The sequence below is a fragment of the Actinoplanes subtropicus genome, from assembly GCF_000721705.1.
GTDB lineage: Bacteria > Actinomycetota > Actinomycetes > Mycobacteriales > Micromonosporaceae > Actinoplanes > Actinoplanes subtropicus.
This window is the reverse complement of the sequence record NZ_JOJL01000042.1, coordinates 56,584-113,495: the sequence shown is the minus strand read 5'-3', so window position 1 is coordinate 113,495 and position 56,912 is coordinate 56,584. Positions and strand designations below refer to the sequence as shown.

Annotated in this window: 48 protein-coding genes and 1 pseudogene (2 of these 49 only partly in view); 20 read left to right on the top strand and 29 right to left on the bottom strand. The window is 72.6% G+C overall.

Features of this window, described 5'->3' with window-relative positions; translation table 11 throughout:
- From IH26_RS0143770 to IH26_RS0143760, 3 genes are all read right to left on the bottom strand, one after another.
- Positions 1–391 carry the 5' portion of a putative glycolipid-binding domain-containing protein gene (locus IH26_RS0143770; protein ID WP_030442220.1) on the bottom strand. The gene continues 239 nt to the left of window position 1, outside the view, so the window shows 391 of its 630 coding nt (coding positions 1–391); it begins with the start codon at positions 389–391; the stop codon falls past the left edge of the window.
- A gap of 79 nt (positions 392–470) precedes the next feature.
- The gene (locus IH26_RS0143765; protein WP_245665948.1) at positions 471–968 is read right to left on the bottom strand and encodes a MarR family winged helix-turn-helix transcriptional regulator; all 498 of its coding nucleotides are present in this window, start codon (positions 966–968) and stop codon (positions 471–473) included.
- Between the two features lie 60 nt (positions 969–1,028).
- Positions 1,029–2,909, bottom strand: a complete 1,881-nt coding sequence (locus tag IH26_RS0143760; RefSeq protein WP_030442218.1) for a hypothetical protein — start codon at positions 2,907–2,909, stop codon at positions 1,029–1,031.
- Positions 2,910–3,093: 184 nt separating this feature from the next.
- Between IH26_RS0143760 and IH26_RS0143755 the strand changes: the two genes are divergently transcribed.
- The gene (locus tag IH26_RS0143755; RefSeq protein WP_030442217.1) at positions 3,094–3,693 is read left to right on the top strand and encodes a GNAT family N-acetyltransferase; all 600 of its coding nucleotides are present in this window, start codon (positions 3,094–3,096) and stop codon (positions 3,691–3,693) included.
- 97 nt (positions 3,694–3,790) lie between these two features.
- On the top strand, positions 3,791–4,375 hold the full coding sequence (locus tag IH26_RS0143750; protein WP_030442216.1) for a DinB family protein: 585 nt from the start codon (positions 3,791–3,793) through the stop codon (positions 4,373–4,375).
- Here the strand turns inward: IH26_RS0143750 and IH26_RS0143745 are convergent.
- Complete coding sequence (locus tag IH26_RS0143745) at positions 4,326–4,907, bottom strand: TetR/AcrR family transcriptional regulator (protein WP_084599626.1); 582 nt, start codon at positions 4,905–4,907, stop codon at positions 4,326–4,328. The genes IH26_RS0143750 and IH26_RS0143745 overlap by 50 nt on opposite strands.
- 97 nt (positions 4,908–5,004) lie before the next feature.
- Between IH26_RS0143745 and IH26_RS0143740 the strand changes: the two genes are divergently transcribed.
- The gene (locus IH26_RS0143740) at positions 5,005–6,306 is read left to right on the top strand and encodes a cytochrome P450 (RefSeq protein WP_030442214.1); all 1,302 of its coding nucleotides are present in this window, start codon (positions 5,005–5,007) and stop codon (positions 6,304–6,306) included.
- Positions 6,307–6,328: 22 nt separating this feature from the next.
- On the opposite strand, the gene IH26_RS0143735 is transcribed toward IH26_RS0143740, so the two are convergent.
- The 6 genes from IH26_RS0143735 to IH26_RS0143710 form a co-directional block, all read right to left on the bottom strand.
- Positions 6,329–7,249 carry an NPCBM/NEW2 domain-containing protein gene (locus tag IH26_RS0143735; protein WP_030442213.1) on the bottom strand — a complete coding sequence of 307 codons (921 nt, stop codon included), beginning with the start codon at positions 7,247–7,249 and terminating at the stop codon, positions 6,329–6,331.
- Positions 7,250–7,278: 29 nt separating this feature from the next.
- Positions 7,279–8,142, bottom strand: coding sequence for a protein phosphatase 2C domain-containing protein (locus IH26_RS0143730; RefSeq protein WP_030442212.1), 864 nt, complete (start codon positions 8,140–8,142; stop codon positions 7,279–7,281).
- A 140-nt stretch (positions 8,143–8,282) separates the two neighbouring features.
- Positions 8,283–8,981: a Crp/Fnr family transcriptional regulator gene (locus tag IH26_RS0143725; RefSeq protein WP_030442211.1), complete on the bottom strand. Its 699-nt coding sequence runs from the start codon at positions 8,979–8,981 to the stop codon at positions 8,283–8,285.
- Positions 8,982–9,051: 70 nt separating this feature from the next.
- On the bottom strand, positions 9,052–9,663 hold the full coding sequence (locus IH26_RS0143720) for a hypothetical protein (RefSeq protein WP_245665947.1): 612 nt from the start codon (positions 9,661–9,663) through the stop codon (positions 9,052–9,054).
- A 55-nt stretch (positions 9,664–9,718) separates the two neighbouring features.
- Positions 9,719–11,257 carry an FAD-dependent monooxygenase gene (locus tag IH26_RS0143715; RefSeq protein ID WP_030442209.1) on the bottom strand — a complete coding sequence of 513 codons (1,539 nt, stop codon included), beginning with the start codon at positions 11,255–11,257 and terminating at the stop codon, positions 9,719–9,721.
- Positions 11,258–11,322: 65 nt separating this feature from the next.
- Positions 11,323–14,001, bottom strand: coding sequence for an ATP-binding protein (locus IH26_RS0143710; protein WP_030442208.1), 2,679 nt, complete (start codon positions 13,999–14,001; stop codon positions 11,323–11,325).
- A 227-nt stretch (positions 14,002–14,228) separates the two neighbouring features.
- Here IH26_RS0143710 and IH26_RS0143705 point away from each other — a divergent pair, with 227 nt between their 5' ends.
- The 5 genes from IH26_RS0143705 to IH26_RS0143685 all read left to right on the top strand — a co-directional run bounded on the left by IH26_RS0143705 (position 14,229) and on the right by IH26_RS0143685 (position 19,428).
- Positions 14,229–15,020 carry a 2-amino-3,7-dideoxy-D-threo-hept-6-ulosonate synthase gene (locus tag IH26_RS0143705; RefSeq protein ID WP_030442207.1) on the top strand — a complete coding sequence of 264 codons (792 nt, stop codon included), beginning with the start codon at positions 14,229–14,231 and terminating at the stop codon, positions 15,018–15,020.
- Positions 15,017–16,135, top strand: coding sequence for a 3-dehydroquinate synthase II family protein (locus IH26_RS0143700; RefSeq protein WP_030442206.1), 1,119 nt, complete (start codon positions 15,017–15,019; stop codon positions 16,133–16,135). The genes IH26_RS0143705 and IH26_RS0143700 overlap by 4 nt, the downstream gene beginning before the upstream one ends.
- On the top strand, positions 16,132–16,914 hold the full coding sequence (locus tag IH26_RS0143695) for an amidohydrolase family protein (protein ID WP_030442205.1): 783 nt from the start codon (positions 16,132–16,134) through the stop codon (positions 16,912–16,914). Before IH26_RS0143700 ends, IH26_RS0143695 begins: the two co-directional genes overlap by 4 nt.
- The gene (locus IH26_RS0143690) at positions 16,881–18,194 is read left to right on the top strand and encodes an AMP-binding protein (protein WP_051809601.1); all 1,314 of its coding nucleotides are present in this window, start codon (positions 16,881–16,883) and stop codon (positions 18,192–18,194) included. Before IH26_RS0143695 ends, IH26_RS0143690 begins: the two co-directional genes overlap by 34 nt.
- A gap of 100 nt (positions 18,195–18,294) precedes the next feature.
- Positions 18,295–19,428, top strand: a complete 1,134-nt coding sequence (locus IH26_RS0143685; protein WP_030442203.1) for an FAD-dependent oxidoreductase — start codon at positions 18,295–18,297, stop codon at positions 19,426–19,428.
- Here IH26_RS0143685 and IH26_RS54740 read toward each other — a convergent pair.
- The 3 genes from IH26_RS54740 to IH26_RS0143670 form a co-directional block, all read right to left on the bottom strand.
- Positions 19,404–19,769, bottom strand: coding sequence for a helix-turn-helix domain-containing protein (locus IH26_RS54740; RefSeq protein ID WP_034217270.1), 366 nt, complete (start codon positions 19,767–19,769; stop codon positions 19,404–19,406). The two genes, IH26_RS0143685 and IH26_RS54740, sit on opposite strands and share 25 nt — an antisense overlap.
- Positions 19,770–19,850: 81 nt before the next feature.
- Positions 19,851–20,612 (bottom strand): metallophosphoesterase family protein, encoded by a 762-nt coding sequence (locus IH26_RS0143675; RefSeq protein ID WP_034217268.1) that lies wholly within the window; start codon positions 20,610–20,612, stop codon positions 19,851–19,853.
- Positions 20,609–21,916: a diacylglycerol/lipid kinase family protein gene (locus IH26_RS0143670; protein WP_030442201.1), complete on the bottom strand. Its 1,308-nt coding sequence runs from the start codon at positions 21,914–21,916 to the stop codon at positions 20,609–20,611. Before IH26_RS0143670 ends, IH26_RS0143675 begins: the two co-directional genes overlap by 4 nt.
- An 80-nt stretch (positions 21,917–21,996) precedes the next feature.
- Between IH26_RS0143670 and IH26_RS0143665 the strand changes: the two genes are divergently transcribed.
- Both IH26_RS0143665 and IH26_RS0143660 read left to right on the top strand, forming a co-directional pair.
- Positions 21,997–22,617, top strand: coding sequence for an RraA family protein (locus IH26_RS0143665; protein ID WP_030442200.1), 621 nt, complete (start codon positions 21,997–21,999; stop codon positions 22,615–22,617).
- Entirely contained in the window at positions 22,614–23,555 is a 942-nt protein-coding gene (locus tag IH26_RS0143660; RefSeq protein WP_030442199.1) for a phosphoglycerate dehydrogenase, read from the top strand. The genes IH26_RS0143665 and IH26_RS0143660 overlap by 4 nt, the downstream gene beginning before the upstream one ends.
- A gap of 170 nt (positions 23,556–23,725) precedes the next feature.
- Here IH26_RS0143660 and IH26_RS0143655 read toward each other — a convergent pair whose 3' ends face one another.
- Positions 23,726–27,115, bottom strand: a complete 3,390-nt coding sequence (locus tag IH26_RS0143655) for a bifunctional proline dehydrogenase/L-glutamate gamma-semialdehyde dehydrogenase (RefSeq protein ID WP_030442198.1) — start codon at positions 27,113–27,115, stop codon at positions 23,726–23,728.
- Between the two features lie 99 nt (positions 27,116–27,214).
- Here IH26_RS0143655 and IH26_RS0143650 point away from each other — a divergent pair, with 99 nt between their 5' ends.
- Positions 27,215–28,135 carry a LysR family transcriptional regulator gene (locus IH26_RS0143650; protein ID WP_030442197.1) on the top strand — a complete coding sequence of 307 codons (921 nt, stop codon included), beginning with the start codon at positions 27,215–27,217 and terminating at the stop codon, positions 28,133–28,135.
- Between the two features lie 219 nt (positions 28,136–28,354).
- Here IH26_RS0143650 and IH26_RS0143645 read toward each other — a convergent pair whose 3' ends face one another.
- The 3 genes from IH26_RS0143645 to IH26_RS0143635 all read right to left on the bottom strand — a co-directional run bounded on the left by IH26_RS0143645 (position 28,355) and on the right by IH26_RS0143635 (position 32,722).
- Entirely contained in the window at positions 28,355–28,705 is a 351-nt protein-coding gene (locus IH26_RS0143645; protein WP_030442196.1) for a helix-turn-helix domain-containing protein, read from the bottom strand.
- A gap of 83 nt (positions 28,706–28,788) precedes the next feature.
- Positions 28,789–30,087: a hypothetical protein gene (locus IH26_RS56675; protein WP_051809599.1), complete on the bottom strand. Its 1,299-nt coding sequence runs from the start codon at positions 30,085–30,087 to the stop codon at positions 28,789–28,791.
- 499 nt (positions 30,088–30,586) lie between these two features.
- On the bottom strand, positions 30,587–32,722 hold the full coding sequence (locus IH26_RS0143635; protein WP_051809597.1) for an outer membrane protein assembly factor BamB family protein: 2,136 nt from the start codon (positions 32,720–32,722) through the stop codon (positions 30,587–30,589).
- A gap of 190 nt (positions 32,723–32,912) precedes the next feature.
- Between IH26_RS0143635 and IH26_RS0143630 the strand changes: the two genes are divergently transcribed.
- The gene (locus tag IH26_RS0143630; protein ID WP_030442193.1) at positions 32,913–33,902 is read left to right on the top strand and encodes a ThuA domain-containing protein; all 990 of its coding nucleotides are present in this window, start codon (positions 32,913–32,915) and stop codon (positions 33,900–33,902) included.
- A gap of 50 nt (positions 33,903–33,952) precedes the next feature.
- Here IH26_RS0143630 and IH26_RS0143625 read toward each other — a convergent pair whose 3' ends face one another.
- The 6 genes from IH26_RS0143625 to IH26_RS0143600 all read right to left on the bottom strand — a co-directional run bounded on the left by IH26_RS0143625 (position 33,953) and on the right by IH26_RS0143600 (position 41,752).
- A complete protein-coding gene (locus IH26_RS0143625) occupies positions 33,953–34,663 on the bottom strand; it encodes an ABC transporter ATP-binding protein (RefSeq protein ID WP_030442192.1) in 711 nt (236 codons plus the stop codon).
- Positions 34,660–36,459, bottom strand: coding sequence for a branched-chain amino acid ABC transporter ATP-binding protein/permease (locus tag IH26_RS0143620; protein ID WP_169789906.1), 1,800 nt, complete (start codon positions 36,457–36,459; stop codon positions 34,660–34,662). The genes IH26_RS0143625 and IH26_RS0143620 overlap by 4 nt, the downstream gene beginning before the upstream one ends.
- Before the next feature lie 8 nt (positions 36,460–36,467).
- Positions 36,468–37,337: a branched-chain amino acid ABC transporter permease gene (locus IH26_RS0143615; RefSeq protein WP_030442191.1), complete on the bottom strand. Its 870-nt coding sequence runs from the start codon at positions 37,335–37,337 to the stop codon at positions 36,468–36,470.
- A 63-nt stretch (positions 37,338–37,400) separates the two neighbouring features.
- The gene (locus IH26_RS0143610; RefSeq protein ID WP_030442190.1) at positions 37,401–38,543 is read right to left on the bottom strand and encodes an ABC transporter substrate-binding protein; all 1,143 of its coding nucleotides are present in this window, start codon (positions 38,541–38,543) and stop codon (positions 37,401–37,403) included.
- A 36-nt stretch (positions 38,544–38,579) separates the two neighbouring features.
- Entirely contained in the window at positions 38,580–40,295 is a 1,716-nt protein-coding gene (locus IH26_RS0143605; RefSeq protein ID WP_030442189.1) for a thiamine pyrophosphate-binding protein, read from the bottom strand.
- Positions 40,292–41,752: an aldehyde dehydrogenase family protein gene (locus IH26_RS0143600; protein WP_030442188.1), complete on the bottom strand. Its 1,461-nt coding sequence runs from the start codon at positions 41,750–41,752 to the stop codon at positions 40,292–40,294. Before IH26_RS0143600 ends, IH26_RS0143605 begins: the two co-directional genes overlap by 4 nt.
- Positions 41,753–41,947: 195 nt before the next feature.
- Here IH26_RS0143600 and IH26_RS0143595 point away from each other — a divergent pair, with 195 nt between their 5' ends.
- Genes IH26_RS0143595 through IH26_RS0143585 form a run of 3 tightly spaced genes read left to right on the top strand, consistent with a single transcriptional unit; the run spans position 41,948 to position 44,631 of the window.
- Positions 41,948–42,712, top strand: coding sequence for an IclR family transcriptional regulator (locus tag IH26_RS0143595; RefSeq protein WP_030442187.1), 765 nt, complete (start codon positions 41,948–41,950; stop codon positions 42,710–42,712).
- Between the two features lie 33 nt (positions 42,713–42,745).
- The gene (locus tag IH26_RS0143590; RefSeq protein WP_030442186.1) at positions 42,746–43,897 is read left to right on the top strand and encodes a CaiB/BaiF CoA transferase family protein; all 1,152 of its coding nucleotides are present in this window, start codon (positions 42,746–42,748) and stop codon (positions 43,895–43,897) included.
- Entirely contained in the window at positions 43,894–44,631 is a 738-nt protein-coding gene (locus tag IH26_RS0143585) for a citryl-CoA lyase (RefSeq protein ID WP_030442185.1), read from the top strand. Before IH26_RS0143590 ends, IH26_RS0143585 begins: the two co-directional genes overlap by 4 nt.
- A 4-nt stretch (positions 44,632–44,635) precedes the next feature.
- Here the strand turns inward: IH26_RS0143585 and IH26_RS0143580 are convergent, their stop codons facing one another.
- A complete protein-coding gene (locus IH26_RS0143580; RefSeq protein ID WP_030442184.1) occupies positions 44,636–45,505 on the bottom strand; it encodes a shikimate dehydrogenase in 870 nt (289 codons plus the stop codon).
- A 113-nt stretch (positions 45,506–45,618) separates the two neighbouring features.
- On the opposite strand from IH26_RS0143580, the gene IH26_RS0143575 reads away from it, so the two are divergent.
- Both IH26_RS0143575 and IH26_RS0143570 read left to right on the top strand, forming a co-directional pair.
- Complete coding sequence (locus IH26_RS0143575) at positions 45,619–46,260, top strand: TetR/AcrR family transcriptional regulator (protein WP_030442183.1); 642 nt, start codon at positions 45,619–45,621, stop codon at positions 46,258–46,260.
- Between the two features lie 184 nt (positions 46,261–46,444).
- Positions 46,445–48,874, top strand: a complete 2,430-nt coding sequence (locus IH26_RS0143570) for a glycogen/starch/alpha-glucan phosphorylase (RefSeq protein WP_030442182.1) — start codon at positions 46,445–46,447, stop codon at positions 48,872–48,874.
- Positions 48,875–49,250: 376 nt separating this feature from the next.
- Here the strand turns inward: IH26_RS0143570 and IH26_RS0143565 are convergent, their stop codons facing one another.
- Together IH26_RS0143565 and IH26_RS0143560 are read right to left on the bottom strand one after the other, a co-directional pair.
- Positions 49,251–50,024: an ABC transporter permease gene (locus tag IH26_RS0143565; RefSeq protein WP_030442181.1), complete on the bottom strand. Its 774-nt coding sequence runs from the start codon at positions 50,022–50,024 to the stop codon at positions 49,251–49,253.
- A gap of 80 nt (positions 50,025–50,104) precedes the next feature.
- A pseudogene (locus IH26_RS0143560) lies at positions 50,105–50,755 on the bottom strand (ABC transporter ATP-binding protein); the annotation flags it as partial.
- Positions 50,756–50,856: 101 nt separating this feature from the next.
- On the opposite strand from IH26_RS0143560, the gene IH26_RS56670 reads away from it, so the two are divergent.
- Both IH26_RS56670 and IH26_RS0143550 read left to right on the top strand, forming a co-directional pair.
- The gene (locus IH26_RS56670; protein ID WP_051809591.1) at positions 50,857–52,512 is read left to right on the top strand and encodes a histidine kinase; all 1,656 of its coding nucleotides are present in this window, start codon (positions 50,857–50,859) and stop codon (positions 52,510–52,512) included.
- Positions 52,509–53,186, top strand: a complete 678-nt coding sequence (locus IH26_RS0143550; RefSeq protein WP_030442178.1) for a response regulator — start codon at positions 52,509–52,511, stop codon at positions 53,184–53,186. The genes IH26_RS56670 and IH26_RS0143550 overlap by 4 nt, the downstream gene beginning before the upstream one ends.
- A gap of 200 nt (positions 53,187–53,386) precedes the next feature.
- Here IH26_RS0143550 and IH26_RS0143545 read toward each other — a convergent pair whose 3' ends face one another.
- The 3 genes from IH26_RS0143545 to IH26_RS0143535 all read right to left on the bottom strand — a co-directional run bounded on the left by IH26_RS0143545 (position 53,387) and on the right by IH26_RS0143535 (position 55,875).
- On the bottom strand, positions 53,387–54,715 hold the full coding sequence (locus tag IH26_RS0143545; protein WP_030442177.1) for a cellulose binding domain-containing protein: 1,329 nt from the start codon (positions 54,713–54,715) through the stop codon (positions 53,387–53,389).
- A gap of 127 nt (positions 54,716–54,842) precedes the next feature.
- The gene (locus IH26_RS0143540; RefSeq protein ID WP_211268866.1) at positions 54,843–55,244 is read right to left on the bottom strand and encodes a cupin domain-containing protein; all 402 of its coding nucleotides are present in this window, start codon (positions 55,242–55,244) and stop codon (positions 54,843–54,845) included.
- Entirely contained in the window at positions 55,237–55,875 is a 639-nt protein-coding gene (locus IH26_RS0143535; RefSeq protein WP_034217248.1) for a TetR family transcriptional regulator, read from the bottom strand. The genes IH26_RS0143540 and IH26_RS0143535 overlap by 8 nt, the downstream gene beginning before the upstream one ends.
- Before the next feature lie 66 nt (positions 55,876–55,941).
- Here IH26_RS0143535 and IH26_RS0143530 point away from each other — a divergent pair, with 66 nt between their 5' ends.
- Positions 55,942–56,912 carry the 5' portion of an FAD-dependent monooxygenase gene (locus tag IH26_RS0143530; RefSeq protein WP_030442174.1) on the top strand. The gene runs 202 nt beyond the window's last position, so the window shows 971 of its 1,173 coding nt (coding positions 1–971); it begins with the start codon at positions 55,942–55,944; the stop codon falls past the right edge of the window.

Below are 56,912 nucleotides of genomic sequence, written 5' to 3'. Positions count from 1 at the left end.
GCGAGTCGTCGAGCAGCAGGACCGCGCCGCCGTCGAGCCGGGCCGGGTCGTCGACGCCGGCGGCCGGCGCGTCGATCGAGCCGGACTGCTCGGCGCCGCACGTCCAGGTGCCCGCCTGGGTGCGGGACAGCGCCAGGTTCCGCCGCCAGCCGCTGCCCTCGGTGGTGAGGGTCAGCGCGCGGACCCGCCACGCGCCGTCCAGGTCGGCGTGCCAGCGCGCGGTGTACGGCCGCGAGCCGCCCACCACCACGGCGCCGGTGACGACGCCGGGCGCCGTGCCGTCCCGCAGGACGAGCTCGGTGCCGACCGTGCCGGTCCGCTGCCAGACGAGCGGGCCGTGCGTACGTGCCGCCGCCACCCGGCGCTGGGTGGTGGCCGTTCCCGTGGTCATCTGGCCTGCCTCGGTGTGGGGACGCATGTCACAACCATTGCACCATGCAACCTTTGCCGCCAGGTTGCGGGGCGACGAACTACTCGGGATCGTTCTCGTGTCGCTGCCATCCCAGCCACCACTCCTGCTCGGGCATCTCGCCGGCGGCCGCGGCGAAGGCCGTGAGGGCCTCGGTCACCGCGGGCTGCCAGACGCCGGCCGTCTCGGCGACGATCCGCTCGAGCTCGGCGCGGCGGTGGGCCATCACCTTCTCGACGATGTCGTGCCCGGCCCGGGTCAGCCGCAAACGCACCACCCGCCGGTCGTCGGTCGAGCGCACCCGCCGGACCAGGCCCTTGCCCGCGAGCCGGTCGGTCATCCTGGTCCCGGTCGAGGGGTTGACCTGCAGCTCCTCGGCGATGTCGATGCTGCGCAGGGTGCCGCGGACGGCGAGCACCACGAGCGCGCGGAACTGCGGGAGCGTCACCTCCGCCTCGACCGCGCTGAGCGCGCGCACGGTCAGCCCGACGAAGGCCCGGCTGGCCAGCATCAACGCCTGGACCGCGGGCTCGTGACCGGTGGGCCGGGTTACTTGCACCAGGACATCATTGCAGCAAACGCCGGGCCCGCGAGCGGGCCCGGCGTGCTTCTGGCGCTATCAGGGCAGCGGGTAGTCGGTCACGAAGACCGGAACGCCCACCTTGGACGTGTCGGCCGCCGCACCCACGCCGTCGACGACATGGTCGATGGTGCCGGCGGACAGGTTGACGGTCATGATGTGGTGCAGCTTGACGCCGGGACGGTTCGGCACCTCGAAGCCGTTCTCGGTGTGGATCGACGGGTTGTTCTGGTTGAACACGTAGACGCCCGCGCCGTACAGGTGATGGGTCTTGACCTTGTCCCCGACCTTGTAGCCCGGGTAGCCGTTCTCCGTGCCGTTCATCCAGTCGGCCTGCGTCGGCGGGTCGTACGGCAGCTCGTTCTGGTAGAGGACGGTGGTACCGTTGTCGCCGTTCCAGAGCGTGTTGTACCGCTGGAAGTGCTCGACGAACAGGCCGGTCGCGGTCACGTCGTCGCCGTTGATCACCGCGCCGTAGCGGCCGGTGTTGGCGTTCCACCGCTCGGTGTCGCCGCCGGTGAAGCCCTCGACACCGTGGTCGGCCCGCCACACCCAGGTGTGGTCGATCAGCACGTTGTCGCTGTTCACCTGGAGCGCGGTGCCGGTCTTGCCGACGTGCGGGCCGCCGACCCGGAAGTACACGTCGGACAGGGTGGTCGGGTTGCCCGGCGAGCTGCAGCCGAAGCCGCCCTTGCCGGTGCCGACCTGCAGCAGCGTCTTGGACTCGGTGGTGCCGGCGTCGATGGTGACGCCCGCGACGATCGCGCCGGGCACGTCCGCCACCCGGATCGGGGTGGCGCCGTTCACCGCGGTCAGGGTGGCGTGGCCGATGCCGAGGACGACCTGGTCGGGCCACCGTACGTTGATGCTCTGCCCGACGTTGTAGACACCGGGCGTGAGGAGCAGGTTCTTGCCCAGCAGCAGCTGCGCGTTGATCAGCCAGACCGGGTCGGAGGGCTTCGCGACGAAGAAGTCGTTCAGCGACACCGAGCGGCCCGGCGTGATCCCGTTCGCCCAGGAGACGCCGCTGGTGTTCTTGCGCGCCGACGGGACGCGGACGTTCCATCTGCCCTTGTCGTCGACGTACAGGTACGGCTTCTCCCGGCTGACCGGCGTGGTCGCGAGGGTGGTGTACGGCGGGTTCGGGAACGCCGACTCGTCGGGCGCGCCCTCGACGCCGGCGAACACCTGGTTCCACACCGCGTTGGTCCAGCTGTCCACGTGGCTGTTCCGGGTGATCCACTGCTGCTGCGAGCCGTTGAGCACGGTCGGGAAGCGGGAGTCGGCGATGAAGCCGCCGCTGGCGTACTGCGGGCCGGCCGTGCAGTAGTCCATCAGCGAGAACGTGCCGCCGGTGACGTCCAGCCGGCGCAGCGAGACCGCCTGCGAGACGGCCCAGAAATTGGTGTTGCCGGCCCGGCAGCCCGTCTGCCCGGTGCCGTTGATGTGCAGCGACAGGTTGGACAGCGTGCGCCAGAAGTTGACCAGGGCGAGGCAGTTGCTGGTGCCGTTGTCGTTCAGGCACCGGTTGTAGACCTCGATCTTGCCGTTGATCACCACGTCGTCCGGGCCGGCGCCCAGGCCGGCGACCTCGGTGTAGTAGCCGACCTTGAACTGCAGCGGCTTGGCGTCCGTGCCGTACGTGCCCGGCTTGAAGAAGAACGCGTACCGATCGGTGCTCATCTCGGCGTCGGTCTGCTTGGCGGCCGCCGCGTCCAGCGCCGCCTGGATCTGCTCGGTCGGCATGCTCGGGTCGAAGATGGTCACATTGCCGCCGAAGGCCGGCGTCGATGCCGGCTTGGTGCTGGTCTGTGCCTGTGCGGCCGTCCCACCGAGGGTCGCGACGGTCACCACCGCCAGTCCTATCGCGAAGAGCCGCCCGAACTGCCGGCGGACCCGCCGCCCGGCGCGTGTCGTCATGCTGGAGGGGTCCTTCCCGTCATGTGCTGGAAACAACTACCGAGCACAGCTGGCAATAGACGTCGGCGCATGTCAAGGCGACCGAGCTCGGCAATCGCGCAGGGATCGGACATCTCGCCCCGGTTCCGGCTCAGGGTCTGCCCGAAAGGCCGCCGGAACCGGTACCGGCGGCTAATCTCGGGACGTGCCAGAGATCCGTCCCTATCGGCCCAGCGACCTGAAGGCCGTCTACGACATCTGCGTGCGCACCGCCGACGGCGGCGAGGACGCGCGCGGCCACTACTCCGACGACGATCTGGTGGGCGACGTCTTCGCCGGGCCGTACGTGCGGCTCGAACCGGAGCTGGCGTTCGTGATCGACGACGGGGGCGAGGCCGTCGGCTACGTCCTCGGGACCGCCGACACCGAGGCCTTCGTACGCCGGTACACGGCCGAGTGGTTGCCGTCCCTCGGCGACAAGTACCCGGCGCCGCCGGCGCCGCCGCGCACGGCCTCGGAGGAGATGATCGCCGTGCTGTACGACCCGGGGCGGATGCTGGTGCCGGGGCTCGACCTGGCGGCCTACCCGGCGCACCTGCACATCGACCTGCTGCCGGTGGTCCAGGGCCGGGGGTACGGGCGGAAGCTGATCGAGCGCTTCACCGGGGCGCTCGACGTGCCCGGCGTCCACCTGGGAGTGCGGACGACGAACGTGAAGGCGCGCGGGTTCTACGCCCGGCTCGGTTTCGAGCCGCTCCCGGTGCGCGACCCCGGCCGGACGACGTACCTGGGGCTGCGCCTCTGACGATCTTCTCCGGGGCGCGATGACCGGCGTGGCGGCGATCCGGTACGCCTTGCGGCCGACGGCCCGATCCGCTTGGTGATGGGCCAAAATCGACGTCATGACGGTCGATTACGGTTCGCTGCTGGTGTCCCAGTTGGAGTTCTACTGGGACATGCATCTGCGCCCGCGCCTCGACGGACTCACCGACGAGGAGTACCTGTGGGAGCCGGTGCCGGGGTGCTGGACCGTGCGGCCGGACGGCGCGGGCGGCTTCGCCCACGACGGGTACCAGCAGCATCCGACGCCGGCGCCGTTCACCACGCTCGCCTGGCGGATCGTGCACGTGGCGACCGCGATGTCGACCCGGACGAGCACGTTCTTCACCGACTCCGGCGAGGCGGACATGTTCGATCTGCGGCACTGGCCGGCGTCGATCCCGGGCACCGCGGCGGACGGGATCGCGTTTCTGTCCACGTCCTATCGCGAATGGCACGACCACATCGCGGCGCTGTCGGCGGAGGAGCTCGAGCGGCCGCTCGGCCCGAAGGGCGCCTTCTTCGCGAACGAGCCGATGGCCGCGCTGATCGTCCACGTCAACCGCGAGGTCATGCACCACGGCGGCGAGATCGGCGTGCTGCGCGACCTCTACCGCCTCAGGGACGCGGGCCCAGCAGCAGCTGGGTGGCCGCCACGGCGGGGCTGACGATCGTGGCGACGTCGTGGCCGTCCTCGACCGCGGTGGCGATCAGCTCGCGCAGGCCGCCGAGCAGGATGATCGCCGTCTGCTCGGACGGGGGTCGCACCCCGGCGGCGCGCAGGTGCGGCGTGTCGGTGAGCCGCTGGATCAGCTCGACGAAGCGGCGCATCGTCGCGCGCTGGAACTGCCGGGCCCGGCCCTCGCCCAGGGCCGGCACGTCGCGGATCCAGCTGAGCGAGATCGGCGGGTCGGCCTGGACGGCGGCGATCCAGCCCTCGATCGCCTGGCGGGCCTGCGTCTCCCAGGGCGCGCCGGGGTCGACCGCCTCCGAGATGCGGGCGATGGTGCGCTGGTTGCTCTCGTACAGCAGGGCGACCAGGCACTCCTGGCGATCGGTGAAGTGCTCGTAGAACGTACGCCGGGAGGTCCGCGCCGCGCGCACGATGTCGGCCACCGTGGTGTCCGCGTAGCCCTGCGCGCGGATGCACGCCGCGAGTCCCTCGATCAGGCGGCGGGCGGGGGCGTCCGTGGTCGTCACGTGGCACACGCTAATACGTGACAGATCCTTGTGCGGCGGTGGTACGCGAACGTACCGTGGGGTGGTACGCGGACGTACCAATCCCAGGAGGTTGGCGATGACGGCGACGACCCTGGCCGGCGCGGTCCTGCCGGACGGCCCGAAGACCCCCCGCCTGGTGCAGGCCCTGCAGTTCGCGGTCTCCCGGGGCGGCTCCATGCGCCGGCTGCGCCGCAAGTACGGCACGGCCTTCACGGTCGAGTCGCTGAACCTGGGCCGGCTGGTGATGCTGGCCGATCCGGCCGAGGTGCGGGAGCTGTTCCAGACCAGTCCGGAACTGGCCGACACGCCGGATGCGAATCTCGGCTCGGTGCTCGGGCCGGGTTCGTTCTTCTCGATCACCGGGGACGAGCACCGGCGGCAGCGCAAACTGCTCACGCCCCCGTTCCACGGCCGGCGGCTTCGCGCGTACGAGCAGATCATCGAGGCCGAGACGGAGCGCGAGACCGCCTCCTGGCCGGAGGGCCAGGCCTTCCCGGTGATGCCGTCGACCATGCGGATCACCCTGAACGTCATCCTGCGCGCGGTCTTCGGCGCCGACGGGGCCGAGCTGGACGAGCTGCGCGAGCTGCTGCCGAAGGCGGTCCGGCTCGGCTCGATCCTGGCCGTGCTCCCGGTGGTGCGGCGCGACCTGGGCGGCTACGGGCCGGGCGCGCGCTTCGACCGTCACCGCCGGCGGTACGACGAGATCGTCGACACGCTCATCGAGCGCGCCACCGCCGACCCGCGCCTGGACGAGCGGGACGACGTGCTCGCGCTGCTCGTGCAGGCCCGCTACGACGACGGCTCGCCGATGACCCGCGGCCAGATCGCCGACCAGCTGCTGACCCTGCTCACGGCCGGGCACGAGACCACGGCCACCACCCTGGCCTGGGCCGTCGAGCGGCTGCGCCGCCAGCCGGGCCTGCCGGAGCGGCTCGCCGCCGGCGACGACGCGCTGCTCGACTCGACGCTGATGGAGGTGCAGCGGGTCCGGCCGGTGATCGAGCTGACCGCCCGGCAGGTGCGCGCCGAAACGCTCACGATCGGTCGCTGGACGCTGCCGCGCGGCACGGTGGTCACCGCCTGCATCGCGCAGCTGCACGAGGACCCGGCGCTGTTCCCCGACCCGGAACGGTTCGATCCGGAGCGGTTCGCCGGGTCCCGGGCCGACATGTACGGCTGGATCCCGTTCGGCGGCGGGGTGCGGCGCTGCATCGGCGCCGCCTTCGCCTCCCTGGAGATGCGGGTGGTGCTGCGCACGGTGCTGCGCGACTTCATCCTCGAGCCGGCCACCGAGGCGCCGGAACGATCGCACAGCCGGGGCATCGCGGTCGCGCCGGCTCGCGGCGGCCGGGCGGTCGTGCACCGCCGCCGCTGAGGCCGGAAACCGGCCCTGGTCCTCATTGGACGACGATCGGGTCGCCGAGGGCCGCGTGGGTGTCCCGCCGATCGCCGGTCTTGGTGTTCCGGCCGGCGCACGTCAGGCGCAGGCTGACCACGTTCTTCAGGTCGATGGAGATCTTCTCGGCGTGACCGACCGACACCTCGGCCGGCTTCGGCAGCAGCTTGCGGCCGTCCTGGTCGTAGAAGAGGAACTCGACGGTGGCGCCGATCGCGTTCTCGGTCTGATCGTCGATCCCGGCCACCGCGGTGAAGGTCTGGTAGCCGGCGACGTTCCAGGTCAGCTTGCTCTCATCGTGCGTTGCGCACCAGAAGAGGACTCCTCGCGAGTGCCGCGCGGCCGCGAAGGTCACCGAGTCCGCGTCGTAGCCGCCTTCGACCGGCTGCTCGGCGTCCAGGTATTTGGTCGCGGGCGTGTCCGCCGGCGTATCGGTCGGATCCGCCGTGGGATCGGAGGACGCGGTATCGGTCGGGTCGGCGGTGGTCGGGTCGGTGGTCGGGTCCGTGGTCGGCTCGGTGGTGGCCGGCTCGGTGGTCGGCTGCGTGGCCGCCGGGAGCGCGCGCGGCGTCGCCGTCGTGGAGACCTCGTTGACGACCCGCAGGGCGGTGCCGGCGCCGGTGGCCACGGCGACGAACGCGATGCCGAGCGTCAGGATCAGCCATTGCCGCAGTTCGAGCGCCCGCAGCGCCCGGCTCGGCGGCACGTTGTGCTCCAGTTCGAGGCGGCGGCTGCGCCGATAGCTCAGCACCACCCGGATGGCCAGCACCGAGAACGCGAACGCGACCAGCGCGCACCCGGCGAGCAGGGCCACCCCCGGGTCGCGCGACCCCGAGTACAGCAGATAGAGAACGACCGCACCGATCAGCGCGGTGAGAAGGCAGATGAGGACGAACGCCGCCCCGCGGGTGCTCCTGTTCACTTTTGATCCTTTCCGGAAGTGGGTCGGGTTCAGCGGATCCACACGCAGAGCGCGGTCCGGTCGTCCGAGAACGCCCGGGCGCGGAAGCTGACGTGCCAGAGGAACGCCGCCAGCTCGGGCACGCCCGGCTCGGTCCACCAGCCGCCGAGGGCGTCGCGCACGTCGGCGTGCCGCATCGGCTCGGCCAGCCCACCGGTGCACAGCAGCAGCATCTCGCCGGTCGCGGCCCGCACCACGGCGGTCTCCGGGCACGCGGCGTCCCGGGGCAGCTCCCGCGCCGGCGGCCCCTCCCCGGCCGGGCCCTGGCCGGGCTCCGGGAAGCAGGGGCGCCAGCCGTCCCGGCCGAGGATCAGCGCCGCGCTGTCGCCGACCCGCAGCAGCGCCACCCGGGCACCGTCCGGGTCGGGGGTGAGCACGGCGGCGGTCAGCGTGGTCGCGTACGCCTCGGGTTCGGCCCCGTCGGCGCGGGCGCGCTCGCACAGCGCGTCGGCGACCCGGACGGACGCCGCGCACGCCGCCGCGGCCGCCGCCTCGGCGTCGTCGGCCAGCGTGGCCAGCTCCGGCTCGATCGCGTCGCGCAGCACCCGGCTCGCCAGCCCGGCGCCGAGGTGGGACAGCGGCCGGCTGCTCAGCCCGTCCGCCACGCAGGCGACCAGGGCCGGCGAGCCACCGGCGTCGGCCGGGCCGAACGCCATCGCGTCCTGGCGGGTCCGGCCGACGAACCGGTGCCCGTCGCCGCGGACCGACGCCGCCCGCACCGAGAACCGGCCGATCTCGCCGCCGTCCAGGACGGTGTCCGGCACCGCGCCGCGCACGGCCGGCAGCGGTCCCGGCGCGGACGATAGCGTCGGCTGTCTGATCAGGACAGCCGGGTCGGCGAAGGTCGGCCTCATGGCGACGACTGTGTCCGATCGCGATCCGGACTGACAGCCGCGAACGGCCGGAACCGGCCCGTCGATGCGGCGACCCGTTCCGGCTGAATCGGCGAGGCGCGCGGCGGAATTGCCCGCTCGGCCGATGGAGTCCGGGCCGGTCAGACCCCGTCGGCGAGCCGCCGCAGACCGGCCGGATCCAGCACCGTGACCCGGCGGTACGCGGTGCTGATCAGCCCCCGCTCGCGCAGGTCGTGCACGGCCTTCTGGACGGTGGCCCGGGCGATCGCGATCATCGCGGCCAGCTCCGGCTGGCTCAGCGGCACCGCGATCTCGACCGACCCGTCCCGCCCGGGCCGGCCGCACGCCTCCGCGACCTCGGTCAGCAGCCGGGCCAGCCGGATGTGCGCGGGGAACGCCGCGAAGTCGCCGCGCCGCCGGTTGGCCCAGCTCAGCTGGCGCGCGATCATCGCCATGACCAGCTGGGACACCTCCGGCCGCCGGCGCAGGAACGCCTCGAACTCGGCCCGCGCGACGGTCACGGCGTAGACCGTGCCGCAGGCGATCGCGGTCGCGTTGCGCGGGCTGTCGGTGAGGGCGCCGATCTCGCCGATCACGTCGCCGGGCACCCGGATGCCGAGCAGCGTGCCGAAGCCGTCCACCGCCGTGGTGACCTTGACGAAGCCGGCGGTGATCAGCACGACCTGGGCGGCCGCCGCGCCCTCGCGCAGGATGGTCCGGCCGCCCGTGAAGCGCCGGGGCACGCCGAGCCGCAGCAACTCGTCGGCCGCGGCCGGCGCGAGGCCGCCGAGGAAGGTGCCCGGCGCCCAGCCGCCCGGCTGCGTGGTGTCGTCCGCCATCGACGCCTCCCGGTCCGTAAAGGACATCATGCGGGAGGCGCCCACCATTCGCCGAATTCGTTTCGAGCTATCAGGTGCGCAGCGCCTCGGTGAGCAGGGCCTCGGCCCGGATCGGGGCGAGAAGTCCGGCGCTCAGCTCGGTCAGGTCCTCGACCGCGCAGGCCGGCGGGCGGCCGCAGTTGGCCGCGGCCAGGCCCGGGTGCGCCCGCGCCCAGTCGGCCAGCACGGCGCGCAGCGGCTCGGGGAGCCGATCGGGGTCGCCGCCGCCGGCCGCCGCCTGGCGGAAGCGCTGCCGGTAGGACCAGAACGACCAGACCTTCGCCTCGTCGATGAGCCGGACGATCGGGTCGGTGGTGCGGTAGTGCAGGGCGATCGTGTACGAGGTGATGCTCCCGTCGGCGATCAGGTGGTCGACCATGCCGCGGCGGGCCTGCGAGCCGGCCACCTCGTAGAAGGTGCTCCGGCAGCCGCGCGGGCGGGCCGCGCCGACGATGCCCTTCCAGGTGATCGGGTGGTCCGGGTGGGAGTCGAGCAGTTCGGTGACCGCCTCGTAGTACATGACCTTCGTGGTCCAATGGTTGCGCCGCGAGGACCGGTTGCCGGCCAGACTCAGATACCAGTCCGCGATGACGGTGTCCGATCCACGTTCTGTCCTCGTGCTGAGCATGTCCGTGACGTCCATTCGAGATCTCGGTCGGGAGATATCGAGGGTCGCGGTTGGCAGGACCCGCCCGGCATCACGTGTTCTCGTGAATCCGCTCGCGCGCTCCGGTCGCGTCGTCGAGCACGTCGTCGAGATCGGCCAGGGTGGCGCCCGACGAGCACCAGGCGACCTGCTGGTCCGGGCGCACCAGCAGCAGCCGGCCCGGCCACCGGTCGGGCACGGCGGGGCCGCCGGCCGGCAGGTGACGCACCGGGATCCCCCGCTTCCGGGCCGCCGTCACCAGCGGCCGGCCGGACTGCCGGCCGGTCAGGTCGACCAGCGTGAACTGCGGTCCGAGCCGGTCGAAGAGCTGGTCGCCGCCGTCGAGCCGGAACGCGGGCAGGCGGTGCCCGGGCGTGCCCGCCAGCGCGACCGGATCCGTCCCCGCCAGGTCGAGCCGGGGCTCGTTCGCGCGCAGCGCCGCCTCCAGTCGCTGCTGATCGGCGCCCTCCTCGACGAGCCGGCGGAAGCGGCCCCGGGTGGCCAGCGCCCGGCTCGCGCGGATCCGGTCGGCCACCGCCCGCCCGCGGCGCTCCCGCGTGTAACCGTGCAGCAGGTGGGCGCCGGCCCAGCCGTGGACCGCCGCGGCGAGTCGCCAGCCAAGGCCCACGGCGTCGCCGATGCAGGTGTCCACGTCGTCCCCCGGCGAGTCGGTCGGGTGCGCGGCCTGGCCGGCGAGAAAGATCCGTCCCATCCCGTACGCGCGGGCGACGGCCGGCACGGTGTCGCGCTGCACCACGGCCTGGATCTCGCTCGGTTCCGCGGACAGTCCCAACCGGCGGCGGACCAGGTCGGCGTGATCGGTGACCGCCTCGTCGCCGGGGCCGACCGGCAGCTGGGCGACGCATCGGTCGCCGTCGTGCCCCGCGATCACGGTGGCGCCGGCGGTGATCCACGCGAACGGCCCGTCCCGGCGCCGGGCCACCCCGGCGCTGGCGAAGTAGACGGTGAACTGCGGGTCGGCCGGGTTGAACGGCTCCATCGCGAAGCCGGCGCAGCGGCGCACCGTGCTCTGCGCGCCGTCGCAGCCGACCAGGTAGTCGGCCTCGATCAGGTGATGCCGGCCGGACTCGGCCTCGATCACCGTGGCGGTCGCGTGGTCCGGCCGGTCCGCCGCGTCCACCAGCGTCCACCCGGTCCGCAGGTCGACCGCCGGGCACTCGCGCAGCGCGCGACGCAGCCGGGCGATCAGCTCGGGACCGGAGATCAGCACGTACGGCTCGATCGGCGCGCTGCCGTCCGCGGCGGCCGCGTATTCGCCCCGTAGCTCGCTCGGCGACGGGAGCCGCCACACCAGGACCGGCGGCCGGTCGAGCGCCGGCCCCCAGATGATCTCGGCGGCGCTCCCCGGGGCCAGGCCGCCGGCCCGCACCCGGTCGGCCAGCCCCAGCCGGCGCAGCAACTCCAGGCCACGGCCGCTGATCAGCAGCAGGTCGGCTTGCCGCGACCGTTTGCGGGCGCGCTCCACCACCAGGCTCGGCACGCCGTGGTGGGCCAGCTCCAGCGCGGTCAGGGCGCCGGCGACGCCGGCTCCGGCGATCAGGACGGGCGTGCGGCGGACGGGTGCCTGCATCGGACCACCTCGGGCGGGAAGGGGTTTCCCCGCCCATGTTCGGCGACCGCGGGCCGCCACGGGCATCACGTGTTCGCGGGACCCGCCCCGGCCTCCCGCTCGACGATCCGGGCGACCTCGGACCGCCGGCGCACGCCGAGCTTGCGGAAGATGTGTCGCATGTGGGTGTCGACGGTGTGCACCGACATGAACAACTTCGCGGCGATCTCGGTGTTCGTCAGCCCGCCGGCGGCCTCCATGGCCACCTTGCGCTCGGTCTCGGTGAGGCGCTCCAGGAGGGACTCCGGCGCCGGGTCCGCGGTGGCGTCGCCGCGATCGTCCGCCAGCGCCGCCGCCCGGGCCCGCGGGCGGCCGGCCAGGCCGAACTCCTCGGCCGCCTGGGACCGCAAGGTAGCGTCCGCGTGCAGCAGTCCCTCGGCGAACAGGGCGCCGCCGGCCAGGCCGTGCACCCCGGGGTGCTGGTCGGCGAGCCGCCGGGCGGCCCGCGCGGCGACCTCGGCCTGCCCCCGGTCGCCGGCGTCCAGGGCGATCCGCACCAGTTCGGCGGCCGCCACCGGGTCGGCGGCGAGCAGGGCGGGCCGCCGCGGCAACGTCGCGTAGAAGTCGCGGAGCAGGTGGAACGCGTCCCGGGCCGAGCCGGTCGCGGCCAGCAGCACGGCCTCGGCCCAGAGCACGTCCTCGGGCGGGGCGGTGATCCCGCCGTCGGCCAGCCGGCGCAGGTCCGCCTGGTGCCGGCCGGCGCGCTTCAGGTCGCCGCGGCACACCGCGATCCGCACCAGCATGCCGAGCAAGGGCATGGCCAGCGCGTTGGCGCCGTGCTGCTCGGCGACCGCCGCCCCGGTCTCGGCCTCCACGGTGGCCTCGTCGAGCCGGCCCCGGGCGTACCACATGGTGGTTTTGAAGTAGTGCAGCAGTGGCTCGGCCCAGACCGTGCCGGCCCGGTCGGTGTCCCGGACGACCCGCTGGAAGACCCGCTCGGCCTGGTCGAACCGGTCGAGGACGGTGAGCATGCCGCCCAGCCAGATGCCGGGATGCCGGTTGAGGGCGCCGCCGCCGGAGCGGTCGGCCAGCTCGGTCGCCTCCCGGGTGTGCCGCAGCGCGTCGGCGAGCCGGCCCTCGGTGAAGGCCACCAGGCCACGCGCGGTCAGGCCGAACACCGCCGCGCCCGGCTCACCGGCGCGCCGCCCCAGCAGGTCGGCCCGTTCGCCGGAGGCGTCGGCGGCGGGCAACTCGTCCAGGTAGTGCAGGGCGTGCGCGCGGACCGCGTACAGCCGGGCGAGCAGGCCCTCCGGCACGCCGGGCTGCGCGATCGCCTGGTCGGCGTAGCGCAGCGAGATCTCGTTGAGACCGCTGTGTTTGTACGCCTCGGCCAGCCCGTGCAGCAGCCGCGCCGCGGTGGCCGGGTCGAGGCCGGCCCGCAACGCCTCCTCGCCCAGCTTGCGCGCCTCCTCCAGGCGGGCCGCGTTGGCCAGCAGGCCCACCGTGTCGGCGATCAGCGCGGCCCGGCCCGGGTCACCGGGCGCCGAACCGGACAGCGCCCGCAACATGATGTCGGCCGCCGCCGAGGGCGCCACCCGGGCCAGCTCGGCCGGCATCGCCCGGACCAGGCGGGCCGCGTCCGCGGCGCCGTCCCGGCCGCCACGCAGCTGGTGGTCGGCCACCTCGAGCGGCGAACGCCCGGCGTCCCGGGTGATCGCGGCGACCTCCCGGTGCAGGTGCTCGCGCATCCCGCGGGCGAGCATGCCGTAGACCGCCTGGCCGACCAGGTCGTGGGCGAAGGCCAGCTGACCGTCCTGGTCCTCGGCGAGGAAGTCGGTCATCGCCTCCTCGACCAGCGGGAACAGCTCCACCGCCGGCCGCCCGGCCAGGCGGGCCGCCTCCGCGACCGTGAACGGCCGGCCGAACACCGACACCGCCCGCACCAACTGACCGGCCGGTTCGGTCAGCGTCGCCAGCAGATCCCGCACCGAGTCGACGAAGCTGGACGGCAACTCGTCGCCGACCACCGAGCCCACCCCACCGGCCACCACCAGCTGCCCGGTCGCGACCAGCGCCTTCATCAGCTTCTCGGTGCGCAGCGGGTGGCCCGCGCAGGAGGCGGCCAGCGCCACCACCGTGCTGTCCACCTTGGCGCCGACCACCGCCGCGCAGAGCCGGGCGATCGCCTCCTCGTCCAGCGCCGGCACCCGGATCGGCGGGGTCCCGTCCCGCAGCAGCCAGCGCACCAACTGCTGGCCCGGGCTCTCCCGATCGTCCGGCGACGGCGGCCGGGCCGCGATCAGCCAGCACACCGGGGCCGCGGCCAGGGCGGGCACCAGATCGCGGACGGCGAGCGCGCTCAGCTCGTCGGTCCATTGCGCGTCGTCGATCACGATCAGCAGCGGCCGCTCCCGCGCGGCGTCCTCCAGCGAGCGACGCAACAGCTGAAGGGTGACGAACGCCTTGGCCCGCTCCGGCTCGAGCCGGGTGAGCCACTCGAACTCCGGCAGCGCCGGGCGGCAGTCGCGCAACGCCCCGGCCAGCGTCACCAGCGGCGCCGCCTGATCGTGCCGGAACGCCTCCCGCGCGGCCACCGCCAGGCCGCGCTCACGGGCCGGCTCGACGACCGCGCGCAGCAGCCGTGACTTGCCGATGCCCGCCTGGCCGATCAGCACATGCCGGCCACCGGCACCGTCCATCGTGTCGTCCAGGATCCGGGTGAGGCGGGCGAGCTCCGCCTCCCGGCCGAAGAGGTGATCTGACACCTTGGCCCCCCTTGCGGCATGTCTATCACAAGGCGGCGCCGTCGGCAGCGCGCACTACCCGTCCGATCACCGACCGGCAACACCCGGCCGGGTGATGAGCAGCGCGATCGTCCCGCCCGGCCACACCGCCCGCGGCCGGCTTACCCGCTCGTGCAGTGGGCCGCCGCACCGCGCGCTCCTAGCGTCGGGATCACCGGTAACGACCGACCCCCATAGGAGGTGCTGGGATGTACCCGAACGAGTCCTTCGGCCGGCGGCTGCGGCTGAGCCACATCGGCCGGCGCGGCGGCTCCGGCCTGCTGATGGTGCCGCTCGACCACGCCGTCGGCGCCGGGCCGCTCCGCCGCGACGGCGACCTGGACGCGCTGGTGGCGCAGCTCGCCGAGCACGGCGCGGACGCGGTGGTGCTGCACAAGGGTGCGGCCCGCCGGATCCGCCCGGCCCGGTTCCGCGACCTGTCGCTGGTGATCCAGCTCAACGCGAGCACCCGGATGGCGCCCGACCCGGACGCGAAGTATCCGGTGGCCACCGTGGAGGAGGCGCTCCGGCTCGGCGCCCACGCGGTCAGCGTGCACGTCAACGCCGCGTCCTTCACCGAGGGCGCGCAGATCGCCCACCTGGCCGCCGTCTCCGAGGCGTGCGACCGCTGGAACGTCCCGCTGCTGGCCATGATGTACGTCCGCGGCCCGGCGGTCCGCGACGCCCGCGATCCCGGCCTGGTCGCGCATGCCGTCACGATCGCCGCCGAACTGGGTGCCGACCTGGTCAAGACCGCGCTGCCGGAGGATCCCGGCGCGGCCGGCCGCGTCATCGGCGCCGCGCCGCTGCCGGTCCTCGCGGCCGGCGGCCCGGCCGACGACGGGCCGGACGCGGTGCTCGGCCGGATGGCGGCGGCGATGCGGGCCGGTGCGGCCGGCGTGGCCGCCGGCCGCCTCGTCTTCACCGCCGACGATCCGGGCGCGATGGTGCGCGCCCTGGCCGCCGTCGTGCACGACCGGGCCCCGGTGAGCGTCCGATGAGCGCCGCGACGACCGGCCGGCAGTGCTGGCTGGACCTGCGGCAGGCCGGCCCGTGGCGGCGCGCGGTCAGCGAGGAGGCGGTGCACCTGCGGTTCGACGCGCTGGTCGCGGACGACCCGGCCGACCTCGCCGACCTGCCGCCCACGGTGACCCGGGTGCTCGTCGCCGGCGACACCCTCCCGGAGGACCTGACCGGCATCGACCTGGTGCTGGTGGACCCACGCCGGCACGGCGACCCGGCGGCCCTCGCCGGGGCCCGGCCGGGCGTGCGGTTCGGCAGCCGGGTGGACGTCACCGATGCGGAGAGCCTGGAGGTGGCCTGCGAGCGGGTCCGCCGCGACGACTGCACGGTGATCCGGTTCCACGACCCGACCCACATCCCGCTCGAGATCGTGCTGGCCGCCGCGGACGGCGCGCCGGGCCGGGTGGTGACCGAGGTGGACGGCGTCCAGGAGGCCTCGGTGCACGTCTCGGTGCTGGAACGCGGGCCGGACGGCGTGCTGCTGCGGCCGGGCGGGCCGGGCGACGCCACCAAGCTCACCGAGGTGCTCCGCCGCGACTCGCCCGACCTCGACCTGGTCACCCTCACCGTGACCGCGGTCCGGCACGTCGGCTCCGGCGAGCGGGCCTGCGTCGACACCTGCTCGCACCTGCACCAGGACGAGGGGATCCTGGTCGGCTCCCGGTCCCGCGGCCTGCTGCTGTGCGTCAGCGAGACGCATCCGCTGCCGTACATGCCGATGCGGCCGTTCCGGGTCAACGCCGGGGCGATCATGTCGTACACGCTGGCGAGCGCCGAGCGGACCCGGTACCTCTGCGAGCTCCAGGCCGGGGCGACCGTGCTCGCCGTGCGCGCGGACGGCCGGACCCGCCCGGTCACCGTGGGCCGGGTGAAGATCGAGACCCGGCCGCTGCTCTCGGTCGACGCGGTGGCGCCGACCGGCGAACAGATCAACCTGATCCTCCAGGACGACTGGCACGTGCGGCTGCTCGGGCCGGGCGCGGCCGTGCTCAACTCGACCGAACTGAAGCCGGGCGACGAGGTGCTCGGCTACCTGCCCGGGCGGGAACGGCACGTCGGCTACCCGATCGACGAGCTCTGCCACGAGCTATGACGGTCCTCGACTTCCACGCCCGGCTCGGCGGCGGGCCGGACGCCGCCGGCGACCTGCTGCGGGTCATGGCCGGCCGGGGCGTCGCCCGGGCGGTCGTGTCCTGCGGCGGGCTGCTCGACCCGGTCCGGCTGGCCCGGCAGGTCGCCGAGGGCGGCCGCGCGGAGGTCCGGGCCGGCAACGAGCTGCTCGCCGCCCGGTGCGCCGGTTCCGGCGGCCGGCTGCTGCCGTTCTACTTCGCCGATCCGGTACGCGAGGTCGCCGCGTACCGGGCGGCGGCCGGCGAGTTCCGCGGGCTGGAGATCTCCCCGGCGGTGCACGGTTTCCGGCTGGACGACCCGTGCGTCGCCGAGCTGGTCTCGGTCGCCGCCGCGGCCGGCCACCCGGTCTACGTGGCCTGCCTGGGCCGGCCGGGCGCGCGTACGGCCGATCTCGTCCGCCTGGCCCGCGCCGTGCCGGAGGCCACCCTCGTCTGGGGACATTGCGGCCACGGCTGGCTCGACCTCGCCGGGCTCGAGGAGATCGCCGAGGTGCCCGGCATCCTCGCCGAGACGTCCGGCTGCCTCACGATGACGGCCCGGCGGGCGGTCGCCCTGCTCGGGCCGGACCGGGTGCTGTTCGGCACCGAATACCCCCTCCAGGAGCCGGCCGTCGAGCTGGCCAAGGCCCGGTCGCTGGGCCTCTCCGAAGCCGACCTGTACGCCGTGACCTGGCGCAACGCCTGCCGGGTGCTGAACGAGGAGACGACATGGACACCACCACTTATTGGACCGGCTCGGTGAGAAGGCTGCCGCGGATCGGCGACTGGTCCGACTTCGCCGGGCTGGCCAAGGTGCAGGACGACGCGCTGCCGGGCGCGCTGGCGGCCGCGGCGACCTCGCCGTTCTACCGGGCGCGCGGCGGCGGCGTCCCGGCCACCCGGGCGGAGCTGTCGGGGTACCCGCTCACCAGCAAGGCGGACCTGCGCGACGCGTACCCGTTCGGGATGCTCGCCGTGGACCGGTCCGAGCTGGCCACCTACCACGAGTCGAGCGGCAGCAGCGGGGCGCCGACCGCCTGCTACTACACCCGCGACGACTGGACCGACCTGATCGACCGGTACTGCCGCGTGCGGGTGGGTATCGGTCCCGCCGACACGTTCCTGGTCCGCACGCCGTACGCCCTGATGCTCACCGGACACGTGGCGCACGCGGCGGCCCTCTCCCGGGGCGCGACCGTGGTGCCGGCCGACAACCGGTCGCTGGCCACCCCGTACGCGAAAGTGGTCCGGCTCCTGCACGACCTCGATGTCACGCTCACCTGGTCGCTGCCGACCGACGCACTGCTGTGGGCCGCCGCCGCGCGCCTGGCCGGGCTGCGTCCCGACCGCGACTTCCCCGCGCTGCGGGCGCTGCTGGTGGCCGGCGAGCCGCTGAGCCCGGCCCGCCGGGAGCGGATCGCGCGGATCTGGGGCGTGCCGGTGGTCGAGGAGTACGGCGCGAGCGAGACCGGCGGGCTGGCCGGCGAGTGCCCGCACGGCCGCCTGCACCTGTGGGCCGACCGCGCGATCTTCGAGGTGTACGACCCGGCGACCGGCCGGACCGGCGACGAGGGCGCCGGCGAGCTGGTGGTCACGCCGCTGTTCCGGACCGCGATGCCGTTGCTGCGCTACCACATCGGCGACCTCGTCGAGGTGTCCAAGGTGGACTGCCCGTGCGGCTGGGCGCTGCCGACGGTCCGGGTGCTCGGCCGCTTCGGCACCGGGGAAGGGCTTACCCAGGCCGGTCTGGAGGAGGTCGTGTTCCGGTTGCCGGCCGAGTTCGGCGTGCTGTTCTGGCGGGCCCGGACCTGCTCGTACGGCGTCCGGATCCAGATCGAGGTGGCCGCGCCGCACCAGGAGTCGGCGGTCCGCCTGCTCGCGGCCGCCGTGGAGGAGACCTACGACGTGCAGGCCCGGGTCGAGGCGCTGCCGCCGGGCACGCTGGTGCCCGACCAGTTGCTCACCGCGATGCCCGACGTCCTCAAGCCCCGCGGACTGTTCACCGGGGACGAGGACTGGGACCGGGCGCTGCGGTACTACTGAGGGGACCCGCCATGACCGCCTGCACCGAGCGGCACCTCCGCAACTTGCCCGCCCAGGCCGAAGGCGAGGGCCAGATTTGCATGGCCAAGGCGGCACAGCCATGACGCACCCGGACGTCGCCGTCGTCGGCGCGGGGATCGGCGGGCTGACCGCGGCCGTCGCGCTCGCCCGCCGTGGCGCGCGCTGCGTGGTCTTCGAGCGGCATCCCTGCCTCCCCGAGGACGGCGCCGGCATCCAGGTCTCCCCGAACGCCGCCGCCGAGCTGTACCGGCTGGGCCTCGAGGATGCCTTCGCCACCGCGATCCGCCCGGCCGGCCGGGAGATCCGCCGGTGGCGCGACGACACCGTGCTGAGCCGGGTCGACCTGACCCGGCACGAGGTCCCGTACTTCACGATGCGGCGCGCCGACCTGGTCCGGGCCCTGCTCGAGGCCGTCCGCCGGACGCAGGGGCCGGACGCCGTCCGGTTCGGGCGCCGCTGCGTCGGGGTGTGGGACGAGGGCTCGCGCGTGCTGGTGGGCTTCGACGACCACACCGCGACCGCCGCCGGCCTGGTGATCGGCGCGGACGGCCTGCGCTCGGCGGTGGCCGGCGCGTTCCGCCCGGAGCCGCCGCGGTACAGCGGCCACGTGGCCTGCCGCGCGGTGCTGCCGATCGAGGCGGCGGGCGGGCCGGCCGGGCCGGACCGGGTGGTGGCGTGGCTGGGCCCGCGGCGGCACTGCGTCGCCTATCCGATCGATCGTGGCCGGCAGCTCAACCTGGTGGTGACGACGCCGGCGCCGCACCCCACCGGGCCGGCCGAAACCGTCGGCGCCGCCGACCTGCTCTGCCAGTACCGGGGATGGCATCCGGCGGTCCGCGGCCTGATCGGCGCGGCCCGCCGGCTGGGCCGGTACCCGCTGTACGACCGGCCGCCGACCCCGGACCCGTGGCGCGGCCGGGTGGTGCTCATCGGCGACGCCGCCCACCCCATGCTGCCGTTCCTGGCGCAGGGCGCGGCTCAGGCGATCGAGGACGCGGTGGCGGTCGCCGACTGCCTGGACCGCCCGGACGCCCCGGCGCGCTACGCCGCGACCCGGCTGCCCCGGGTGCGCCGCGTGACCGAGGCGTCGCACGCCGGCCTGCACGCCTACCACCTGCCGGACGGTCCCGAGCAGCAACGCCGGGACCGGGCGATGGCGGTGGCCGCGCCGGCCGCCCTCGACTGGCTCTACGGCCGTCCAGCTCCGGTCTGAAGGGGAGACTCGTCGCGGGCCAGGGCGGCCAGTTCGACCCGCGAGGCGAGGCCGAGCTTCTTGAAGATCTGCCGAAGGTGGTAGTTCACGGTGTGCGGCGACTTGCCGACCCGGGTGGCGATCTGCCGGTTCGTCATCGCCTGCCGGACCAGGTCGGCGATCTCCCGTTCGAGATCGGTGAGCTGCCCCCAGTCGACCCGGCAGCTCCGGGGGCGGCTCGGCGGCCGGCGCGGGGCGGACCGGCCCAGCAGGGCGTCGACCACGCGCCGGGCCTCCGCCGGCGGAAGGGAGAGCACCAGCACGGCGGGCCGGTCCTCGGGGATCTGCTCGGGCAACTCCATCGTTCCTCCTCGGGTTGAGTCCGATGGTGGGGCCGCCCCCTACCGCAGATCTGCCAGAAGTAGGCGATTGCCGGAACATGCTCACGGCCGGGCGTGGCGCGGATGCCGGCGCACCCGGCCCGTGTACCAGGTGCCCGGCGCGGATTCGCAGCGCTCGTGCGTTTCGATCACGTCCGGCCCGATCCGCAGCATCGTCCACGAGCGGGGAACGTCGCGTATCCGATAGCTGGTCGCGGTGCCGGCAATGACCACCAGCATCCGGCCGTACGCGTGGACCGCCGGCACGTGGGTGTGCCCGGCGAGCACCAGGTCCACGCCGGCCAGTCGCAGCGCGCGGGCGAAGCGGGCGCGCCCGGCGAGCCGCTCCAGGCCACCGGCGAACGGCGGGTGGTGCATCGCCACCAACCGTACGTCCGCGGGGGAAGCGGAACCCAGCACCTCCCGGACAGTCACCGCCTGCCGCCGGGTCACCCGGCCGCTCTTCCAGCGCCACCGGGGCATGCTGTCGATGCCGAGGGCGGTCACCCCGGGCACCCGGACGGTCGAGTCGTCCGGGCCGAGCCAGCGCCGGTAGCGGGCGTACGGCGCGACCACCCGCAGCGGGCTGACCAGCGGGAGATCGTGGTTGCCCGGCACCAGCAGGCGCGGCGCGGGCAGCTTGTCGAGCACGTTCAGCGCCTGCAGGAACTCGCGGGGACGCGCGCGCATGGTGTGGTCGCCGGTCACCACCACCAGGTCGGGGCGGACCGCGGCCACCTCGTCCGCCAGCGCGTCGATCGACGCCGGGACGTGCGCGCCCAGGTGCAGGTCGGAAAGGTGGGCGATCACCACCGGCTCGGTCATCGCCGGGACAACGCGAGCTGGCGCAGGCGGGACCAATCGAGCTCGGGCAGCGGCACGGGCACGCCGGGGCGGTGGCGGGGCACGCGCACGCGCAGCGCGCCGGGCGAGATCGAGCAGCGGACCGGGGTGGGCAGCAGCAGCGCCTCGCCGTCCACACCGACCGGCAGGAGCGCGGCGTCGGAGTCGATCGAGACGTGCCGGGCGGTGGTCCGGGTGATCGTGCCGGGGCGCCCGCCGAACAGCAGGCCGGCGGCGTCGGCGGCGCCGCGCACGTGCACGGCCAGCACGCCGAGATCGCCGCCGTCCAGCCGGTAGCGGCGGCCCAGCCCGGCGACGTCGTCCAGGCCGTACGGGTTGTTGCTGACCAGCACGGCCTGCGGGCCCATCACCGCCAGCTCGTCGCCCACCTGCACGCGCAGCACCGGGCCGCGGTGGCCGGTCAGCAGGTCGGGCAGCAGGTCGAGGGTGACGCCGGCCTTGTCGTCGCGGTACGCGGGGCTCTGCACGATGGTCGCGTAGGCGCCGAACGACGCGTTGTTCACGAACACCCGGTCGCCGACCCGGCCCAGGTCGACCCGCAGCTCCACGCCGTCCTCGAGCGCGTCCAGGCAGGTCGCCGGGTCCTCCCGGTCCAGGCCGAGGTCGAGGGCGAAGTGGTTGCGGGTGCCCGCGGAGATCACCAGGAACGGCAGCCCGTGCTCGGCGGCGATCGCGGCGACCAGCGCCTGGGTGCCGTCCCCGCCGGCCACGCCGAGCAGGTCGGCGCCGTCCCGGACGGCCTGCCGGGCCACCTCGGCGACGTCCACGTCCGGGCCGTCCAGCAGGTACACCTCGGCGCCGAGCTTGCGGGCGCGCTGCTCCAGGTCGAACCGGGCGACCTTCCCGCCGCCGGACTTCGGGTTCATGATCAGGAAGGGGCGGGCCGGCGGCGGAGCGTCGAACTCGGCGGGCCGGTCGTGGTGCGAGTGCCGCAGGGCGGCCCGGCCGGCGACCACCATCCCGGCCCAGAGCAGGGCGAACCCGACCACCACCCAGATCAGCGAGGCCACCGCGTACACGATGGTCACGGTGACCGGCGCGGCGACCGCGACCGCCGCGGCCACCCAGCGCAGCACCCCGCGGTGGGTGAGGAACCACCAGACCGACGTCAGCATCACCAGCATGCCGGCGGCGGCCACCAGCAGCAGCCCGATGCTCGCCCGCACCCCGGCCCCGGCCAGCACCAGGACGACCGCGGCCGCGGCGGTCAGGAACGCCAGGCGGGCCAGCCAGCGGCGGCCCGCGGGCGCGGGGAGCTCAACCATCACCGCAGCCTGATCCGTGCCGACCCATAGAGGCATCATCCGCCGCGGATGGCGCGCGCGCAGCCCGGTAGGTTGGCCGCATGGCTGATCTACCGCAGGGCCTCCCGACGACCACGTTCGCCGACGTGCTCGACCGCCATCAGGTGATGGACGCCGCGATCCGGCCGCTCTGGTCGCCGGTCCCGCTGATCGCCGGCCCGGCGTTCACGGTGCGCTGCCCGCCCGGCGACAACCTGATGCTGCACGCGGCGATCTACCAGGCCGAGCCGGGCTCGGTGATCGTGGTGGAGTCCGGCGACCTGGATTACGCCCTCGCCGGCGGCAACGTGTGCGCGGTGGCGCGGCGCCGCGGCGTGGCCGGGTTCGTGCTGGACGGGCTGATCCGCGACATCGGCGAGGTGCGCGACCTGGGCTTCCCGGTGTGGGGGCTGGGGGTGATCCCGGTCCCGGGCGGGAAGGCGACGGCGCTGCCGGTGAACGTGCCGATCCGCTGCGGCGGCGTCCCGGTGCGGGCCGGCGACCTGGTGGTGGCCGACGAGGACGGGGTGGTCGTGGTGCCGGCCGAGTCGCTGCCGGAGGCGATCGCGGCGGCCGCGGCGAAGCAGCAGGCGGACGCGGCGATGACGCTCGACGACTGGGAGCAGGCACATCGCGCCAAGGTCGACGGGCTGATCGCGGCCTGGCAGGCGGAGCAGTCATGAAGGTGCTGCTGCCGGACAGCGTCGACCTCGCCGAGCTCACGCTGCCGCCGGGCGTCTCGTCGCTCGTGTACGCGGTGGATTCGCCGCTGCCGGAGGAGCACACCGACGCCGAGGTGCTGGTCGTCTGGGGCAACCCGCCGGCCCAACTGCGCGATGCCGCGGCCCGGCTGAAGCGGCTGCGCTGGGTGCAGACGCTCGCGGCGGGGCCGGATGCGGTGCTCGCGGCCGGTTTCGCGCCGGAGGTGCCGGTGACGTCGGGCCGCGGCCTGCACGACCGGACGGTCGCCGAGCACACCCTCGCCCTGCTGCTGGCGGCCGCCCGCCGGGTGAATCTCATGACCCGCGCCCAGATCGGCCGTCGCTGGGCCGATGAGCTGGGCGGAAATCAACCCCTCAAAGACCCCGACCATTTTCGTACGCTGCGGGAGGCGCACGTCGTCGTGTGGGGGTTCGGCAGCATCGCCGCGGTCACGGCCCCGCTGCTGACCGCCTTCGGCGCCCGGGTCACCGGCGTCGCCCGGGCGGGCGGCACGCGGCACGGCTACCCGGTGGTGACCGAGGCGGAGTTCCCGTCCCTGCTGCCCACGGCCGACGCGCTGGTGATGATCCTGCCGGCGCTCCCGGCGACCCGGCACGCGTTCAACGCCTCGGTGGCGGCGCTGCTCCCCCGGCACGCCTGGGTGGTCAATGTGGGCCGCGGCGCCACTCTGGACGAGCCGGCGCTGCTCGACGCGGTCCGCTCCGGCCGCCTCGGCGGCGCGGCCCTGGACGTCACGGAGACCGAGCCGCTGCCGCCGTCGTCACCGCTCTGGGACGAGCCGAACATCATCATCTCCCCGCACGCGGCGGGCGGGCGTCCGCTGGGCGCCCCCGAGCTGATCCGCTCGAACCTGGAGGCGTTCCTGGCGGGCCGCCCGCTGCGCAATGTGGTCGCTTAATTCGCGACCGTTTCACCCGCGCGACCGTTTCCCTCACGCGACCGTTCGCCCGCGCAGGCGCTTTGGCCGCGCGCGCTTGTTCGCGCGACCGTTCGCCCGCGCAGGCGCTTTGGCCGCGCGCGCTTGTTCGCGCGACCGTTCGCCCGCGCGGGCGCTTTGGCCGCGGAGCCTCAGAGCACCGAGGAGGCCAGGCGGTCGGGGTTGCCGAAGCGGTGGGCGGTGATGCTGATCGCCTGTTCGTGCAGGAACGGCAGCAACTCGATCCGGCCGGCCTCGGTGACCGGTCCCGACCACACGGCCACGTCGGGGTCGGCCGGGATCACGCTCGAGCCGCCGATCAGCCGCACCCGGCCGGACCGTAGCCCGGCCGCCCAGGTCCTGTCGTCCTCCACCCGGATCTCGGCCGGGATCGCGGCGGCCAGCGTCGCCGGCAAGGCCGTGCCGACCGAAACGCGCATCTTCGATCCCGCCAGGACGCCGGCGGCCAGCACCCGCACCAAGCCGGCCACCGGCGCGCCGGCCGCGAGCCGGATCTCGACCGGCTGGGCCACGTACCGCAGCACGTTCCGCTCCGCCCACAGGCCCGAGACGTCCGACTGCCCGAAGTGTCCCGCCCAGGCGCTCGCGTCGGAGCCCGCCGCCCGCTCGATGCCGGCCATTTCCGATTCGTCGAGCACCGGCCGCGCCGCCGCGAGAAGCGATCGCACCCGGTCGGAATCGATCGTCGCGATCACGGTCGCTCGCGCCGGCTCCCAGCCGGTCAGACCGGCCAGGTAGTTCGGCCCACCGGCCTTGGTGCCCGGCCCGACCGCCGACCGCTTCCAGCCACCGAACGGCTGCCGCCGCACGATCGCCCCGGTGATCCCCCGGTTCACGTACAGGTTCCCGGCCTGCACCCGATCGATCCAGCGACGCACCTCGGCCGGGTCCAGCGAGTGCAGCCCCGAGGTCAGCCCGTAGTCGACCTCGTTGACCAGATCGATCGCCTCGTCCAGCGAGGCCGCCGTCATGAGGCCGAGGATCGGCCCGAAGTACTCCGTCCGGTGGTACGCCGACCCGCGCCGCACCCCGTCCCGGATGCCCGGCGTCCACAGCCGGCCCTCGTCGTCCAGCTTCCGCGGCTCGAGCAGCCACCTCTCCCCCGGCGCCAGCGTGGTGAGGCCGCTGAGCAGCTTCCCGCTCGCCGGCTCGATCACCGGGCCGACCTGGGTGCGCGCGTCGGCCGGATAGCCGACGGTCAGCGACGACGCGGCGTCGAGCAGCTGGTTGCGGAACCGATCGGACCGGGCCACCGATCCGGCCAGCACCACCAGCGACGCGGCCGAGCACTTCTGACCGGCGTGCCCGAACGCGGACCCGACCACGTCCTTCACGGCCAGGTCGAGGTCGGCGCTCGGGGTCACGATGATGGCGTTCTTGCCGCTGGTCTCGGCGAGCAGCGGCAGGTCCGGCCGGAACGATCGGAACAGCTCGGCCGTCTCGTACGCGCCGGTGAGGATGACCCGGTCGACCAACGGGTGGCTGATCAGTTCCCGGCCGAGCCCCTGCTCGTCGACCTGGACCAGGGTGAGGAGCCGCGGGTCGGGCAGGACCCGGCCGATGATGTCGGCGAGCAGCGCCCCGCACCGCTCGGCCGGCCCGGCCGGCTTGACCACCACGGCCGAGCCGGCGGCCAGCGCGGCGAGCATCGAGCCGGCCGGGATCGCGACCGGGAAGTTCCACGGCGGGGTGACCAGCGTGAGCCGCACCGGGACCGGGGTGGCGCCGTCGACCCGGTCGAGGCCGGCGGCCAGTTCGGCGTAGTAGTGGGCGAAGTCGGCCGCCTCCGACACCTCGGGATCGGCCTGGTCGGCGGTCTTGCCGGTCTCGGCGGCCATCACCTCGATCAGTTCGGCGCGCCGGGCCTCGATCGCCTCGCCGGCCCGGTGCAGGACGGCGGCCCGATCGGAACCGCTCATCTTGTGCCACGCCTCCGCGGCGTCCGCGGCCTGGTGCATGATCTGATCGAGCCGGGCCGGGTCGTCGATCCGGGCGGATTCGATCGCGGCGATCCCGAGCGTCGACCCCGGTGCACGGGTGAGCACGTCGCGGACCCAGGCGCGGTTGGCGGCGACGGACGGGTCGGTGTCCGGCGTGTTCTCGAAGTGGCCCGGGCGGGGCTCGGGGACCGCCGCGAACCGATCGATCACCCGGCGGGCGGCGGGCACCGCGTCGTCCAGGTCGCGCAGCGAGGCCAGGAAACGCTCGCGTTCGCGCGCGAACAGCCCCTCGTCCGAGTCGAGCTCGAAGACCGCGGACATGAAGTTGTCCTGGCTGGCGCCCTCCTCGAGGCGGCGGATCAGGTAGGCGATCGCCACGTCGAACTGCTCCGGGCGTACCACCGGCGTGTAGAGCAACAACCCGCCCACCTCGCGCCGGACCACCTCGGCCTGGCCCTCGGCCATGCCGAGCAGCATCTCGAACTCGACGCCGGGCCGCACCTCGCGGCGGCCGGCCAGCAGCCAGGCGTACGCGATGTCGAACAGGTTGTGCCCGGCCACGCCGAGCCGCACATTCTCGATCCGCGAAGGGTGCAGCGCGTAGTCGAGGACCCGCTTGTAGTTGGTGTCGGTGGCCTGCTTGCTCTCCCAGGTCGCCAGCGGCCAGCCGTGCACGTCGGCCTCGACCCGCTCCATCGGCAGGTTGGCGCCCTTGACCAGGCGCACCTTGATGCCGGCGCCGCCGCGGGCCCGCCGGCGGGCCGCCCACTCCTGCAGCCGGATCATCGCGGCGAGCGCGTCCGGCAGGTACGCCTGGAGCACGATGCCGGCCTCGAGGCCGAGCAGTTCCGGCATGTCCAGGAGCCGGGTGAAGACCGCGATGGTGAGGTCGAGGTCCTTGTACTCCTCCATGTCGAGGTTGACGAACTTCTGGTGCGGAGAACGAGCCGCCTGCCGGAACAGCGGCGTCAACCGCTCGACGATGTCGTCGACCGCCTCGTCGAAGGCCCACGGGTTGTGCGGCTCGACCGCGGCCGACACCTTGATCGACACGTAGTCGACGTCGTCGCGGCCGAGCAAGCGCTCGGTCTCCCGCAGCCGGCGGTCCGCCTCGCCGCGACCGAGCACCGCCTCGCCGAGCAGGTTCACGTTGAGCCGCACGTCGCGGCGGCGGATCCGGGCGATCGCCTTGCCCAGGCGCGCGTCGGTCGCGTCGACGACCAGGTGACCGACCATGTGGCGCAGGACGCGGCGGGCGATCGGCACGACCACGCCGGGCATCATCGGCGCCATCCGGCCACCGACGCGCACGGCGGCCCGCAGCGGGGCCGGCAGGAAGCGCGGCACGTCGGGGGCGAGCGCGGCAAGCGTACGGGCGCTGACCTTCAGGTCCTCCGGGCGGACCACGCCGTCGACGAAACCGACCGCGAACGACAGTCCCTTGGGGTCGCGCAGCAGCCCGGCGAGCTGCGCGGCCGAGCCGTCCACCTGGACGGCGGCGGCCTCGTGCAGCCAGCGGCGGACGAGGGCGACCGCCTCCTGGGCGAGGTCGGTGTCGGCGGGCATCGCGAGATCGGTCATTGCCACAGTGTCCGTCCGTGTCCGGTTAAGGAAAAGCGATGGTTTGTGACGAGTACTCTTCAGTTCTGCTTACGGGTGGCCCGAAGGGTGAGACAGGACATGCTCGAAATCCGTCGTTTGGTGCTCCTGCGCGAGCTCGCGATCCGCGGCACGCTCGCGGCGGTCGCCGAAGCGCTCAACTTCTCTCCGTCTGCGGTGTCCCAGCAGCTCAGCCTGCTCGAGAAGGAGACCGGCATGACCCTGCTGCGCAAGGCCGGCCGGCGCGTCCAGCTGACCCCGCAGGCCGAGGTGCTGGTCGAGTCGGCGGCCGCGGTGCTGGACACGCTGGAGCGCGCCGAGGCCGCCCTCCAAGCGTCGCTGACCAGGGTCAGTGGCCGGGTGCGGATCGCGGTTTTCCAGTCCGCCGCCCTCGCGCTGATGCCGGCCACGCTGCGCGCCATGGCGGAGCGCTATCCGGACGTCCGGGTCGAGATGGTGCAGCGCGAACCCGAGGAGGCGCTGCGCGAGACCTGGGCCCGCGACTTCGACATGGTCATTGCCGAGCAGTACCCGGCACACGCCGCGCCACACCATCCCGGGCTCGACCGGCGACCGCTCACCGACGATGCGATCCGGCTCGCCCTGCCCGCCGCCACGATCGCACTGCACCCGGTCGACTCGCTGGACGACTCCCGGATGATGCCGTGGGTGATGGAGCCGCGCGGCGCCGCGTCCCGCCACTTCGCCGAGCAGATGTGCCGGACCGCCGGCTTCGAACCCGACGTCCGCTACGAGACCGCCGACCTGCAGGCCCACATCCGGCTGGTCGAGTCCGGCAACGCGGTGGCACTGATCCCGGACATCATGTGGGCCGGCCGGGAGACCTCCTGCCGCCTGCTCGACCTGCCCGGACTCCCCCGGCGCACGATCTTCACGGCCCAGCGGACGGCCGGGTCGGCGTCGCCGGCCGCGCGCGCCTTCCGGGACACGTTGGAGGCCGCCGCCGCGGCGAGACCCATCAGCGGAACCTCTCCGAACTGAGCGCCGCGGCGATCCGATCCCGGCCCGGGTGCGTTCGGTCAGACTCTGGCCGGCCTCGCCGAGCTCCCGGCCACGGTGGGCGGCCTCATCAAGCAACAAACCCGATCCGATTGCGTACGCCGGAAGCAGAACCGATCGGATTCGCGGTCGAAACGTCGCCCCGTTGCCGGTGCGGGGCGGGTGGTGCGGGGCGCCGTTGGGGTGACGCCCTCGCACGTCTCAGGCGCTGAGTCGCCGCTCGGGCGCCTTGCGCGGCGCGATGCCGCGGCAGGACTCGGGGTAGACCTCGTCCAGCTTGGTCAGCCACCGGATCTGCTCGCGGGGCGGCACCCCGCAGCCGCGCAGGAAGCCGAGCAGCGTCTCGCGGCGCGGCGTGCTCCCCCCGGTGATCAGATTGTGGACCGTGGCTCGGGAGATCGGAGTCCCCGCGTCCTTGCTGCGCCGTGCCACACTGTCCAAGGAGCGGCGGCGAGCCACCATCAGCGCCCGCAGCCGCCGGGCGAACTCACCCGGCGTGGCCGCCCCGGCCGGATCGGCCGGAACCACCGCCGACGTCGTTGCTACGCTCATCGATCTCACCCTCGTCAGCGATCAACTGGGCTCGATCTTTCTGCCGCCCACAGGCCCGAACAAGTACGCAGGTGCGCGGAAGTTCACCCCAGGCTGACCGTCAAACCCGACATTCCAGCCGCCGCCGTGAGGTCCACCCCGGTGCCGCCCGGGGTCCACCCGAACGCCGTGAATTCCCGGCCCGGCGCGATCCCCGTCTGGGTGTCACCCGCCAGAGTGACCCGGCCCGCGCCGTCCTGCACCCGCACCCGCACCGGCGTCCCGCCGGCCAGCCGCACGAAGAACTGATCGACCCCGCCACTCATCCGCACGACCGTCACCGCCTTCGGCTCCGGCAGCGCCAAATCGATCCGGTTCGCGCCGCCCTCGAGGTCGACCGCGTCCACCTGTGCACCGTTCAGATCGATCTGGGTGCTGTTCGTGCCACCGTGCAGCCGTACGGTCCAGCGCACCGCCGTGCTGAGCTGGATGTCCACCGCCGTGGCGCCACCGTGCGTCCCGGCCGGCAGGAAGACCCGTAGCGACCCGCCCTCGTCCACGATCTTCGGCGTGACGCCGCTCCCCGCCGGAGTGGATATCCGGTAGAGGTCGTCGCCCAGGTCACCGGCCCGCACCTGCACGGCGGCGGCCCCGTCCACCAGCTCGAAGGTCGCCGAGCTCCGCCCGCCCACCGGCGCGCTGACCGGGCTGCCGTCCTGCGCACCCGGCTCGCCCTGGCTGCCGCCCGAGGCACCCTGCTCGCCCTGGCCGCCGCCCTGGTCGCCGGCCGCGCCGCCGCTCTGCCGCCCGGCCGCCTGCTCGACCCCGCCCCGGTCCCACCCGAGCAGCAGGATCGCGCCGATCAGGCCGGCCAGCCCCAGGAACACCACCGCCACGACAAAAATCCGCCGCCTGCCCCCGGCCGCGTGCCTGTCCACGGCCGGCGCCTCCCACCCCGGCAACACATCCTCGGCATCGTCCACGTACGGGTCCATGGCCGGCCCGTAGACCAATGCCAGCCCGGTGGGATCGGTCTCCTCATGTGCCCAGTCATCGCCGTCCCGAGCGGGCCACTCCTCCGCCCCGTCCTCAACCGCCGTGGCCGGCCACTCCCCGGTGGGAACGGTGTCGTCATCCGCCCAGTCGCCGGCCTCCGGATTCGACCACTCCCCGGCGAGAACCGTCCCGTCCTCTGTCCACTCGCCAACCCGCTGAACAGCCCGCTCCCCGTCGAGTGTCCCCTCGGCCTCTTCCCCGATCGGCGGAGCGGGCCATCCCTGGGTGGGTTCGTCCAGGTCGTCCGCCTCGTCGGGCCAGGTCGGGGCGGCGTGCCGGGCATTCGACTCCGACCCGGCCCGCCGCTCCTCGGCCAGCTCGACCAACGGCTCGGCCGCCTCGTCCACCGGCCCGGCTGACTCGCCCGGCCCGGCTGACTCGCCCGGCCCGGCTGACTCGCCCGGCCCGGCTGACTCGCCCGGCCCGGCTGGCCCGCCCCGCCCGGCTGACTCGCCCGGCCCGGCTGGCCCGCCCCGCCCGGCTGACTCGCCCGGCCCGGCAGGCTCGGCCGGCCCGGCTGGCCCGCCCCGCCCAGCAGGCTCGGCCGACCCGGCAGGCTCGGTCGACGGCTCGGCGGTGCTGTTCAACCGCCGGGCCAGCCATTCCACCGCCGGGCCGCCCGTACCGCCCGCCGTCCTGTCCTCCCTCGACCGCGTCTCACCCTCTGTCACGGGTTCGTCCACTGTTCCGGCTCTGTCATCGACCTCGTCGCCTGGCATCGCAACCCCTCCCACGCAGGTAGCGCCCTCGTCCATCACTACGGACGGGAACGGCACCCTGGACGGGCGGGCGAGGTTCGCGTTTCGGCGCGGCCCGGTGGCAAAAACCACGGATGTGGATGCTCGCTCAGTAGACGACGATCTTTCCGGTGTTCTGCGGGTAGATCGCGTCGTTGTAGAAGTACGTTCCGGGCGTCGCGAAAACGTGCGTCGCCGACTGGCCGGGCATCAGGACGCCGGTGTCGAACTCGTTGTCGAAGAACGCCACGGCCGCGTGCGCGCTCGCGTTCGACGCCGGGTTCACGAAGGTGACCGTGGTGCCGGCCGGAACGCGCAGGTGCTGCGGCGCCATCGCATTCTGCGCCACCAGGTTCTCGGTCGCGCCCGGCGCGCCGTTGCTCCAGACCCGGCCGAGCGTCACGGTCGTCACCCCGGTGACCGCGGCGGCCCGGATGTCGTTGCGCTTGGCCGGCGGCGTCGGCGTGGGTGCCGGCGCGACCGTTCCGCCCAGCTTGAAGGCCCACAAATGGTCGCCGCGCGGGATGTCGGGGTAGGGCAGGCCGTTTCCGCCGGCGAGAACCGCGATGTACTGGACGCCGTCGATCTCGTACGCGATCGGGCTGGTGTGCACGCCGGCCCCGGTCTGAAAGCTCCAGAGCACCTCGCCGGTCTCGTCGTTCATCGCGTGCAGCAGGCCGTCCGGGCCGCCCTGGAACATGATCCGCCCGGCGGTGGTGAGAATGCCGTTGCCGTGCGCGAGCGACCATTCCCCGTCCTTGTTCCAAACCGGTTTGTTGGTGCGCGGGTCGACGGCCGCGATGCCGCCCGCGAAGTATTCGCCGAGCGGGCGCGACGTGTTGACCCGGCCGCCCCGGGCGTTCGAATAGCCCGAGTTGATCAGGCCGTAACCCACATAGATCCATCCCGTGTACGGGCTGAACGACTGCTGCATCCAGTCGCCGCCACCGCCCGCGCCCGGGAAGATGACGGTCGCCCGGTCCCAGTGCGGCGTGTAGAGCCCGCCCCATTCGTAGAACGGCACCGGCCGGGTCGCGTTGTCGAATCGCGGCTCCTGCGGGCAGAACGGCTCGCCGCCCGGGAACGGCTGGGTCGGCGCGGTCAACTGCCGTACATCCTGCGGGACCGGCCTTTCTTCTATGCCGTGAATGGCTTCCCCCGTGCGACGGTCGAGGATGTAATACATGCCGACCTTGCTGCCGTAGACGACGACCTTGCGCAGTTTGCCGTCGATCCGCAGGTCGAGCAGCAGCGGCGCCATGACGTTGTCCAGGTCCCAGATGTCGTGGTGCACGGATTGAAAGTGCCAGCGCCGCTCTCCCGTTTTCGCGTCGAGCGCCACGATCGAGTTGGCGAACAGGTTGTCGCCGGCCCGCGACGACCCGTCGGTGCGCGGGTAGGGCCCGCTGAACGTCCAGTAGACGAGCCCGAGGGTGGGGTCGATCGCGGGGTGGATCCACGGGACCGCGCCGCCGGTCTTCCAGGAGTCGCCGGCCCAGGTGTCGTTGCCGAACTGGCCCGTCCCGGGCGCGGACCAGAAGGTCCAGGCGATCTCGCCGCTGGCGGCCTTCAGCGCGTACGCCCGGCCGCGCGCCCCGCCGGTGCTGCCCTCCATGCCGACGTAGATCAGGCCGTCGTGGTAGACCACCGCGCCGGCCAGGGTGCCGGTGAGCCCGCCGCACTGGCCGTTGGTCGGGTCGCAGCCGCTGTCCGCGCCGCCCTCGTCCGCGGTGATGAGCTGTTTCTGCCAGACCACCGCGCCGGTGCGCTGGTCCAGCCCGTACACAATGTTCGATCCTGAAGTGGAGAACACCTTTCCCTCACCGAGCGCCACCCCGCGCATGTTGGTGGGCTTGGCGCCGACGTTGGTCTTCCACTTGACGGCGCCGGTGCCGCCGTCCACGGCGAAGACGTTCTGCTGGCTGGTCTGCACGTAGAGGACGCCGTTCTGGACGACGGCGGTGCTCTGCTGGGGTTGCTCGGTGCTGCCGCCCTCGAGGTTGAGGTGCCAGGCGCCGCCGAGGCGGCCGACGGTGCGGCGGGAGATCTGGTCGAGCGGCGAGTGGTTCTGGTTGCCGAGGTCGCCGCAGACCTTGGGGAAGTCGCGGCCGGGCGGGCGGAAGGCGGCGGGTTGCGGCGGCGCCGGCACGGCCTTCGGCGGCTCGCCGGCCAGGGCGGGAGCGGCCGGGGCCATCGCGGTCGCCGCGCCGGCCCCGGCCGCGGCGAGGAACTTACGTCTGTCCATGCTCACTCCTTGGTCCGCTAGGTGGACCCATTGCTCCGCTGGATGGACGAACCATAAGTCGGTTCATCGGTTCGAAACAAGAGCTGCATGCGAATCCATGGTTGCCCGCCGGTCGCGGGCGGGCCTACGGTGAGCGAGCAGTAAATGGATCGATCGGTCCGCCTAGTGGTACGCCTGATCGGAGTCCTTCATGACCGCATCCCTGCGGCGCCGCCTCGTTCCGCTCGCCGCGGCGCTCGCCGTCCTCCTCTCCCTCTCCGCCGTTCTGATCGCCCGCGGGCTCACGCCGGCGGCGGCCGGCCACCCGGGCACCGACCACGGCGCGCAGCAGCTCGGCGACCCCGACTACGGCGTCTGCCGGGGCGTCGACCCGCGCTGCTACCACGACTGGGGCAACTTCCACCCGGCCGTCACCGGCTACAAGATGCTGCTGTTCACGCGTACGGCGGGCCCGCGGCACGCGAATCTCGGGCCCGCGCTGGCCGCCGGGCTGAACCCACCGCTCACCGCGGCGAACGTCGTGCAGAACGGCATCATCGCGCTCGGCAAGGCGAACGGCTTCGCCGTCGACTGGACCGAGGACCTGGCCCAGATCGCGACCCCGAACCAGCTGTTCCGGTACAACGCGGTGGTCTTCTTCAGCACCTCGCGGGACGCGCTCGACGACGCCGCGCAGACCGCGCTGCGGCAGTACATCCGCGGCGGTGGCGGCTTCGTGGGAGCACACAACGCCTTCGGTACGGAGTACAACTGGCCCTGGTACGAGGGGCTGCTCGGCGGGGCGAACTACTACGACCACGGCCCCGAGCAGACCGGCACGGTGCAGGTCGTGGACCGGCGCGACGCCTCGACGCTGGGGCTGCCGTCCCGGTGGGGCTTCGAGGACGAGTGGTACAACCTCGTGCCGTTCCCCTCGCGGGTGCGCGTACTGGCCACTGTGGACGAATCGACCCTCGCCCGCGGGGTCAAGGGCAGCATGGGTCACCCGGGGCACGGCGACCTGCACCCGGTCGCGTGGTGCCAGTACTACGACGGCGGCCGGGCCTGGCTGACCACGCTCGGGCACGACGCGGCGCTGTTCGATCCGGGCAACACGACGTTCCCGGGCGCGGCCGACTACCGCAGCCTGCTCGTCGGCGGGATCGAGTCGGCGATGGGCATGCAGCCGTTCTGCCGTTGAGGCGTTCTGTTCTCGCCGCCCCGGGACGCTCGCTCCGGGGCGGCGACCGGTCACAGACCCAGGTAGATCTGCCGGACCCGGGGATCGTGGCGGAGCTTGTCGGAGGTGCCGGTCATCGCGGCCGAACCATTTTCGACCACCAGGCAGGTGCTGGTCGCTTCGAAGGTGAGTTTCGCGTTCTGCTCGACCAGGAGCATCGACAGGCCGTCCGCCCGCAGGCGCCGCAGCACCGCCAGGATGTCCTCGACCAGTTTCGGGGAGAGGCCCATCGACGGCTCGTCCAGCAACAGCAGCCGCGGCTTGCACATCAGCGCGCGACCGATCGCCAGCATCTGCTGCTGGCCGCCGGAGAGCGCGCCCGCCAGCCGCTCACGCATCTCGCCGAGGACCGGGAACAGCTCGTACACCTGGGTGAGGTTCTCGCGGGTCTCCTTCTTCCACGGCTTCGCGTAGGCACCGAGGAGCAGGTTCTTCTCGACCGAGAGGCCGGCGAAGACGTGGCGGCCCTCCGGCACGTATCCGATGCCGTGCCGGACCATGTCCCGCGCCGGCACGGTCGTGAGGTCGGTGTCGCCGAGGCGGAGCGCGGCGACCCGGCGCGGGATCAGGCCCATGATGGCCTTGAGCGTGCTGGTCTTGCCGGCGCCGTTCGCGCCGATCACGCCGACCGCCTCGCCGGGCGGAACTTCCAGACTGAGTTCCCGTACGGCGCAGACCCCGCCGTAGTGGACGGTCAGCCCCTCGACGGTCAAGGCGGTCACGAGGTCACCTCCGAAGGCAGGTCCATCGAGTCGCCGAGATAGGCCTCGATCACGGCGGGCGTGGCCGCGACCGCGGCGGGTGTGCCCTCGGCGATCACTTTGCCGCCGGCCAGCACGGTGATCCGCTCGCAGAGGTTCATCACCAGGCCCATGTTGTGTTCGATGAGCACGACGGTGACGCCGGTGTCGCGGATCGATCGGACCATCTCGCCGAGCTTGCGCACCTCGTCGCCGTTGAGGCCGGCCGCGGGCTCGTCCAGCAGGAGCAGCGTCGGGCGGCAGGCGACCGCCCGGGCGATCTCGACCCGCCGCTGGGTGCCGTACGGGAGCGATTCCGGCGGCAAAGCGGCGAACGCGGTCAGTCCGTATCGATCGAGCACCTCGTCGGCGCGGCGGCGCAGGTCACGGTCGCGGCGCACGATCGCGAGCGGGGCGATCAGATAACGCCAGCTCGACAGCGTGCGGCTGCGATCGAGCGCGACCAGAATGTTCTCCCGTACGGTCAGATCGCCGAACAGCCGGAGGTTCTGGAAGGTACGGGACATCCCGGCCCGGGAGAGTCGGTAGGGCGGCCGGCTGGTCACGTCGGCACCCGCGAACCGAACCCGTCCTGCGGTCGGCCGGTAGAGGCCACTGACCACGTTGAACAGGGTGGTCTTGCCCGACCCGTTCGGCCCGACGATGCCCCGGATCTGCCCGGCCGGCACGCTCAGCGACACGTCATCAAGCGCCTTGAGACCACGGAACTGCTTCGTGATGCCGTCGATCGAGAGAAGGGGATCGCCGCCTTCGAGCGATATCTCCGAAAGATCTGGGTAAGGACGGAACTCGGCGAGCTGGGCCGCCGTCTCGCGACCCCGACCTCGCCGCCGGGCGATCGCCTGTCGAATCCGCGGCGGCAACCCGGCCAGGCCCGTGGGCGCGAAAACGACCACCAGCACAACCACCGAGCCGTAACCCATCTGGGCGAACGTCGGGTGGTCGACCAGCAACTCGCGGACGAGATAGAGACCCACCGCGCCGGCCACGCACCCGACCAGACTCTGCCGGCCCCCGATGATGACCATCGCGAGCAGCAGGAACATGTTGGCGATCGAAAATGACTCGGGCGCGACGTAGCGGATCAACCCCGCGTAGAGCACCCCGCCGATTCCGCCATAAACGCTCGCGAGCAGGAACGCCGTCATCCGCAGCACCGGCACGTCCGCGCCGAGCGCCCCGGCCGCCAGCGCGTCGTCGCGCATCGCCCGCATCCGCCGGCCGAGCGCCGTCCGCACCACGAAGAGACCGAACGCGAGCGCAAGCGCGAAAATGATCAGCTCGAGGTAGTAGTACAGGTACTCACTGGACAGGTCCACGCCCGGCAGCGTGGGCACCGGGATGTTCGAGATGCCCTCCGCTCCCCCGGCGATCTGCGCGTTCGTGACCCAGTTGGTGAAGGCGAGCGCCAGCCCGAGCGTGACGATCCCCAGGTAGTGCGACTGGACGCGGAGGGCGGGTGTGGCCACCAGCAGGCCGGTCGCCGCCGTGGCCGCCACCGCGATCGCCGCGGACAGCCAGAAGCCGAGCCCGGCGTGCGTCGTCAGGATCGCGGTCGCATAGGCGCCGACCCCGAAGAACGCGACCTGCGCCAGGTTCACCTGACCACCGACGCCCATGCACAGTCCCAGGCCGACGGCGAGCACCGCGAACACGATGATCACGTTGGCGACGTGGATCGCGTACGAGCTCAAGCCGTACGGCAGGAACCACAGGCCGGCCGCGAGGAGAAAGAGGAAGCCCAAACTGAGTCTCACACGGGGTCTCATGCGCGGTTCACCGTCCGCTCGCCGAACACCCCGGTCGGCCGGATCATGATGATGACCGTGAAGACCAGGAACGTGACCAACTCGGAGTAACCCTGGAAGTGCCCGGCCGCGAACGAGTCGAGGACGCCGATCGCGAGACCGCCGACGATCGCTCCCGGGATGCTGCCGAACCCGCCGAGGATCGCCGCCGCGAAGCCCTTGATGCCGAGCGTGCCGCCGAGCGCGGGATTGACGTACAGCAGTGGTCCGACCAGGCCGCCGGCCAGCGCCGCGAGCCCGGCCCCGATGGCGAAAGCGATCGCGTTCGATCGCCCGACGTGGATCCCGACCGCGGTGGCCGCCTCGTGGTCCATCGCGACCGCCTGCATCGCCGTCCCGCGCTTGGTACGGGACAGGAACAGCACCAGCAGAACGGTCGCGATCGCCGCGATCGCGAGAACCACGAGGTCGTACGTCCGGATGCGCAGCCCGAAGAGCGAAAGCGGCGCGGCCGGCACCGGCGACGGCACCGCCCGCCCGGTGGCGCCCCAGATCATGATGACCAAGGCGTCGAGAACGATCCCGAACCCGATCGTGCCGATCAGCATCAGGTCGAAGTCGCGGTTCTCCAGCGGGCGCAGCACCCGCTCGATCACCAGACCGATCACGGCGGTCACCCCGATCGCCACGACCATCGCGATCGCAAACGGCAACTTCGCGGACAGGTAGAAGGTGGAGGCCAGGTACGCGCCGACGGTGACCACGTTGCCGTGCGCGAAATTGACCAGCCCCATCGTGCGGTAGACGAGCGAGAAGCCGAGCGCGACCAGGGCATAGATGGCGCCCAGGCTGACCCCGCCGACGATCGTCTGAAAGAAGACCTGCATGGCACTCCCGGATGGCCGCGATCCCGGCGCCCGCGAAAGGGCGCCGGGATCCACATCGAGCAACTAGCTGGTGGCCGCTACGAGCTTTCCGTTCGAAATCTTGCCGATCGAGGTGGCGAAGATCCCGACACCCGTGTTGTCGTACGCGAAGTCGCCGAGCAGCCCCTGGTACTTGGTCGCCCGGATGGCGTCGGCCAATGCCTTCCCCGTGGCGACATTGCTGTTCTTCAGTGCGGTCAGCATGATCTGCGCGCCGTCGTACGCCTTCGCCCCGTGCAGTTCCGCGTCCTCGCCGTAGGCCGCCTTGTACGCGTCCGCGAACTTCTTCGAGGCCGGGCTGATGTCGTTGCTCAGATACGGCGAGCTGACGATCGTGCCCTCGACGTTCTGCGCGCCGGCCGTGTTCAGGAAGACCGGCGTGCCCTGCGGCGCCCCGCCCGCGAACGGCGCCGTGATGCCCAGGTCCCGCGCCTGCTTCACGATGAGCCCCGACTCCACCTCCTCGGCGCCCAGGAAAATCAGTTTCGGGCTCTTCTGCCGGATCGCGGTGAGCGCCGCGCTGAAGTCCTTCTGATCGGTCGTGACCACCTGATCGGCGACCGGCGTGACGCTGCGCTTGGCGAGTGCCTTGGTGAACGCGTCGTGCTCGCCCTTGCCGTACGACCCGTTGTTGGTGATCATCGCGATGTTCTTGATGCCCTGCTGATCGACGACGTATTTCGCCAGGGTCTCGTCGTAGGTCGTCGAGGTGGGCCCGTTCAGGAACAGGAACTCGCTGCCGACCGCGACCAGCCCCGGCGACTGGCCGGAGGTGATGTTCGGGATCTGAGCGGTTTTGAGCGTCGGCGCCATGGCGATGGTCACCGCGCTCTCCGCCGTGCCGATCATCGCGAGGTAGCCCTCGCTCTGGATCTTGCGGGCCAGGTTGGTGCCGGTCGTCGGGTCGCCCTGGTCGTCGAAGACGTCGAGCTGGATCTGCCGGCCGTTGATGCCGCCCTGGGCGTTCCACTCGGACACGGCCAGCTTCGCGCCCTTGAGCTCCCAGGCGCCGAGCGAGCTCAGCTGGCCGCTCTGGGCGTCGACGAGAGCGATTTTGATCGGTCCGGTGGTGCTGCCGGAGGACTTCTTATCGGATCCGGGTGCGCTGCAGCCGGCCAGGACGAGGGCCAGGACGGCAAGGGCGTACAGGGGACGGTTTCGCGCCACGTGCGTCTCACCTCAATCTATCGAACTGGGTCTTCTTCAAAATCGGCCCTGGTAGATGTCCGTGATGTTCCAGTGCCCGGGCGTCGGCACCGGTTCGTTGACCATCGGCACGTCGAGCACCGCCGGGCGGCGGTTCTCGATCGCTTTTCGCAGTGCCCCGCCGAGCCCCGCGGGGGTCTCGACCAGGTAGCCGTCGGCGCCACAGGCCCGCCCGTACGCGGCGAAGTCCGGGCTGTACGGCCGGCCCTGCGGATCGGTGAAGTCGCAGCCGTAGCTGCGGCCGAAGAACTTCGCCTGCAGGTCGGAGATCGTGCCGTGGGCCCGGTTGTTCATCACCAGGAAGATCACCGGGAGGCCGCGCTCGACCGCCATCGGCACCGCCGGCAGTTGAGCGCTCATCCCCCCGTCGCCGATCAGCGCGACGACCACCCGTTCGGGCTCGGCGATCTGCACGCCGAGCGCCGCGGCCGGGCCGAAGCCCATCGTGGACGCGCCGCCCGGGGTGATGAACCGCCCGGCGGCGGGCAGCGGATAGCACTGCGCGACGCCGTTCTTGTTCCATCCGACGTCGGTGACCAGGATGGCGTCGTCCGGCAGCGCGGCTCGCACATCGGCCAGGATTCGCTCGGGTCGCAGCGGGAAATTGTCGCTTCTGCCCCGCGAAGCACTGCCGGCGAACAGCGCCTGCCGGGCATTTCCGATTTGTCGCAGCAAGTCCGGCCGGGTGATCCTGCCGTGGGACAGCGAGGCGTCACGGATGGCCGCCACGGCAAGCGAAGCGTCGGCCACCACTCCCATCTCGACGGGGTAGTTGCGGCCGATCTCCGCCGGATCGATGTCGATCTGGATCAACTTCGAGGGCGGAAAACTCCAGGTGTACGCCGGATTCCAGGAACTCGCGTCGGTCTCCGCGAACCGGGTCGCGATCGCCAGCACGAGATCGGCCTTCCGCGCGTACTCATTGGTGATCTCGAGCCCCCAGAACCCGGTCATCCCCAGCACCAGCGGGTGCTCATCGGGCAGCGCGCCCTTCGCCATCAGCGAATGCGCCACCGGGATCTCGAAATGCTCGGCCAGTTCGCGCAGCGCCCGCCGCCCCTCGACGCCGAGCCCGCCGCCGAGGTAGATCAGCGGCCGCTCGGCCGCGGCCAGCAGACCCGCGATCCGCTCACCGTCCGCCGTGGTCAGGCCTGCCTTCGCGGCGTACGCCGGAAGCGGGTACTCGACCGCACCGGGCAACTCCCGGGAGAACACGTCCATCGGCACGTTGAGCAGCACCGCTCCCGGCCGCCCCGAGGTGGCCGTCCAGAACGCGCGCTCGGCGAATCGGGCCAGGTCCTCGGCCCGGTGCACGTGCCACGCCCGCTTCACGAACGGCCGGTAGATCGCCGTCTGGTCGGCGTCCGCGTGCAGGTTGACCTCCTGGTGCGGGTGCCGCCCGTACAGGTAGGAGGGAATGTCGCCGGAGATCGCGACCAGCGGCACCGAGTCGAGCGCCGCGGTGGCCACCCCGGTGACCGCGTTCATCATCCCCGGGCCGACGTGCGTCAGCAGCACGCCCGGCCGCCCGGTGGCGCGGGCGTACCCGTCGGCGGCGTGCGCGGCGGTCTGCTCGTGCCGGGCGATGACGAACTCGATCGAGCTGCGGCCGATCGCGTCGAGCAGGGCGATGTTGGTGTGCCCGCAGGTGCCGAAGACATGCTCGACGCCGTACGCCTCGAGCTGGCGCACCAGGTTGTCGGCGGCGGTCACTGTTCCCCCCAGATGGACATGCCTCGCAGGATCAGCGTCTTGACGACCGTGAAGTCGTCGACCATGCAGCCCGGCGACTCGCGGCCGAAGCCGGAGTCCTTGACCCCGCCGAACGGCACGTGGTCGAGCCGGTAGTTGGAGGTGCCGTTGACGATCAGGCCGCCGACCTCGAGCTCGCGCCAAGCGGTGAGGATCTTGCGGACGTCGGTGGTGAAGATCCCGGCCTGCAGCCCGTAGCGGCTGGCGTTGCAGGTGGCGATGACGTCGTCGAAGTCGTCGTACGGCAGGACCGCGACCAGCGCCCCGAAGACCTCCTGGGTGACCACGGCCGCGTCCGGCGGCGGATCGGCCACCACGGTCGGCAGCAGGGTCGCCCCGTCGTTTCGCCCGCCAGTTGTGATCGTGGCGCCCGCGGCGGCGGCGTCGGCAGCCCAGCCGGCCACCCGCGCCGCCGCCTCCGCGTCCACCATCGACCCGACATCGGTAGCGGGATCGAGCGGATCGCCAACCGTCAGCCCGGCCACTTTATCCGTAAATATTTGGACGAAGTCCTCGAAGCGCGACCGGTGAACATAGATTCGCTGCACCGAGATGCAACTCTGGCCTGAATTGCTGTAACCGGTGCGCGCGCTCAGTTGGGCGGCTTCCGAGATGTCGGCGTCCTCGCAGACGATCGTGGCCGCATTGCCGCCCAACTCCAGGACCAGGCGTTTCGCGCCGGCCGCCCGGGCCACGGCCGCTCCCGTGGCGGCGCTACCGGTGAAGCTGATGACGGAAATTTCCGGCGCCGCGCACAGTGCCGCCCCCACCTCGCCCCCGCCGTGCAGCAACTGCACCGCCTCGACCGGCGCGCCCGCCGCGAGCAGCAGCGCGACCACCGCCGCCGAGACCGAGGGGGCCTGCGGCGGCGCCTTGACCAGCGTCGTGTTCCCGGCCGCGAAGGAGGCGCCGAGCTTGTGCGCGAGCAGGTTGGCCGGCGCGTTGAACGGCGTGATCGCGAGCGCGATCCCGGCCGGCGCGCGGTAGGTGAGCGCCGTGTCGCCGACGCCGCGCTCCCAGCCGGCCACCGGCAGCAGGTCGCCGCCGATCCGCCGGGCCTCGGCCGCGCAGACCGCGAACGTGTCGGCCACCCGGTCCATCTCGCCGAGCCCGTCCCGGACCGGCTTGCCGAGTTCGAGGGCGATCAGCCGGGCGATCCCGGCCCGGTGCTCGGCGGCCAGGCGGGACGCGGCCGCCAGGATCCCGGCCCGGGTGGCCGGCGCGAGGCGGGCCATCCGTTTCGCGTACGCGTGGGCATGCCGGACCGCGGTGGGCACGTCGCCGTCGGCGGCGACCCGGGCGCGACTCACGACGCTCCCGGTGTACGGACCGATCCGCTCGGCCGTCGGACCCGCCGTCAGCCAGACACCACCGAGCAAGGCGGGCGCGTCGGCCGATTTCAGGATCGTTTGCAGCATTCTTCCTCCCCAGGTCCGCTAGATGGACCGTAAGGTGGGCTTCTGGACCGCTGTGTGGACTAGGTGTAACGTACGGGCGACCGCCGGTTCCTCGCAATAGGGCGGGCCGAGAAAGTTACGGTCCGATGAACCGCGCTCGTGAGCGGCAGAATCAGTGCCGCCCGGCAGCCCGGCCGGCGGAGTGAGAGGGGCACCGTGGAAGACAGCTCGGCAACTGGGGTCCGCAGCGTCCAGCGCGCGCTGGACATCCTGTCGCTGCTCACCGAGGAGCGGCCGTCGATCACCGTGCGGGAGGTGGTGGCCGCCACCGGCCTGGCCAAGACCACGGTGATCCGGCTGATCCAGACCCTCGAACAGATGGGCCTGCTCTGGGCCACCAGCAGCGGCTACATGGCCGGCCCGGGCCTGTGGCGGTGGGCGCATCTGGCCCGCAGCAGCTGGGAGCTGCCGCCGGAGACCAAGCGGATGATGCGCGACCTGGCCGCCAAGGACCGCGAGACGGTCAACGTGTACGTGGCCCGGGACATCGTCCGGGTCTGCATCGCCCAGCAGGAGAGCCCGCAGCCGCTGCGGCACGTCGTACACGTCGGCGACGAGCTGCCGATGTGGGGTGGCGCCTCGGCCAAGGTGCTGCTGCGCAACGCCACCCCCGGGCTGCTGACCCGGGTCGCCAGGTCCTCGCCGTACGGCGAACAGCATGTCCGCCGGCTGCAGGAGTGGATCGACGAGGCCACCCACCAGGGCTTCGCGGTCAGTCACGGCGAGCGCGAGGAGGGGCTGAGCGCGGTCGCCGTGCCGGTGCTCGGCCGCGCCGGCACGGTGGTCGCCGCGCTCACGCTCAGCGGGCCGACCATGCGCTTCACCGACGAGCGGGTCGACACCTTCGTCAAGGACCTGACCGAGGTGGCGGGCCGGATGGCCGAGCGCGGCTTCGACCATCCCCTGGGCGCCTCGTTCTGACTCTGTACGTTCCAGCTGGAGGGAGAACCCCGCATGGACCAGAGACCGCTCTCCGGAGTCCGGGTCCTCGACCTGACCAACGTGCTGGCCGGCCCGTACTGCAGCTATCAGCTGATGCTGCTCGGCGCCGAGGTGGTCAAGGTCGAGGTGCCGGGCGTCGGCGACCTGGCGCGCCGGCTCGGCGCCGACCCGGCCCGGAACCGGGCCGGGATGGGCTCCTCCTTCCTCGCGCAGAACGCCGGCAAGAAGTCGGTCGAGCTCGACCTCAAGTCGTCCGCCGGCCGCCAGACCTTCGAGCAGCTGGCGTCCTCGGCCGACGTGCTGCTGGAGAACTTCCGGGCCGGGGTGCTTGACCGCCTCGGGTACGGCTGGGACGTGCTGCACCGGCTGAACCCCGGGCTGGTCTACTGCGCGATCAGTGGCTTCGGCCAGAGCGGCCCGTTGAGCCAGGCCCCAGCGTACGACCAGGTGGTTCAGGGTCTTTCCGGCATGATGAGCATCACCGGTACGCCGGAGACCGCCCCCCTGCGAGTCGGCTTCCCGGTGTGCGACACCGTCGGCGGGCTCTCCGCGGCACTGGCCATCGTCGCCGCGCTGAACGGCCGGCAGCGCGACGGGCGGGGTTGCTTCCTCGACGTGTCCATGCTCGAGACGTCGATCTCCGCGATGGGCTGGCCGGTCTCCAACTACCTGGTCTGCGGCGTCCCGCCCGAGCCGATGGGTGATCAAAACGCCACCGCCGCGCCGTCCGGGACGTTCGAGGCGGCGGACGGCCCGCTGAACATCGCGGCCAACCGGCAGGAGCAGTTCGTGACGCTGTGCGAGCTGCTGGAGCGGCCCGATCTGCTGGACGACCCGCGCTTCGCCGAGCGGGAGGCGCGCCTGGAGTTCCGGGCGGAGCTGAACCGGGAGCTGAACAAGTCGCTCGGGACGCGCCCGGCGGCGGAGTGGGAGCTGCTGCTCTCGGCGGCGGGGGTGCCGGCGGCGCGGATCCTGACCGTCCCGCAGGCGGTCGACCTGCCGCAACTCGACGGGCGGGGGTTCCTGACCGCGCTCGGCGACTTCCGGGTCACCGGGAACGGGGTGCTGGTCGACGGCGAGCCGCTGCGGCCGCCGGCGCCGCCGCCGACGCTCGGCCAGCACAATGCCGACCTGCCGGCGCTGCTGGCCCGGTGGCGGTCGTGACCGCGCCGGAGGTCGCCGCCTGGTGGGCCACCTCGGTGAGCCGGATCGAGCCGGGCGTGATCGAGCTGCGCGGCCGTCCCATCCAGGAGCTGATCGGGAACATCGGGATGGCCGAGCTGATCTATCTGATGCTGCGCGGGGCGCCGGCGCCGGCCGGACAGGCGGCGCTGCTGGAGGCGGCGCTGGTCGCGGGGGCCGATCACGGGCCGCACGCGCCGTCGATCGCGATCGCCCGGATGACGGCGACCTGCGGGGTGGGGTTGAACAGCGCGATCGCGAACGGGGTCAATGCGCTCGGGGACGTGCACGGCGGGGCCGGGCAGCAGTGCCTGTCCCTGCTGGATGAGATCGTCGCCGGGGCGCCGGCCGCTTCGGTGGTCGCGCGGGTGCGGTACTTCCCGGGGTTCGGGCACCGGTTCCATCCGGTCGATCCGCGGCGGGCGCCGATGCTCGCGCTGGTGCGGCGGGCGGTCGACGAGGGGGTCGTGGCCGGGCGGCACCTGGCGGCGGCGCTCGCGGTGGAGGAGGTGCTCGGGCCGAGGGTACCGATGAACGTCGACTGTCTGACCGCGATCGTCTATGGCGAGCTGGGGTTCGAGCCGCCGCTGGCGCGGGGGCTGTTCGCGTTGAGCCGGAGCATCGGGATCCTGGCGCATGCGTGGGAGGAGACGCAGGGCGGCCGCCGGATCAAGGGGCCGATCCCGCCGACGATCCTCCCGGAATACCGCGGCTGACGTCCTAGCCATCGGTGTGTGCCTTGAAGTCGGCGAGCATGCGGTCCACGTCGGGGGTACGGCCGGTGAACAGACGCAAGGACTCGGCCGCCTGATGGACGACCATGCCGCCGCCGTTGAGGGTGCGGCAGCCCGCTTCCCGGGCGGCGCGCAGCAGGGCGGTCTCCAGGGGGCGGTAGACGATGTCGGCCACCCAGAGATCGCGACGCAGGAGGGCGGGGTCGAGCGGCAGGCCGGGGCGGCCCTCCATGCCGACCGGGGTGGTGTTGACCAGGCCGTCGGCGGCTCGGGTCAGCTCGGGCAGATCGCTCAGGTCCGCGGCGGTCGCGTTGGCGCCGCGGGCCCGCAGGCGGCCGGCGAGGCGGTTCGCACGGTCGGCGTCCGCGTCGACGATGGTGAGGTGACCGGCGCCCAGCCGTACGGTCGCGAACGCCACCGCCGCGCCGGCGCCTCCCGCACCCAGCTGAAGCACCTCGTGGGCCGGGGCATCGCCGAGACCGTGCGCGTCGCCCAGACTCCGCCGGAAGCTCTCCGCGAAGCCGTAGTGATCGGTGTTGTGGCCGATCGCGCGGCCGCCGGTGAAGACGACGGTGTTGACCGCGTCGAGATCGGCCGCCTCCGGGGAGAGGTCGTCGAGGTGCTTGACCACCTCCTGCTTGCACGGGTGGGTGATGTTGAGTCCGCGGAACCCGAGCCGGCCGGCCGCCTTGACCAGCTCGCCGACGTCGACCGCGGCCAGGCCTCGCTCGGCCAGGTCGATCAGGTGGTACCAGTAGCGCAGGCCGAGGCGGGCGGCTTCGGCCTCGTGCAGGGGCGGGCTGAGGGACGTCTGGATGTCCGCGCCGATCAGGCCCACGAGACAGGGGTCCGCCATCCCGCCTCCCTAATGTACGAACCGGTACGTTAGTTATCGGCGCCGCACCGACTAAAGTCAAGACCGCTTGCGAGGTCGCTGTTCGCTCGCCCAGGTCGCTATCGAGGAGCCCGATGACCGCCAGCCCGCCGGTGGCACGCCGCCGCGACGCCGAGCGCACCCGCGCCGAGATCCTGGCCGTGGCGACCGCCGAGTTCGCCGACCGCGGCTACGACGGCGCCCGGGTCGACGAGATCGCCGCCCGCACCAGCACGACAAAGCGGATGATTTACTACTATTTCAGTGGAAAGCGGCAGCTGTACGTCGCGGCGCTGGAGGCCGCCTACGCCCGCATCCGCGAGGCCGAACAGCAGGTCAGCGTCGACCACCTGGGGCCGGCCGACGCGATCCGGCGCATCGCCGAGGTGACCTTCGACCATCACGAGGCCAACCCCGACTTCATCCGCCTGGTCAGCATCGAGAACATCCACCGCGCCGAGCACATCACCCGCCTTCCGTCTCTGGTGAAGATCAATACGCCGGCGGTCCTCCTGCTCGACCGGATCCTCTCCCGGGGCCGCGAGGCCGGCGAGTTCCGCGCCGATGTGGACGCGATCGACGTCCACCTGATGATCAGCGCGTTCTGCTTCTTCCGGGTCGCCAACCAGCACACCTTCGGCGCCATCTTCGAACGCGACCTGCTCGACCCGGCCCGCCGAGCCCACTACCGAAAGATGCTGAGCGACATGGTCGTGGCCCACCTCACCACGCTCTGACCGGCCCCAGGCGGCGGCCCCGGCCGGCGCCCCGCACCGACCCTCGACGTCAACCTCACCGTCACCTCCAACCTTCAACCTCAACTTGAGGGTCATACCCGGCTCGCGTCGTAGTGCGCCGGCGCTCGCCGCGGTCACGTACCCGACAACTTCTCGCTACCTGCATGGGGCAGGGTGTGGGGACATGGAGCTTCGAAACGGGATCGGGCTGCGACCGCTGGGAAACACGCCGGCCGAGTTCGAGCAGGACCTGCTGAGCAACCTCTACTACCGGCGCGGCACCACCGTGGAGTCGGCGAGCGCCCAGGACGCCTACGAGACGCTGGCGCTGACCGTCCGGGACCGGCTCGCGGCCCGGCGGGCCCGGACCGCAGCCGCGCATTTCGCGGCCAACCCGCGCTGGGTCTACTACCTCTCCGCCGAGTACCTGCTGGGCCGCCAGCTCGAGCAGAACCTGCTCTACTCGGACACCGGCGACCTCGCGGCGGCCGCGCTCAAGACGCTGGGGCTCTCCCCCGACGAGGTGGAGGAGCTCGACGTCGAGCCCGGCCTCGGCAACGGCGGCCTGGGCCGGCTCGCGGCCTGCCTGCTGGACGCCATGGCCACGCTCGACATCCCCGCGGTCGGCTACGGCATCCGCTACGACTTCGGCATCTTCAAGCAGGCCTTCGCCGACGGCGCGCAGGTGGAGAAGCCGGACGATTGGGCGTTCCAGGGCAACCCGTGGGAGTTCCCGGCGCCGGACGACCGGCAGATGGTCTTCTTCTACGGCCACACCGAGCACGACGCCGACGGCAATGCCACCTGGGTGCCCGGCGAGGTGGTGCTCGGCGAGCCCAGCCACATGCTCGTCCCCGGCTACGGCACCGAGACGGTCAACATCGTCCGGCTGTGGAGCGCCCGGGGCAGCGAGTCGTCGTTCGACCTCTCCCGCTTCTCGGCCGGGCTGTACGCCGAGGCCGTGGCGGAGGCGGTCGAGGCGGAGAACATCAGCAAGGTGCTCTACCCCGACGACAGCACCGAGCTGGGCCGCGAGCTGCGCCTCAAGCAGCAGTACTTCCTGGTCTCGTGCTCGCTGCGGGACATCGTCCGCCGCTTCCGGCTGCGCAATTCCTCGTGGACCGACTTCGCCGACAAGACGGCCATCCAGCTCAACGACACGCACCCCACGCTGGCCATCCCGGAGCTGATGCGGCTGCTGGTCGACGAGGAGCGGCTGTCCTGGAACGAGGCCTGGTCGATCACCCGCGCCACCTTCGCGTACACGTGTCACACGCTGTTGCCGGAGGCGCTGGAGACCTGGCCGGTGGCGCTCTTCGAGCGCCTCCTCCCCCGCCATCTGGAGATCATTTACCTGATCAACGAGGAGCTGCTGGCGGAGGTCCGGTCGCGCTTCCCGAACGACCTCGACCGCGTACGCCGCATGTCGCTGATCCAGGAGGACCCGGAGCGACGGGTCCGGATGGCGAACCTGGCCTGCACCGGCACCAGCGCGGTCAACGGCGTCGCGGAGCTCCACTCCCAGCTGCTGGTCGAGACCACGCTGCGCGACTTCGCCGAGCTGTGGCCGGCGAAGTTCCACAACGTCACCAACGGCGTCACCCCGCGCCGCTTCGTCCGGCTCGCCAACCCCGCGCTCGCCGACCTGATCACCTCGTCCCTGGGCGACGCCGGCTGGATCAACGACCTGGACCGGCTCGATGGCCTCGCCCCGCTGGCCGACGACGCCGAGTTCCGCGCCCGCTGGCGGGAGATCAAACGCGCCAACAAGGTACGCCTCGGCCTCGGCGACCCCGACTCGCTGACCGACGTGATGGTCAAGCGGTTCCACGAGTACAAGCGGCAGCAGCTCAAGCTCCTGCACGTGATCACCCATTACCACCGGATCAAGAACAACCCCGGCGGCTCGTACGTGCCGCGCACGGTGCTCTTCGCCGGCAAGGCGGCCCCCGCCTACCACGCCGCCAAGTCGATCATCCGGCTGATCAACGCCATCGCGACCGTCGTCGACGCGGACCCGGCGGTCTCCCCGTACCTCAAGGTGGTCTTCCCGCCGAACTACAACGTCACGCTCGGCGAGCTGATCATCCCGGCGGCCGACCTGAGCGAACAGATCTCGCTGGCCGGCAAGGAAGCCTCCGGCACCGGCAACATGAAACTGGCCCTGAACGGCGCGATCACCATCGGCACCCTCGACGGGGCGAACATCGAGATCCGCGACCGGGTGGGCACGGAGAACTTCTTCCTGTTCGGCCTGGACACGCCGGCGGTGACCGCGCTGAAGTCGGCGGGCTACCACCCGCGCGACTACTATGCCCAGGACGACGAACTGCGAGCCGCCTTGGACGCGATCTCGGCGGGCGCCTTCGGCGGCGTCGGCCAGGAGGCGGCGGCGTCCCTGCTCGACCGGGACGACTACCTGACCCTCGCCGACTACCGCGCCTACATCGACCGCCAGGCCGAGGTCGACGCCGCATGGCAGGACAAGGACCGCTGGACCCGGGCCTCGATCCTGAACACCGCCCGCACCGGCTTCTTCTCCGCCGACCGCACCGTCCGCGACTACGTCTCGACCATCTGGCACGTGGATCCCGTCCGGGTAACGCGCCCCTGACCCCACCCGGCAGGCGGCCGGCGATACTCCGTCGTCCGGCCGCCGCCCGGCACCAGGGCACCGCCCTCGCGGGACCCGCCACGCCCGGTCGACGGCGGACGCCTCGTCGACCCAACCCTCCCACTCGACCCACGGCCGGTGCTCGGCGCGCCACCCGCGCTCGGCGCGCCACCCGCGCTCGGCCCACCGCCCACGCTCGGCCCACCGCCCACGCTCGGCCCACCGCCCACGCTCGGCCCACCGCCCACGCTCGGCCCACCGCCCACGCTCGACGCGCCACCCATGCTCGACGCGCCGCCGCCTTCCGACGCACAACTCGTGGCCCGTCCGCCTCCCGCGCTCGACGCGTCCCTGGCTCAGCTTCGTGGGTCGCATGTCAGGCGTCCCGGTGCCGAAGAGCGACGTAGCCCGCCAGCAGCGCGGCACCCGTCCAGAGGGCCATGATGCCGAGGCCCAGCCAGGGACCGTAGGGACGGCCGAAGCGTGGATCCCCGGCCGGGCCGGCGAGGTGCATGACAACCATCCCGGCCTGGTCGGGAAGGTACTGCGCCACTGCCTTCACCCTCGGCACGTTGCCCAGGCCCTGCGACCCCAGGAACAGCAGCGGCAGAAGCAGGGCGAGGGTCGGGATCGGCCCTCGCAGCACCATGGCGACGCCGGTGGCGAACAGGTAGATCAGCGTCAGGTAGAGGCAGGCCCCGAGCGCGGCTTCCGGCGCCCCGGCGGACGTGAACGTGGTGCCGTGCGGACCGAGTCCGGCCTGAGCGGCCGCGAAGGTGGCCGGGACGGTCACGAGAGCAACCGCCACGGCCAGCAACCCGCCGGCCAGCACCTTGCCGCCGAAGAACCGGCCACGCCGGGGCACGGCCACCAAGGACGTGCTGATCGTGCCGGTCGAGTACTCGCCGGTGACCACGAAGGCGGCCAGAACGACCAGGGCCAACTGCCCGAGGGTGAGGCTGTAGAAGGTGGCGAAGAGCGGATCGAAGCTTGCCCGCGCCTGCGCGGTCATCCCGTCGAACCCGGCCCGGAAGCTGGACCCGAACAGATAGGCCAGGCCGACGCTGAGCGCCACCGTCAGCACCAGCATCCAGATCGTCGACCGAAGCGAGCGGATCTTTATCCACTCGGCGGTCATCAGCGCGGTCATCGGTGGCCACCCCCGGCCCGGTGCACGGTCCACTCCTCGGTCAGCGACAGGTAGGCCTCCTCGAGAGTGGTGAAGCCCTCGGTCGTGATCAACTCGCCGATCGTGGTATCCATCAGGAGCCGGCCGCGGCCGATGATGACGAGCCGGTCGGCGGTCAGCTCCATCTCGCTCATCAGGTGGCTGGAGATCAGCACCGTGCGCCCCTCGGCGGCGAGGGAACGCATCAGCTCGCGGATCCAGCGGACGCCCTGCGGGTCCAGACCGTTCACCGGCTCGTCGAAGATCAGAACGCCCGGATCGCCGAGCAGAGCCGCCGCGATGCCGAGCCGCTGGCGCATGCCGAGGGAATACCGCCCGACCCGGATGCGGGCCGCCTCGGTGAGGCCGACCCGGTCGAGGGTGTCGACGACTCGGCCCGGACCGATGCCGTTGGTGCGGGCCAGCCAGCGCAGGTGCTCGACGGCCGAGCGACCGGGATGCACCGCGTTCGCGTCGAGCAGCGCGCCGACCTCGCGCAGCGGACAAGGAAAAGAGGAGTAGGAACGGCCGCCGATCAGTACCTCGCCGGCGGTCGGCGCGACCAGGCCGAGCAGGACGCGCATGGTAGTGGTCTTGCCCGCGCCGTTCGGGCCCAGGAAGCCGGTGACCATGCCCGGCTCAACGGTGAAGGAGAGCTCGTCGACGGCCACCGCATCGCGGTACCGCTTGGTCAGCTCGTTGACCTCGATCACGCCGGCCACGATGCCGCACCGCCGCGCCGGGCACATCGGACCACGGTCCCTCATACCGTGGTCCGAGGCGGCCACGGCCCGCCGCGGCTAATCTGGCCGCCGTGGACCGCATCCCCCGGCTGAGCAGCCGCCAGTTGATCGCGCTCGACGGCCTGGCCGCGACCGCGTATCTGGCGCTGCTCGCACCCACCGCGGTCGTCGGCAGCGACCTGCCGGCGCGGGTTTCGCTCCCCCTCATGCTGGTGATCGGCGTGCCGGTGGCGGTGCGCCGCCGGTGGCCGCTGCCGGTCTTCCTGGTCGTCTTCGCCGCCTCGGTGGCTGCGCTGGCTCTCGGGCTGCTGGCCGATCCGTTCGTGGCCGCCGCCTACGCGCTCTATCCGGTGGGCCTCGCCACCGGCCGCGCGCGGCTCCCCACCAACCTGACCGGCGCGGTCGCGATCGTCATCCTCGTCGTCGGGTCGGTCGCCGGCACACCCCACGGTGCCTCGCCCCGCCTTCGCACCGCCGTGCTCGGGGTCGGCTTCCTGGCCGGCACGTGGACGGCCGGCCAGGTCGTGCGGGCGCGCCGGGCCGAGGCGGCCCGCGCCGCGGCCGAACTGGCCGACCGCGCGGCCGCCGAGGAGCGGCTGCGCATCGCGCGCGAGTTGCACGACGTCGTCGCCCACAGCATGAGCATCATCGCCGTGCAGGCCGGGACGGCGAACCACGTGATGGCCATGCGACCCACCGAGGCGCAGGAGGCGTTGCGGGTGATCGAGTCCACCAGCCGGGCCGCGCTGACCGAGATGCGCCAGTTGCTCGGCGTGCTGCGGTCCGGGGCGGAGGGCGTGGAGTTCGCCCCGCTGCCCGGCCCGTCCGGCCTGCCGACGCTGGTCCGGCGGGCCGAGGAAGCGGGCGTGCGGGTCAGGCTCGATCTGCGCGGCACCGAGACGTTGCCCGGCGGCATCGCCCTGTCGGTCTATCGGATAGTTCAGGAGGCCCTGACCAATGTTGTTCGTCATGCCGCACCCACCAGCTGCGAGATCTCAGTGACCGTCGACGCCGGCGAGGTCCGCATCGACGTGACCGACGACGGCCCACTCGCCGCCCCGACCGCGGACGGCCGCACGCGGTCGCGGCTCCCACCGCCGGGCGCGGCAAGCGCGAACGATCACGCCCCGCCACAGACGCCACCGCGCGGCGAGGCAAGCGCGGACGACCATGCCCAACCACAAACTTCGCCGCGCGGCGAGACCAGCACGACCGATCACGCCCGGCCGCAAGCCTCGCCGCGCTGCGAGACCAGCGCGACCGATCACGCCCGGCCACCAGGGCCGCCGCGCGACGAGGGACGCGCGAGCGACCATGCCCGGCCGCAAACCTCGCCGCGCGCCGAGACCAGCGCGACCGATCACACCCGGCCACAGACGCCGCCGCCCGGCGGGGCAAGCGCGGACGATCACGCCCGGCCGCAAACGCCGCCGCCCGGCGAGGCAAGCGCGACCGACCACGCCCCGCCGCGAACGCCACCGCACGGGGAGGCGCGCGCGACCGATCACGCTCGGCGAAGCACGCCACGGCATGACGGCTCGCGCACGGGCAAGCAGGTAGGGCAGGGCGTGGACGACCGGGCTCGGGTGTCCGCGGGCGGCGGGCGGATCGGGCACGGGCTGATCGGTATGCGGGAGCGGGTGTTGATGTACGGCGGGTCGTTTCGGGCTGGGCCGCGGCCGGAGGGCGGGTTCGCTGTGTTCGCACGCCTACCCTATGAACCGTGACCGCGCCGATTCGCGTGCTGATCGCCGACGACCTTGCACTGGTTCGGGGCAGTTTCCGGCTGCTCGTGGAGACCACGCCCGACATGGAGGCGGTCGGCGAGGCGGCCAACGGGATCGAGGCGGTCGAGCTGGCGGCACGGGTGCGGCCCGATGTGGTGCTGATGGACATCCGGATGCCGGAGATGGACGGCATCGAGGCCACTCGCCGCATCTGCTCCGCGCGGGTGCCCGGTTGCGGGCCGCGGGTGCTGGTACTGACCACGTTCGACCTGGACGAATACGTGTATGGGGCTCTTCATGCCGGGGCCAGCGGCTTTCTGCTCAAGGATGCGCCGCCGGCCGACCTGCTCACCGGGATCCGCATCGTCGCGGGCGGGGAGGGTTTGCTGGCGCCGACCGTGACGAGCCGGTTGATCTCGGAGTACGCACGGAATCCGCCGCCGGTCCGGCCGGTCGGTCGCGAGGTCGAGGGGCTGACCGACCGGGAGCGTGATGTGTTGCTGCTGATCGCGCGTGGCCTCTCGAACCCGGAGATCGGCGACCACCTCGGCCTGCGCCCCGCCACGGTCAAGACGCACATCGGTCACCTGCTCGCCAAGCTCAACGCCCGCGACCGCGCCCAGTTGGTGATCGCCGCCTACGAGTCCGGCCTGGTTGTCCCCGCGCCAAGCTGACGGCGACGACCCAGCCCGGCGGCGGGTGGACGCATGCCAGGCTGGGCGGACACGGAGCGGCCCGACAACGGCGCACGCTTCCACCGCACGGGGCACGAGCCACCGCACGGGGCACGAGCCACCGCACGGGGCACGAGCCACCGCACGGGGCACGAGCCACCGCACGGGGTGTGGGCCGCCGCGCCGGGTGTGGGCGGTTGTCAGGGGCTGGTGCAAGTGACGGTTACTGCGGCGGGGGTGCCGGAGCCTGTGTAGCCGAAGGACGTTGAGGCGTTGGCGGACAGGGTGCCGTTCCAGGATGCGTTGTGGACTGTCACGGTGGAGCCGCTGGCCGCGTATGTGCCGTTCCAGAGTTGGGTTACCTGCTCGCCGTTGGTGAAGGTCCACTTGGCGGTCCAGCTGGAGATCGGGGCGTTGCCGGCCTTCACCGTCACCGTGCTCTGGAAGCCGCCCGACCAGGAGCTGACCACGGACGAGGACGCGCTGCACGAGCCGGCGGGCGCGGTTGTCGGCGGCGTGGTGGGAGCGGTTGTGGGCGGAGTTGTGGGTGCCGTGGTGGGCGGGGTGGTCGGTGGCGTGGTGGGCGGGGTCGTCGGGGGCGTCCCGCCGTCACTCGTCGTATAGGTGGTGGCCGTGTATGCCGGGGAGCACTGGGTGCCACAGGCGGACGGGAGCGAGAAGCTGTACACCCGGCCGTTGTTGATGAGTTGGTCGTTCACGTCGCGTATGCGGATCTGGAAGTTGGTTGCTCCGGAGGTCAGGCCGGCGATGATGTACGACTGGCCCATGTCGCTGTTCATCTTCGCGGTCTGCCAGGTGCCGCCGGAGTAGTACTCGACCGAGTGGATGCCGTTCGCCAGGTGCGACACGGCGATCGCCGGCCAGTAGGCCTGGGCGCCCTGCAGGAAGCCGATTTTGATGTCGCCGGTGTAGTTCGGGGCGGCCACGTACTGCCAGCTGATGTGCCGGTTGTTCCAATGGTTCGGGTACATGTCGCCGACCGCTGTGCCGTTCAACGCGAACCTGTTCAGCGAGTCCTTCGCCAGATCCAGGTGGTACGGGTCGTCCCGGCACCACGCGTTGGAGTCGCCGCAGCTGTCCGCGACGATCATCGTCAGGGTCGCGCCGTTGTAGGCGTCGCTCGTCCACGAGCCGTTGCGGCAGAACGGCTGGTTCTGCGCGCCGTCGTTCACGCCGGTGCAGTAGTCGCCGATCGTCACCTGCACGTACCGGCCGCAGTTCAGGCCGTTGTTCCACTGGCCGACCCTGGACGCGTCGGTGACCGGCCGCGGGTAGAAGTTGTAGTCCCCGGGCGTGTTGTAGACGTTCAACGCGACGAAGTCCGGCGAGTCCAGCTGAGCCTGGGGCAGACCGCAGCCACCGTACGGCGCGCCCAGCGCATCGAAGTACGTGGCGTTGCCGGTGACGGTGGCGGCGCCGGCCGGCAGCTGGAACTGGAAGGCGAGCAGCACGAGCGCGGCGGCGGCCGCGACCGCCACCGCGAGACGACGATATCGACGACGGACCATGACGGGGTTCTCCTTCGGACGGCCGGCCGGTGGATGGCGGCATCGCGACTGGGAGCGCTCCCACGGTCGCGGCGTCAGCATAGACCCGGCTCGATGAAAAGGTCCAGAACGGAGCCGAAGGGAAGGCCTAGAAGGTGGGCTCCCACGGGCCGTCGACCGGCGTCGCCTCGGTGAGGCTCGCGACCGGCCACGGCGGCATGGTCGCGGCGACCACCTCCAGCCCCGCCGCCCCGGCCCGGAACTGGAACGCCGTCCCGACCGGGATCGTCAGGCAGACCCCGGGCCGGAGGCCGACGGTCTCGGTGATCGATCCCGAGCGCCGCCACATCGTGCCGTCGCCGCCCACGACGTACCAGATCTCCTGCACGGTCGCGTGCACGACGGCCCGCGCCACCTCCCCGGCCGCGAGGCTGAAGTGCGCGAAACTGCCCGCTCCGGGAATGACACACAGCGGCCGTACGGCCGAACCGTCCGGCGCGTCGACCACCGGCGCCCCGTCCAGGGTCAGCGTCTCGAACGGCTCAAGCACGCGACTCCTCCCGCACACCGTCAGCGGAGGCCGTCCACGGGGCGAGCGCGATCTCGGTCGCCCGCTCGACGGCCATCTTCAACTCCTCCGGATCGTCCGGCCGGTCCGGATCCTCGAACAATGCCAGCAGCGCCCCCGTCACCGCCCCGGTCAGCGCGCCCGCCAGCGCCGCCGCCGAGACCGCGTCGAGCGAATCCGGATACGCCGCCTGCAGGTGGCGGGCGATCTGCCGCTGCCCGTCCAACTGGATCTGCAGCCCGCGCCCGAGGATCGCCGGCACCTCCCGCATCAGCCGCATCCGCAGCCGCGCCGTCGGCCCCGTGATCTCCGAACTCTCCGCGGTCACCTCGCGCAACGCCCGCACCAGCACCTCGGCCGGCCCCTCCGACGGCGACCGGTTGTCGATCGCCGTCAGGGCGGCGCGCACCCGCACGTCCGCCTCGGGGAACAGCACCTCCTCCTTGCTCGGGAAGTAGCTGAAGAAGGTCCGCGTCCCGATCTCGGCGGCGGCCGCGATGTCGGCGACCGTCGTCCCCTCGTACCCGTTCCGCTCGAAGAGGTCGACGGCGGCGTCGACGACGGCCTGCCGGGTCCGGGCCCGTTTCCGTTCACGCAGCGACACGACCCCCATCGTACGGCACGCATGGCGGATCGGCACTCGTTGCAATGTTGCACTCGATGCAGTTACGCTCGATCCATGAGGACGATATTGATCGTAGGGGCCGGCGTGGCCGGTCCGACCCTGGCGTACTGGCTGGCCCGCGCGGGTTTCCAGCCGACGGTCGTGGAGCGCGCGCAAGGTCAGCGCTCCAGCGGCAACCCGGTCGACGTGCGTGGCCCGGCGCTTCCCGTCGCCGAGCGGATGGGCATCGTCCCTGCGCTGCGCGAGGCCGCCACCACGGTCACCGCCATGCGCCTGATCGACGCACGCGGCCGCCGCGGCCGGCGCCTGCCGATGCCGGCCGGCCGCAGCGCGGCCGGGACCGAGGAGATCGAGGTGCCGAGGGCCGATCTCGCCACGATCCTGTACGAGGCGGCCCGCGACCACGCCGAGTTCCGGTTCGACGAGACGGTCACCGGATTCGCCCAGGACCCGGACGGCGTCGACGTCACCTTCGAGCGCTCCGCGCCGCGCCGGTTCGACCTGGTCGTCGGGGCCGACGGGCTGCACTCGACCGTCCGGCGGCTCGCGTTCGGCCCCGAGGAGCAGTTCGTCCGGCATCTCGGCGTCTACGTCGCGACCACCCCGCTCGGCGAGCCGGTCGACCACCCCGACGAGGCGCTGATGTACAACACGCCCGGCCGGCTGATCTCCGTGCATCCGTCCCGGGACCACGCGTTGCTGGCGTTCATCTTCCGGGGCGCGGCCATCCCCGGGTTCGACCATCGCGATGGCGCCCTGCACAAGCGGGTGCTGCTCCAGGCGTACGCAAATGACCGGAATTGGCTTGTTCCGGAGTATCTGGAGCGGGTCCGATCGGCGGAGGACCTGTATTTCGACAGCGTCGGCAAGGTGGTCCTGCCGAGCTGGACGACCGGGCGGATCACGCTGCTCGGGGACGCGGCGGCGTCGGTGTCACTGTTCGGCGACGGGTCGAGCATGGCGATGGCCGGCGCCCGGACACTCGCCGACGCGCTCAGCGAGACCGCGACCCCGACCGCGGCGGG

Excerpts from the sequence above, each read along its gene's own strand:
- IH26_RS0143655 (WP_030442198.1), bottom strand. The coding sequence starts at position 27,115 with ATGACCGATCTCGCGATGCCCGCCGACACCGACCTCGCCCAGGAGGCG.
- IH26_RS0143705 (WP_030442207.1), top strand. The coding sequence starts at position 14,229 with ATGTACCCGAACGAGTCCTTCGGCCGGCGGCTGCGGCTGAGCCACATC.
- IH26_RS0143700 (WP_030442206.1), top strand. The coding sequence starts at position 15,017 with ATGAGCGCCGCGACGACCGGCCGGCAGTGCTGGCTGGACCTGCGGCAG.
- IH26_RS0143730 (WP_030442212.1), bottom strand. The coding sequence starts at position 8,142 with ATGAGGCCGACCTTCGCCGACCCGGCTGTCCTGATCAGACAGCCGACG.
- IH26_RS0143665 (WP_030442200.1), top strand. The coding sequence starts at position 21,997 with ATGGCTGATCTACCGCAGGGCCTCCCGACGACCACGTTCGCCGACGTG.
- IH26_RS0143695 (WP_030442205.1), top strand. The coding sequence starts at position 16,132 with ATGACGGTCCTCGACTTCCACGCCCGGCTCGGCGGCGGGCCGGACGCC.
- IH26_RS0143750 (WP_030442216.1), top strand. The coding sequence starts at position 3,791 with ATGACGGTCGATTACGGTTCGCTGCTGGTGTCCCAGTTGGAGTTCTAC.
- IH26_RS0143690 (WP_051809601.1), top strand. The coding sequence starts at position 16,881 with ATGGACACCACCACTTATTGGACCGGCTCGGTGAGAAGGCTGCCGCGG.
- IH26_RS0143600 (WP_030442188.1), bottom strand. The coding sequence starts at position 41,752 with ATGCTGCAAACGATCCTGAAATCGGCCGACGCGCCCGCCTTGCTCGGT.
- IH26_RS0143685 (WP_030442203.1), top strand. The coding sequence starts at position 18,295 with ATGACGCACCCGGACGTCGCCGTCGTCGGCGCGGGGATCGGCGGGCTG.
- IH26_RS0143630 (WP_030442193.1), top strand. The coding sequence starts at position 32,913 with ATGACCGCATCCCTGCGGCGCCGCCTCGTTCCGCTCGCCGCGGCGCTC.
- IH26_RS0143760 (WP_030442218.1), bottom strand. The coding sequence starts at position 2,909 with ATGACGACACGCGCCGGGCGGCGGGTCCGCCGGCAGTTCGGGCGGCTC.
- IH26_RS0143645 (WP_030442196.1), bottom strand. The coding sequence starts at position 28,705 with ATGAGCGTAGCAACGACGTCGGCGGTGGTTCCGGCCGATCCGGCCGGG.
- IH26_RS0143670 (WP_030442201.1), bottom strand. The coding sequence starts at position 21,916 with ATGGTTGAGCTCCCCGCGCCCGCGGGCCGCCGCTGGCTGGCCCGCCTG.
- IH26_RS54740 (WP_034217270.1), bottom strand. The coding sequence starts at position 19,769 with ATGGAGTTGCCCGAGCAGATCCCCGAGGACCGGCCCGCCGTGCTGGTG.
- IH26_RS0143575 (WP_030442183.1), top strand. The coding sequence starts at position 45,619 with ATGACCGCCAGCCCGCCGGTGGCACGCCGCCGCGACGCCGAGCGCACC.
- IH26_RS0143545 (WP_030442177.1), bottom strand. The coding sequence starts at position 54,715 with ATGGTCCGTCGTCGATATCGTCGTCTCGCGGTGGCGGTCGCGGCCGCC.
- IH26_RS0143635 (WP_051809597.1), bottom strand. The coding sequence starts at position 32,722 with ATGGACAGACGTAAGTTCCTCGCCGCGGCCGGGGCCGGCGCGGCGACC.
- IH26_RS0143590 (WP_030442186.1), top strand. The coding sequence starts at position 42,746 with ATGGACCAGAGACCGCTCTCCGGAGTCCGGGTCCTCGACCTGACCAAC.
- IH26_RS0143580 (WP_030442184.1), bottom strand. The coding sequence starts at position 45,505 with ATGGCGGACCCCTGTCTCGTGGGCCTGATCGGCGCGGACATCCAGACG.
- IH26_RS0143535 (WP_034217248.1), bottom strand. The coding sequence starts at position 55,875 with ATGGGGGTCGTGTCGCTGCGTGAACGGAAACGGGCCCGGACCCGGCAG.
- IH26_RS0143650 (WP_030442197.1), top strand. The coding sequence starts at position 27,215 with ATGCTCGAAATCCGTCGTTTGGTGCTCCTGCGCGAGCTCGCGATCCGC.
- IH26_RS0143740 (WP_030442214.1), top strand. The coding sequence starts at position 5,005 with ATGACGGCGACGACCCTGGCCGGCGCGGTCCTGCCGGACGGCCCGAAG.
- IH26_RS0143615 (WP_030442191.1), bottom strand. The coding sequence starts at position 37,337 with ATGCAGGTCTTCTTTCAGACGATCGTCGGCGGGGTCAGCCTGGGCGCC.
- IH26_RS0143675 (WP_034217268.1), bottom strand. The coding sequence starts at position 20,612 with ATGACCGAGCCGGTGGTGATCGCCCACCTTTCCGACCTGCACCTGGGC.
- IH26_RS0143715 (WP_030442209.1), bottom strand. The coding sequence starts at position 11,257 with ATGCAGGCACCCGTCCGCCGCACGCCCGTCCTGATCGCCGGAGCCGGC.
- IH26_RS0143720 (WP_245665947.1), bottom strand. The coding sequence starts at position 9,663 with ATGGACGTCACGGACATGCTCAGCACGAGGACAGAACGTGGATCGGAC.
- IH26_RS0143660 (WP_030442199.1), top strand. The coding sequence starts at position 22,614 with ATGAAGGTGCTGCTGCCGGACAGCGTCGACCTCGCCGAGCTCACGCTG.
- IH26_RS0143725 (WP_030442211.1), bottom strand. The coding sequence starts at position 8,981 with ATGGCGGACGACACCACGCAGCCGGGCGGCTGGGCGCCGGGCACCTTC.
- IH26_RS0143570 (WP_030442182.1), top strand. The coding sequence starts at position 46,445 with ATGGAGCTTCGAAACGGGATCGGGCTGCGACCGCTGGGAAACACGCCG.
- IH26_RS0143565 (WP_030442181.1), bottom strand. The coding sequence starts at position 50,024 with ATGACCGCGCTGATGACCGCCGAGTGGATAAAGATCCGCTCGCTTCGG.